Annotated in this window: 49 protein-coding genes (2 of these 49 cut by a window edge); 20 read left to right on the forward strand and 29 right to left on the reverse strand. The window is 57.7% G+C overall.

Annotated features, from left to right (window positions below; translation table 11 throughout):
* From K8I01_11025 to glyQ, 8 genes are all read left to right on the forward strand, one after another.
* A protein-coding gene (locus K8I01_11025) for a cytochrome c1 (GenBank protein ID MBZ0220947.1) crosses the window boundary here: on the forward strand, positions 1-578 show its 3' portion. The gene continues 34 nt to the left of window position 1, outside the view; only the last 578 of its 612 coding nucleotides appear in the window; the start codon falls outside the window, past its left edge; the stop codon is at positions 576-578.
* A gap of 380 nt (positions 579-958) precedes the next feature.
* The gene (gene dnaK, locus K8I01_11030; protein ID MBZ0220948.1) at positions 959-2,845 is read left to right on the forward strand and encodes a molecular chaperone DnaK; all 1,887 of its coding nucleotides are present in this window, start codon (positions 959-961) and stop codon (positions 2,843-2,845) included.
* A gap of 515 nt (positions 2,846-3,360) precedes the next feature.
* A complete protein-coding gene (locus tag K8I01_11035; GenBank protein ID MBZ0220949.1) occupies positions 3,361-4,251 on the forward strand; it encodes a DnaJ domain-containing protein in 891 nt (296 codons plus the stop codon).
* Positions 4,252-4,462: 211 nt separating this feature from the next.
* A complete protein-coding gene (locus tag K8I01_11040; GenBank protein ID MBZ0220950.1) occupies positions 4,463-6,745 on the forward strand; it encodes an ATP-dependent Clp protease ATP-binding subunit in 2,283 nt (760 codons plus the stop codon).
* The gene (locus K8I01_11045) at positions 6,742-7,575 is read left to right on the forward strand and encodes a universal stress protein (GenBank protein ID MBZ0220951.1); all 834 of its coding nucleotides are present in this window, start codon (positions 6,742-6,744) and stop codon (positions 7,573-7,575) included. The genes K8I01_11040 and K8I01_11045 overlap by 4 nt, the downstream gene beginning before the upstream one ends.
* A gap of 185 nt (positions 7,576-7,760) precedes the next feature.
* Positions 7,761-9,119 carry a magnesium transporter gene (gene mgtE, locus K8I01_11050; GenBank protein MBZ0220952.1) on the forward strand — a complete coding sequence of 453 codons (1,359 nt, stop codon included), beginning with the start codon at positions 7,761-7,763 and terminating at the stop codon, positions 9,117-9,119.
* Between the two features lies 1 nt (position 9,120).
* On the forward strand, positions 9,121-9,891 hold the full coding sequence (gene recO, locus K8I01_11055; GenBank protein MBZ0220953.1) for a DNA repair protein RecO: 771 nt from the start codon (positions 9,121-9,123) through the stop codon (positions 9,889-9,891).
* 262 nt (positions 9,892-10,153) lie between these two features.
* Complete coding sequence (gene glyQ, locus K8I01_11060; protein ID MBZ0220954.1) at positions 10,154-11,041, forward strand: glycine--tRNA ligase subunit alpha; 888 nt, start codon at positions 10,154-10,156, stop codon at positions 11,039-11,041.
* Positions 11,042-11,233: 192 nt separating this feature from the next.
* On the opposite strand, the gene phoU (K8I01_11065) is transcribed toward glyQ, so the two are convergent.
* The 6 genes from phoU (K8I01_11065) to K8I01_11090 all read right to left on the reverse strand — a co-directional run bounded on the left by phoU (K8I01_11065) (position 11,234) and on the right by K8I01_11090 (position 17,408).
* Positions 11,234-11,899 (reverse strand): phosphate signaling complex protein PhoU, encoded by a 666-nt coding sequence (gene phoU, locus K8I01_11065; protein ID MBZ0220955.1) that lies wholly within the window; start codon positions 11,897-11,899, stop codon positions 11,234-11,236.
* A gap of 17 nt (positions 11,900-11,916) precedes the next feature.
* Positions 11,917-12,672 (reverse strand): phosphate ABC transporter ATP-binding protein PstB, encoded by a 756-nt coding sequence (gene pstB / locus K8I01_11070; GenBank protein ID MBZ0220956.1) that lies wholly within the window; start codon positions 12,670-12,672, stop codon positions 11,917-11,919.
* Entirely contained in the window at positions 12,672-13,514 is an 843-nt protein-coding gene (pstA, locus tag K8I01_11075) for a phosphate ABC transporter permease PstA (protein ID MBZ0220957.1), read from the reverse strand. The genes pstB (K8I01_11070) and pstA (K8I01_11075) overlap by 1 nt, the downstream gene beginning before the upstream one ends.
* Positions 13,515-14,501, reverse strand: a complete 987-nt coding sequence (gene pstC / locus K8I01_11080; protein ID MBZ0220958.1) for a phosphate ABC transporter permease subunit PstC — start codon at positions 14,499-14,501, stop codon at positions 13,515-13,517. It abuts the gene before it with no gap.
* A 101-nt stretch (positions 14,502-14,602) separates the two neighbouring features.
* Positions 14,603-15,637 carry a phosphate ABC transporter substrate-binding protein PstS gene (gene pstS / locus K8I01_11085; GenBank protein MBZ0220959.1) on the reverse strand — a complete coding sequence of 345 codons (1,035 nt, stop codon included), beginning with the start codon at positions 15,635-15,637 and terminating at the stop codon, positions 14,603-14,605.
* A 601-nt stretch (positions 15,638-16,238) separates the two neighbouring features.
* Entirely contained in the window at positions 16,239-17,408 is a 1,170-nt protein-coding gene (locus K8I01_11090) for an OprO/OprP family phosphate-selective porin (protein MBZ0220960.1), read from the reverse strand.
* A 222-nt stretch (positions 17,409-17,630) separates the two neighbouring features.
* Between K8I01_11090 and hemL the strand changes: the two genes are divergently transcribed.
* Positions 17,631-18,914, forward strand: coding sequence for a glutamate-1-semialdehyde 2,1-aminomutase (gene hemL, locus K8I01_11095; protein MBZ0220961.1), 1,284 nt, complete (start codon positions 17,631-17,633; stop codon positions 18,912-18,914).
* An 86-nt stretch (positions 18,915-19,000) separates the two neighbouring features.
* On the opposite strand, the gene K8I01_11100 is transcribed toward hemL, so the two are convergent.
* Positions 19,001-19,789: a glycosyltransferase family 2 protein gene (locus tag K8I01_11100; GenBank protein ID MBZ0220962.1), complete on the reverse strand. Its 789-nt coding sequence runs from the start codon at positions 19,787-19,789 to the stop codon at positions 19,001-19,003.
* A gap of 197 nt (positions 19,790-19,986) precedes the next feature.
* On the opposite strand from K8I01_11100, the gene K8I01_11105 reads away from it, so the two are divergent.
* Together K8I01_11105 and K8I01_11110 are read left to right on the forward strand one after the other, a co-directional pair.
* The gene (locus tag K8I01_11105; GenBank protein MBZ0220963.1) at positions 19,987-22,089 is read left to right on the forward strand and encodes a tetratricopeptide repeat protein; all 2,103 of its coding nucleotides are present in this window, start codon (positions 19,987-19,989) and stop codon (positions 22,087-22,089) included.
* A 24-nt stretch (positions 22,090-22,113) separates the two neighbouring features.
* Positions 22,114-23,694 (forward strand): tetratricopeptide repeat protein, encoded by a 1,581-nt coding sequence (locus tag K8I01_11110; protein MBZ0220964.1) that lies wholly within the window; start codon positions 22,114-22,116, stop codon positions 23,692-23,694.
* A 1-nt stretch (position 23,695) separates the two neighbouring features.
* Here K8I01_11110 and msrB read toward each other — a convergent pair whose 3' ends face one another.
* Positions 23,696-24,091: a peptide-methionine (R)-S-oxide reductase MsrB gene (gene msrB, locus K8I01_11115; GenBank protein MBZ0220965.1), complete on the reverse strand. Its 396-nt coding sequence runs from the start codon at positions 24,089-24,091 to the stop codon at positions 23,696-23,698.
* Between the two features lie 175 nt (positions 24,092-24,266).
* Here msrB and K8I01_11120 point away from each other — a divergent pair, with 175 nt between their 5' ends.
* The 3 genes from K8I01_11120 to dauA all read left to right on the forward strand — a co-directional run bounded on the left by K8I01_11120 (position 24,267) and on the right by dauA (position 29,446).
* Positions 24,267-25,445, forward strand: coding sequence for a DUF4062 domain-containing protein (locus tag K8I01_11120; protein MBZ0220966.1), 1,179 nt, complete (start codon positions 24,267-24,269; stop codon positions 25,443-25,445).
* A 183-nt stretch (positions 25,446-25,628) separates the two neighbouring features.
* Positions 25,629-27,431: a diguanylate cyclase gene (locus K8I01_11125; GenBank protein ID MBZ0220967.1), complete on the forward strand. Its 1,803-nt coding sequence runs from the start codon at positions 25,629-25,631 to the stop codon at positions 27,429-27,431.
* 272 nt (positions 27,432-27,703) lie between these two features.
* A complete protein-coding gene (gene dauA, locus K8I01_11130; protein ID MBZ0220968.1) occupies positions 27,704-29,446 on the forward strand; it encodes a C4-dicarboxylic acid transporter DauA in 1,743 nt (580 codons plus the stop codon).
* Positions 29,447-29,465: 19 nt separating this feature from the next.
* Here the strand turns inward: dauA and K8I01_11135 are convergent, their stop codons facing one another.
* The 3 genes from K8I01_11135 to K8I01_11145 all read right to left on the reverse strand — a co-directional run bounded on the left by K8I01_11135 (position 29,466) and on the right by K8I01_11145 (position 33,480).
* Positions 29,466-31,631 carry an amylo-alpha-1,6-glucosidase gene (locus tag K8I01_11135; protein MBZ0220969.1) on the reverse strand — a complete coding sequence of 722 codons (2,166 nt, stop codon included), beginning with the start codon at positions 31,629-31,631 and terminating at the stop codon, positions 29,466-29,468.
* Complete coding sequence (locus K8I01_11140) at positions 31,610-32,668, reverse strand: glycosyltransferase family 4 protein (protein ID MBZ0220970.1); 1,059 nt, start codon at positions 32,666-32,668, stop codon at positions 31,610-31,612. The genes K8I01_11135 and K8I01_11140 overlap by 22 nt, the downstream gene beginning before the upstream one ends.
* A 416-nt stretch (positions 32,669-33,084) precedes the next feature.
* Positions 33,085-33,480 (reverse strand): hypothetical protein, encoded by a 396-nt coding sequence (locus tag K8I01_11145; GenBank protein ID MBZ0220971.1) that lies wholly within the window; start codon positions 33,478-33,480, stop codon positions 33,085-33,087.
* 396 nt (positions 33,481-33,876) lie between these two features.
* On the opposite strand from K8I01_11145, the gene K8I01_11150 reads away from it, so the two are divergent.
* Complete coding sequence (locus K8I01_11150; GenBank protein MBZ0220972.1) at positions 33,877-34,857, forward strand: DUF481 domain-containing protein; 981 nt, start codon at positions 33,877-33,879, stop codon at positions 34,855-34,857.
* A gap of 197 nt (positions 34,858-35,054) precedes the next feature.
* On the forward strand, positions 35,055-36,158 hold the full coding sequence (locus K8I01_11155; protein ID MBZ0220973.1) for a calcium/sodium antiporter: 1,104 nt from the start codon (positions 35,055-35,057) through the stop codon (positions 36,156-36,158).
* A gap of 7 nt (positions 36,159-36,165) precedes the next feature.
* Here K8I01_11155 and K8I01_11160 read toward each other — a convergent pair whose 3' ends face one another.
* The 13 genes from K8I01_11160 to ndhC form a co-directional block, all read right to left on the reverse strand.
* Entirely contained in the window at positions 36,166-37,596 is a 1,431-nt protein-coding gene (locus tag K8I01_11160; GenBank protein MBZ0220974.1) for an NADH-quinone oxidoreductase subunit N, read from the reverse strand.
* Positions 37,593-39,173 (reverse strand): NADH-quinone oxidoreductase subunit M, encoded by a 1,581-nt coding sequence (locus K8I01_11165; protein MBZ0220975.1) that lies wholly within the window; start codon positions 39,171-39,173, stop codon positions 37,593-37,595. The genes K8I01_11160 and K8I01_11165 overlap by 4 nt, the downstream gene beginning before the upstream one ends.
* Complete coding sequence (nuoL, locus tag K8I01_11170; GenBank protein ID MBZ0220976.1) at positions 39,170-41,017, reverse strand: NADH-quinone oxidoreductase subunit L; 1,848 nt, start codon at positions 41,015-41,017, stop codon at positions 39,170-39,172. The genes K8I01_11165 and nuoL overlap by 4 nt, the downstream gene beginning before the upstream one ends.
* Before the next feature lie 148 nt (positions 41,018-41,165).
* The gene (nuoK, locus tag K8I01_11175; protein MBZ0220977.1) at positions 41,166-41,474 is read right to left on the reverse strand and encodes an NADH-quinone oxidoreductase subunit NuoK; all 309 of its coding nucleotides are present in this window, start codon (positions 41,472-41,474) and stop codon (positions 41,166-41,168) included.
* Positions 41,475-41,483: 9 nt separating this feature from the next.
* Positions 41,484-41,969 carry an NADH-quinone oxidoreductase subunit J gene (gene nuoJ, locus K8I01_11180; protein MBZ0220978.1) on the reverse strand — a complete coding sequence of 162 codons (486 nt, stop codon included), beginning with the start codon at positions 41,967-41,969 and terminating at the stop codon, positions 41,484-41,486.
* Between the two features lie 12 nt (positions 41,970-41,981).
* Positions 41,982-42,524: an NADH-quinone oxidoreductase subunit NuoI gene (gene nuoI, locus K8I01_11185; GenBank protein ID MBZ0220979.1), complete on the reverse strand. Its 543-nt coding sequence runs from the start codon at positions 42,522-42,524 to the stop codon at positions 41,982-41,984.
* Entirely contained in the window at positions 42,481-43,476 is a 996-nt protein-coding gene (gene nuoH, locus K8I01_11190; GenBank protein ID MBZ0220980.1) for an NADH-quinone oxidoreductase subunit NuoH, read from the reverse strand. The genes nuoI and nuoH overlap by 44 nt, the downstream gene beginning before the upstream one ends.
* Before the next feature lie 10 nt (positions 43,477-43,486).
* Entirely contained in the window at positions 43,487-46,210 is a 2,724-nt protein-coding gene (nuoG, locus tag K8I01_11195; protein ID MBZ0220981.1) for an NADH-quinone oxidoreductase subunit NuoG, read from the reverse strand.
* A complete protein-coding gene (gene nuoF, locus K8I01_11200) occupies positions 46,203-47,510 on the reverse strand; it encodes an NADH-quinone oxidoreductase subunit NuoF (GenBank protein MBZ0220982.1) in 1,308 nt (435 codons plus the stop codon). Before nuoF ends, nuoG begins: the two co-directional genes overlap by 8 nt.
* Positions 47,498-47,971, reverse strand: coding sequence for an NADH-quinone oxidoreductase subunit NuoE (nuoE, locus tag K8I01_11205; GenBank protein ID MBZ0220983.1), 474 nt, complete (start codon positions 47,969-47,971; stop codon positions 47,498-47,500). Before nuoE ends, nuoF begins: the two co-directional genes overlap by 13 nt.
* 10 nt (positions 47,972-47,981) lie before the next feature.
* Positions 47,982-49,739 carry an NADH-quinone oxidoreductase subunit C/D gene (gene nuoC, locus K8I01_11210; GenBank protein ID MBZ0220984.1) on the reverse strand — a complete coding sequence of 586 codons (1,758 nt, stop codon included), beginning with the start codon at positions 49,737-49,739 and terminating at the stop codon, positions 47,982-47,984.
* A 195-nt stretch (positions 49,740-49,934) separates the two neighbouring features.
* Complete coding sequence (locus K8I01_11215) at positions 49,935-50,549, reverse strand: NADH-quinone oxidoreductase subunit B (GenBank protein ID MBZ0220985.1); 615 nt, start codon at positions 50,547-50,549, stop codon at positions 49,935-49,937.
* A gap of 20 nt (positions 50,550-50,569) precedes the next feature.
* Complete coding sequence (ndhC, locus tag K8I01_11220; protein MBZ0220986.1) at positions 50,570-50,899, reverse strand: NADH-quinone oxidoreductase subunit A; 330 nt, start codon at positions 50,897-50,899, stop codon at positions 50,570-50,572.
* A 364-nt stretch (positions 50,900-51,263) separates the two neighbouring features.
* Here ndhC and K8I01_11225 point away from each other — a divergent pair, with 364 nt between their 5' ends.
* The 4 genes from K8I01_11225 (at position 51,264) to arsB (ending at position 53,708) form a co-directional block, all read left to right on the forward strand.
* Positions 51,264-51,662, forward strand: a complete 399-nt coding sequence (locus K8I01_11225; GenBank protein ID MBZ0220987.1) for a rhodanese-like domain-containing protein — start codon at positions 51,264-51,266, stop codon at positions 51,660-51,662.
* 188 nt (positions 51,663-51,850) lie between these two features.
* Positions 51,851-52,216, forward strand: a complete 366-nt coding sequence (locus K8I01_11230; protein MBZ0220988.1) for a metalloregulator ArsR/SmtB family transcription factor — start codon at positions 51,851-51,853, stop codon at positions 52,214-52,216.
* A 41-nt stretch (positions 52,217-52,257) separates the two neighbouring features.
* The gene (locus K8I01_11235) at positions 52,258-52,641 is read left to right on the forward strand and encodes an arsenate reductase ArsC (GenBank protein ID MBZ0220989.1); all 384 of its coding nucleotides are present in this window, start codon (positions 52,258-52,260) and stop codon (positions 52,639-52,641) included.
* Positions 52,641-53,708, forward strand: a complete 1,068-nt coding sequence (arsB, locus tag K8I01_11240) for an ACR3 family arsenite efflux transporter (GenBank protein MBZ0220990.1) — start codon at positions 52,641-52,643, stop codon at positions 53,706-53,708. Before K8I01_11235 ends, arsB begins: the two co-directional genes overlap by 1 nt.
* Positions 53,709-53,746: 38 nt before the next feature.
* Here arsB and K8I01_11245 read toward each other — a convergent pair whose 3' ends face one another.
* The 5 genes from K8I01_11245 to pstC (K8I01_11265) all read right to left on the reverse strand — a co-directional run.
* Complete coding sequence (locus K8I01_11245; GenBank protein MBZ0220991.1) at positions 53,747-54,427, reverse strand: response regulator; 681 nt, start codon at positions 54,425-54,427, stop codon at positions 53,747-53,749.
* Between the two features lie 220 nt (positions 54,428-54,647).
* The gene (gene phoU / locus K8I01_11250) at positions 54,648-55,313 is read right to left on the reverse strand and encodes a phosphate signaling complex protein PhoU (protein ID MBZ0220992.1); all 666 of its coding nucleotides are present in this window, start codon (positions 55,311-55,313) and stop codon (positions 54,648-54,650) included.
* A 31-nt stretch (positions 55,314-55,344) separates the two neighbouring features.
* Positions 55,345-56,103: a phosphate ABC transporter ATP-binding protein PstB gene (gene pstB, locus K8I01_11255; protein MBZ0220993.1), complete on the reverse strand. Its 759-nt coding sequence runs from the start codon at positions 56,101-56,103 to the stop codon at positions 55,345-55,347.
* Positions 56,104-56,107: 4 nt separating this feature from the next.
* Positions 56,108-57,004, reverse strand: a complete 897-nt coding sequence (gene pstA / locus K8I01_11260) for a phosphate ABC transporter permease PstA (GenBank protein ID MBZ0220994.1) — start codon at positions 57,002-57,004, stop codon at positions 56,108-56,110.
* A 16-nt stretch (positions 57,005-57,020) separates the two neighbouring features.
* Positions 57,021-57,436, reverse strand: partial view of a phosphate ABC transporter permease subunit PstC gene (gene pstC / locus K8I01_11265; GenBank protein ID MBZ0220995.1) — the final stretch only. The gene runs 463 nt beyond the window's last position; the window shows 416 of its 879 coding nt (coding positions 464-879); its start codon lies off the right edge, out of view; the stop codon is at positions 57,021-57,023.

The raw sequence follows: 57,436 nt of genomic DNA on the forward strand, positions 1-57,436 counted from the left end.
TCGTAATACTCTACCCCTTTCAGGCCCTTGCGGAGTTCCAAAGGGAGCGGGTGGCATTCGACATGGGCCCGGAGGCCTATTCAAGAGGCATGGGGCTCTACATGCAGCATTGCGCCGCCTGCCACGGGCTTAAGTACTTCCGGGGCCCGGACGCGCAGGAGGGCATACCCCCGGGACTGGACCCCGAATCCGCACAGACTGCCTTTGGCGTGGTGCCGCCTGACCTGACCCTTATGGCCTCGGCCAGGGGAAAGGGGCTTAAGGGCGCGGAGTACATATATGACCTGCTTACAACCTACTACATCGCCGACGGGGAGATAAGGAACCGCGCCTTTGCCGAGGAAACCCAGACCGAGGGCGCCATAGCAATGCCCCCGCCCATCCCAATGGACGACCCCGGGCTTCCGGAAAAGGCGAGGGACATCGCCGCATTCCTCTATCTCGTCTCGGAACCCTCCCTTGAAGACAGGAGTAGCCTGGGCCCCTGGGTGCTCGGGTTCATGGCCCTCATTACGGCGGTCCTCTACGTCCTTAACCGCTATACCTGGAAGGAGCAGAAAAGGAAGCTCCGTGGCTGAGAGGGCCGGTGTAGTCCAGGCTTCTTTATCCGCCCCGTATCCACTTAGCCTCTAAGCATTTTCTCCACCATGGCCTATTTTCGATTTTTTTCCTAATTTCGAGCACTTCCCTTGACAAAAATGCCCCGCGTACCTATATTTACCATAAGCGTGGCCGGGCCCGCGTGCCTGGCCTCTGAACCGCCCATTTTCAAAGAGAATTTATAAAATGTCTGGAGCATTAACGCCATATTTGTATCATAAGGCTCTTTAGGTCCAAGGCGAAAGGAAAATCCAGGCAACCTCTAAGAATCAGAGATTTTTCCCACAGTCAAGGAAAGACGGGGAAAAAACTCCAATTTTTAGAAGTTGCCTTCAAAAAGCCAGGAGGAACGTAAAAGATGGGAAAGATCATCGGCATAGACCTCGGCACCACCAACTCTGTCGTTGCGGTCATGGAGGCCGGGGAGCCGAAAGTCATAGTGAACGAGGAGGGGAGCCGCATAACCCCCTCTGTCGTGGCCTTCACCAAGGACAAGGAGATCCTCGTCGGCCAGGTGGCCAAAAGGCAGGCCGTAACGAACCCGGAGAACACCATCTTCTCCATTAAGAGGTTCATGGGGAGGAAGTTCGAAGAGGTCAACGAAGAGATGAAGATGGTGCCCTACAAGACCGAAAAGGACGACCAGGGCAGGGCCGTGGTCGTCTCGGGGAACATGGGGAAGACCTTCACCCCGCCCGAGATATCGGCCATGATACTCCAGAAGCTCAAGAGGTCGGCCGAGGCCTATCTCGGCGAGCCCGTGACCGAGGCCGTAATAACCGTCCCGGCCTACTTTAACGACGCGCAGAGGCAGGCGACCAAGGATGCGGGCAAGATAGCCGGCCTCGACGTAAAGAGGATAATAAACGAGCCCACGGCTTCGTCCCTGGCCTACGGCCTCGATAAGAAAAAGGAAGAGAAGATAGCGGTCTACGACTTCGGCGGCGGCACCTTCGACATCTCCATACTCGAGGTCGGCGAAGGGGTCTTCGAGGTGAAGTCCACGAACGGCGATACGCACCTCGGCGGAGACAACTTCGACCAGAAGATTATCGACTGGCTCATATCCGAGTTCAAGAAGGACCAGGGCATCGACCTCTCGAAGGACAGGATGGCCCTCCAGAGGCTCAAGGAGGCGGCCGAGAAGGCCAAGATAGAGCTCTCCTCGACCATGGAGACCGAGATAAACCTCCCCTTCATAACCGCTGACGCCACGGGCCCCAAGCACCTCGTAATGAGGCTTTCGAGGGCCAAGCTCGAACAGCTCTGCGACGACCTCGTTCAGAGGAGCAAAAAGCCCTGCGAGCAAGCCTTGAGGGACGCGGGCCTTAACCCCTCTGACATAGACGAGGTGGTCCTTGTCGGCGGCATGACGAGAATGCCCGCGATTACGAAGCTAGTTAAGGAGTTCTTCGGCAAGGAGCCGCATAAGGGCGTTAACCCGGACGAGGTCGTGGCCATAGGCGCGGCCATACAGGGCGCGGTACTCGCTGGAGAGGTGAAGGATGTGGTGCTCCTTGATGTTACGCCCCTTTCGCTCGGCGTAGAGACCCTGGGCGGGGTCATGACCACGCTCATAACCAGGAACACGACCATCCCGGCGAGGAAGAAGGAGACCTTCACGACCGCGACCGACAACCAGACCCAGGTGGAGATCCACGTCCTGCAGGGCGAGAGGCCCATGGCCCGCGACAACAGGACGCTCGGCAGGTTCAACCTCCTGGGCATACCGCCTGCGCCGAGGGGAGTCCCCCAGGTCGAGGTGGCCTTTGACATAGACGCGAACGGAATACTCCACGTCTCGGCAAAGGACATGGCCAGCGGCAAGGAGCAGAAAATAACCATCACGGCTTCGAGCGGCCTTGAAAAGGACGAGGTCGAGAAGATGGTCAAAGAGGCCGAGTCGCATGCCGAAGAGGACAAGAAGCGGAAAGAGGCCATAGAAACTAGAAACCAGCTCGATTCGCTCATCTACTCTACCGGGAAGATAGTGGACGAGAACCGCGCAAAGCTCCCGGAAGAGGACGCGAAGGCCGCGGAAGAGGCACTTGCCGAAGGGAAAAAGGCGCTCGAGTCCAATGAGCTCGAAGTCCTCAAGGAAGCCGTAGGCAAGGTCACGGCAGCCTCGCACAAGATAGCCGAGACCCTCTACAAGACCGCGGCACAGCAGCCCGGCGAAGAAGGCGAGAAGAAGAAAGAGGGCGAGGTGGTCGAGGCTGAGGTGGTTGACGACCAGCAGAAGTAAAACGACCGCCCGACCCCACCGACCTTGTTATGAGCAAACCCGGGGGCCGCAAGCGCCCCCGGGTTTTTTTTCTGGCCGCCTGAACTGCGGATTGCAGGGGTTGAATAAAGATAGCGTCTGGGCAACCTCAAAATAGAATGGATTGAGGAAGCCCGGCAATAAAAAGTGCAGCATATATGGCAATAAGCGAGCATTTCTATCACCATACTGCGCGGAATTCAGGGAAGGCCTTTTTTTAAAAGTTGTCTTAAGGCAAATCTCTAAAAAATAGAGATTTTTCACGCAATCAAGGAAGGGCGGGAATAAAAAGCGGAGCATATATGACAATATGTGAGCATTTTTATTCCCGCCCTGACACAGAGTCCGGGAAAAATATCAATTTAGAGGTTGCATAGAGAGACTTGCCCTAATCCAGACCTGCTTGTAAAATCAAAAAGGGGCGCGGGCCGATCAGGAATATCTGCTCATTGCTGATTTTAAGCGGCTGCTGCTTTTTGCGCGGATTAAGGACCGATATGGCCAAAGACTACTACGCAACCCTCGGTGTTCCGAGGAACGCTTCGGAAGAGGAGATAAAAAAGGCCTATAGGAAGCTCGCGCGTGAATTCCACCCCGACCTCCATCCGGACAAAAGGGCCGAGATGGAGGCGAAGTTCAAGGAAATAAACGAGGCCTATCAGGTACTTAACGACCCAAAGAAGCGGGCCGACTATGACCTTACAGGCCATGTGGGCTTCGAGACTGGCACAGGAGCCCCGGGCTACGCGCCAGGTGGCGTGAATTTCGAGGAATTCGGCTTTGGTTTCGGGGGGTTTGAGGACATATTCAGCGAACTCTTCGGCAGGGGCAGGGCCGGAAGGAGGGTGGCGCAAAGGGGGGAAGACCTGGAATACCGGCTTACCCTGGATTTCATCCAGTCAGTAAAGGGTGCGGAGACCGAAATAACGATACCGCGGCCGTCCGGGGCCGAGTCGCTAAAGGTCAGGATTCCGCCTGGGGTCGTAACCGGCTCGAGGGTAAGGGTTGCGGGAAAGGGCGGCGAAGGCCTGGCAGGAGGGCCACGAGGAGATCTCTATATCCTCATAGCAGTAAGGCCGCATCCTTATTTCAGGAGAGAAAACAGGGATATATACCTGGACGTGCCGATAACCTTAAAGGAGGCCCTCATAGGCGCCGAAATAGAGGTGCCGACCATTGACGGCAATGTGAGGATAAAAGTGCCGGCCGGAACGCAGTCCGGTCAGATGCTCAGGGTCAAGGGCAAGGGAGCGTACGGCCGCGAGCGCGGCGACGAGTACGCGGTCATTAAGATAATGGTCCCCAAAAAGGTCGACGACAGGTCGCGGGAGCTCATAGAGGAATTCGAGAGCCGAAATCCATACGAGCCCCGAAAAGGACTGTGGTAGAATTAAGTATGGCGTTGCCCAATCAGGGCAAAAAAGGCTCTGCCGCTTGAGATGAGAACATAAGCGGGCGTAAGTAACCGCCCCATAAACCCATAAAAGCGGCAGCAGAAAAGGCGATTAGGGAAAGCTTGAAAACCTGAACCTAATGAGCCGAACGGCTTGTCAGGCCCCAACCGTCCGCCGGAACCCCGGCGGGCCTAAAGAGGCTATCATGACCGAACTTGAAGAGATAAAAGAGAAGCTTACGCCGGCTGCTCGACGGGTTCTGGACGCCGCCATAGAGGAGAGCAAGAACCGCCAGCATTATTATCTCGGCGTAGAGCACCTTTTCCTTGCCTTTGCCAAGGTGGAGGAGAACTTCTTCCGCGAGGTGATGGAGGACTTGAACCTCGACATCTTCCATGTAATAAACTTCCTTAACGAGCACCTGAACGTCTCCCGCCAGTACATAGGCCTGGGCCTCAAGATCCCGCCCGCCACAAGGAACGTCTTCAGGCTCGCCCGCGAAGAGGCCCAGAGGTGGGGCCGCGACGAACTCGACTCTACCGACCTCTTCATTGCCATATTCCAGGAGAACCACAGCCTACCGGCGAAGGTCTTCCGTAGCTTCGGCCTGGACCCCGATTACGTCATGCGGAGGATCACCGTAAAGGTCAGGAGCAAGGAGGAGATGGAGGAGGAGCTCAAGAAAAAATACGAGCTGCCGCCGAACCTCAAGCACTTCGCCGTGAACCTCAATAAGCTCGCGAGATTCGACAGGCTCCCGGTCATAATAGGCAGGGACGCCGAGATAGACCAGGTGATGGAGATACTCTGCCACATGGAACGCTCGAACTCCGTGATGATAATCGGCGAGCCGGGCGTGGGGAAGACAGCTGTGGTCGAGGGGCTCGCAAGGAGGATAGAGCTCGAGCCGAAGAGGGTCCCCAAGCGCTTGAGGGACAAGCAGATAGTGAACCTGCAGATGAACTCGGTAGTCGCCGGGACCATCTTCAGGGGCATGTTCGAGGACAGGATAGAGAAGATAATAAAGGAGATAAAGGAGAGAAAGAACATCATCTTCTTTATCGACGAGGCCCATACGCTAATCGGCGCGGGTTCGGCAATGGGCGTGCCGTCCGACGCGGCCAATATCTTCAAATCGACTCTTTCGAGGGGCGAGGTCCAGATAATAGGCGCGACCACCCTTTCCGAGTACAAGGAGTTCATAGCGGAGGACGAGGCGCTCGCACGGAGGTTCAGGCTCGTCCACATACAGGAGCCGTCCGTCGATGAGACGAGGAAGATACTTTACGGCATAAGGCCGCGGCTTGAGAAGAGCTACTCGGTCAAGGTCATGGACGAGGCCATTGAGACCGGGCTCGACATGAGCCAGAGATACATGCGCAGCCTCAAGATGCCGGACAAGGTCATCGGCTGGCTCGATACCTCCTGCGTAAAGGTCGAGATAAACAGGCCGTCCGAGCCCGTGGGCCCGGACGACATAATAGAGGTCATCTCCAAGGAGACGCGCATACCCAGGGACATGATCTTCAGGGACACTGTCGGCAGGTTCAAGGACATGGAGAAGACCCTTGCGAGAAGGGTCGTGGGCCAGAAGGAGGCCATTAACGCCCTCTCGAAGAGGCTCAGGCTCAACAAGGGCCCCTTGAAAGAGAACTTCGCAAGGCCCGACGGCGTGCTCCTTTTCCTCGGCCCCACGGGCGTCGGGAAGACCGAGCTTGCCAAATCTCTCGCGGACTTCCTCTTCGGCGACGAAAAGAAGATGATACGCCTCGACATGAGCGAGTACAAGGACTCGGGCGTGGCGGTAGATAAGCTCATCGGCATGCCGAGGGGCATAGTCGGCTCGGAGCGGGGAGGACTCCTCACCAACCCGGTCCGCGAAAACCCCTACTCGGTAGTGCTCCTTGACGAGGTGGAGAAGGCCCACCCGTTCGTCCTTAACCTCTTCCTCCAGGTCTTTGACGAGGGATGGCTCACGGACGGCAGGGGGAAAAGGGTTTACTTCAGCGACACCGTCATAATAATGACAAGCAACCTCGGCGCGGACGTCTTCAGGAAATACGTGAAACCGCTGGGCTTCATGACCGAGGGCGAGGTTGACGCCCGGTCCTACAAAAAGGACATAATAAAAGAGGTGGAGAACACCCTTAGCCCCGAGTTCCTTAACCGCATCGACGACGTCATAGTCTTCACGCCGCTTACGAGGAATGAAGTCAGGCAGCTTACGCTCATGTACCTCGAAAAGATACGCGAGCACATGGAAGGCTACGGCAAGCACCTCTCGGTCACCGAAAAAGCGGTTGACGTTCTGGTCGATAAGGGTTATAACCAGCGGTACGGTGCAAGGTTCCTGAAGAGGCACGTGGACGAGAAGATTAAGGTCCCCATAACCCTCAAGTGGAAGGAGGGGGACTTCTTCAAGGTGGACGCGGACAGGGGCGAAGTGACTGTGGAAGCATCCAATATGGGCGAGCCGGCGCTGGCATGATAAAGACGATACTCGTCCCGCAGGACGGATCAGTTTACGGCAAGTCGGCGCTGGACTACTCGATGTGGCTTTCGTCGAGGTTCGGCGCCGGACTTGTCGGCATTAACGTGGTGGACGTCGTCTCACTCGAGGGGCCGTTCCTTCACGACATTTCGGGCTCCCTCGGCTTCGAGCCGTTCCTCAATTTTTCGACGAGGATGCGCGAGGCCCTTGAGGCCAGGGGCAAGACCATTCTTTCCGCGTTCGAGGACGCCTGCAAGGAGAACGGGACAGCCTGCGAATCCCAGATAACCTTTGGAGTAGTAGCTAACGAGATAATAGACAAGGCCAAAGTCGCGGACCTGGTCGTCATCGGCAGGCGGGGCGTCAACGCCCGGTTCGAGTACGGGCTCCTCGGCTCGACTACCGAGAGCGTGCTCCGGAGGTCGCCCAAGCCGGTCCTCATAGTGCCCGAGCGCTTCACCGAGCCGAAAAAACCGCTTCTCGCGTACGACGGCAGCCCCAACGCGAGCAGGGCAATGCACTCCGCAGCCGAATGGGCAAAGACCCTGGACCTCTCGCTTACTGTCCTTACGGTTTCCTCCTCTGAGGAGGAAGACCCGATCCTCAATGACGCCCGCACATACCTTAAGCCCTATGGAATCCAGGCGAGCTTCGTCCACAGGAAGGGCGACCCGCCCATTGTCATCGAGAACTACTATAAGGACAACGGGCACGACCTCCTCTTCATGGGCACCTCGCATCATTCGAGGCTCGTGGAGATGGTCCTCGGCTCCACCACCGAGCACGTCATGCGGACCGTCCCGGGGCCGTTCTTCCTCGAAAGATAGCTTCCGCACCCATCAGCAACAATCCAGCCCCAAAATCTCCTTATTCCCTATTGACTTATATCTGCACCGGTGCTAATTTTTCAGGAATATCCTTGATTAGCGACAGCCTGCCGTGGTTATCGGATTTCCGCTTAAAGCGACCCATTTCGGGACCAGAATCCGTTCGTTCCTAAAGAGCCTTGAACATGAGCGTCGAAGCCAAAAACGACCATACTGACGAAATAAGAGGCCACCTCGAGGAGGGCCGCGACTCCGAAATAAGCGGCCTGCTTGAAAAACTCCATTCCTCGGATATAGGGAGGCTTCTGGGCTCGCTCGATGAAGAGGAGGCCATGCGGGTCTTCAGGCTACTTCCTCCTGAGCAGGCCTCGGCTGTCATCCTTGAAGTCGATGAGCGCCTGAGGAAGGTCCTCATCTCCTCCATATCTTCGGAAGAGCTCATCGAGGTCGTCCACGAGATGGAGACCGACGACGCGGCGGACGTCATCTCCGAGCTTCCGGTCGAGGACGCGCGGCAGGTGCTCGAGGGTATCGACCGGCAGGAAGCAATCGCCGTACAGAAGCTCCTCGTCTACCCCGAAGACACCGCGGGCGGCAAGATGCAGGCGGAGCTGGCTTCGGTCCCGGAGACCGCGACCGTCGAGGAGACGATAGAGGAGGTAAGGAGAAAAGCCGCAGTCATAGAGAACATATCGAGCGTCTTCGTGATGGACCACGGCGGCAGGCTCGTGGGCGCGGTCCCTCTCGACAGGCTCATACTGGCCGGGCCTAAGACCCGTATAATCGAGATAACCAACAGGGACGCCATACGCGTCCGGACGGACATGGACCAGGAGGAGGTCGCAAAGCTCTTCCAGAAATACGACCTCATATCGGTCCCGGTCGTGGATAACGACGGCAGGCTCGTCGGCCGTATTACGATAGACGACATAGTGGACGTCCTCGAGGAGGAGATATTCGAGGACTTTTATAAGATGGCGGGCCTCAACATAGGCGCACGGGCGCTCGACCCGCCTTCCAGGGCCATACGGATGAGGGTGCCCTGGCTTTTTCTTAACCTCGTCACGGCCTCGGCAGCCGCCGGGGTCGTGAAGATCTTCGAGGGCACCATCGAGCAGCTCGTCATACTCGCGGTCCTCATGCCCATAGTGGCGGGCATGGGCGGGAACGCGGCCACCCAGACCATAACCGTAATCGTGAGGGCGCTGGCCCTCGGGGAGATAACATACAAGAACGCCAAATGGGTGCTCATGAAGGAGGTCGCCGTCGGCTTCTCGAACGGCTTCCTTACCGGCGCTGTCGCGGGCCTCATAGCCTTTCTCCTCGGCGCGAGCGTCTATGTGGGCCTCCTCCTTTTCCTCGCCATGATAGCTAACATGATGGTTGCCGGGCTCATAGGCTCGATAATGCCGCTGATATTAAAAAGATATAACTTCGACCCGGCCATATCCTCGAGCATATTCGTAACGGCCTCTACCGACGTGGGCGGGTTCTTCACATTCCTCGGCCTCGCGACCATCTTCATGAAAACGGGCCTCCTTTAGCATGAAGCGCGGCGCCTATAAAGACAGGGCCATAGTCCTCAATTCCGTGGACTACGGGGAGTCCGACCGCATACTCACTTTCTACACCCTGGGGCGCGGCAAGATGAGCGGCATTGCCAAGGGCGCCCGGAGGTCGAGAAAGCGCTTCGTCGGGAACCTCGACCCCGCATCCCATATCGATATCCTTTTTTTCCACAACGGGACCAGCGACCTTGCCCGGGTCGAGGACGCTTCCCTTATAGACGCGTTCCCCGGGCTCAGGGGCGACATAGAAAGGTACTCGGAGGCCTGCTACATGCTTGAGCTCGCATCCGAGATGACGCGAGAGGGGCAGGCGCTCCCGGCGGTCTACCGCGAGCTTGCGGCGTTCTTGAAGATGCTCGAGGACAGCCCCGGCCCGGAATGCTTAAGGTTCTTCGAGATACGGCTCCTTTCCCATACGGGGTATCTACCGCACCTCAACGGGTGCGTGGTATGCAGGAAGGCGCATGAAGGCGAGAGGCTCTTTTTCAGCTCCGACAGGGGCGGCACAGTATGCAGGAGCTGCTCAACAGGGATAAGCGGCCTCATACCGCTATCTCCGGGGACAGCCGGCCTCCTCTCGATGGCCGCGCGATTCGAAGAGGGAAAGCTCGGACGCCTGCGGCCGGACAGGGCCTTTCTCGATGAGAGCGAGCGCATTCTCTCCGACTTCATCAAATTCCAGCTCGGAAAAGAGCTCAAGACCCGGCGCTTCATGGCCAAGCTCCGTATGGCCGGGTGTTCGGCATGAATCGCTCCCTTTTCCAGGGGGGACAGTGCTGTCCCGTTACTTCCCCCCCCTTTCCTAAAGGGGGGAGGGGGGATTAAGAACATTTGAAAAATGCCCCTCTCATCGCCCTTTGAAAAAGGGGGATGATCAAGAACTCCCCTCCCCTTATTTAATCAGGCGGGAGGGGATGAGCGGGGAATTCATTTTTGACTTCAAGGCTCTATTTTTTGTAGAATGGCACAGGGCCAGTGCTTTTTCAAAGCCCTGAATTGGAGGATTATTGATGTATTTCCAGGATGTAATACTGACCCTTCAGAGGTTCTGGGCCGAGAGGGGCTGCGTCATAATGCAGCCCTATGATGTTGAAAAGGGCGCGGGCACATTCCACCCGGCCACCTTCCTGAAGGTGCTCGGGCCGGAGCCGTGGAAGGCGGCGTATGTCGAGCCATCGAGGCGCCCCACGGACGGCAGGTACGGCGAGAACCCGAACAGGCTCCAGCACTATTACCAGTTCCAGGTGATACTGAAGCCCTCGCCCGACGAGATACAGGATATCTACCTCGACAGCCTCCGTGCCCTCGGCATAGACCCTCTGGCCCACGACATTCGGTTTGTCGAGGACGACTGGGAGTCCCCTACCCTCGGCGCGTGGGGACTCGGCTGGGAGGTCTGGCTCGACGGCATGGAGATTACGCAGTTCACCTACTTCCAGCAGGCTGGCGGCATTGATCTGAAGCCCGTCTCAGGCGAGATAACCTACGGCCTTGAGAGGATAACCATGTACCTCCAGGGCGTTGACAACGTCTACGACCTTAAATGGACGAAGGACGTCAATTACGGAGACGTCCACAAGCAGACCGAGATAGAGTACTCGAAGCACAACTTCGAGGAGGCCGATACCAAGATGCTCTTTACCCTTTTCGACATGTACGAAAAGGAGTGCGGAAAGCTCATGGAAAAGGGGCTATATCTTCCGGCCTACGACTACTGCCTCAAATGCTCCCACTCCTTCAACCTCCTCGATGCGAGAGGCGCGATAAGCGTTGCCGAAAGGACCCGGTTCATAGGCCGCGTAAGGGCTCTTGCCAGAGGCTGCGCCGAGGGGTATTTGAAAACGAGGGAGGAACTGGGGTTTCCGCTTTTGCGTGAGAGCGTAAAGGCAGGGGCTTAATTAAGAAACAAACAAAATACCGGGATAGATAAAAAGGCGAGGTCTTTTGACCTCGCCTTTTTTGCTTATTTAGTTCAGCTCAAAAATGCCCGGGTGCGAGGCGCCGAGGAGCGAGCAGCGGAGCATACTTTTTCGGTATGTGAGCAGCGGAGCGACGAAGGCAACAAAGCAGACGGGCGTTTTTCAGCTGAACTAATACTTCGAGACGTTCATCTCCTCCATCTTCCCCGTCACCATATAAACAACCCTCTCCGCGATGTTCGTGACCCTATCCGCCATCCTCTCGATATTGTGCGCGGCCCAGATGAGGTAGGTCGCGTCCTTTATGAGCTTCGGGTTATCTATCATGAGAAGCACGAGATCGTTGTATATCTTGTCGTAATAGGCGTCGACCTCGTCGTCCTCGTTGCATATCTCCCTGGCGGTCTTCACGTCCCTTTCGATAAAGGCCTTCATGCACCTCTCGAGCATGGAGACCGCCTTTTCGGACATTAGCGGCATGTCGATCAAGGGCTTAACAAGCGGCTCGTCGCCTATGGATATGCTTATCTTCGCGATGCCCTCGGCGTGGTCGCCGATGCGCTCGAGGTCGGTTATTATGTTTATTATGGCCGCGAGTATCCGGAGGTCCACGGCCATGGGCTGCTGGGTCGCGATGAGGCTAATGCACTTCTCCTCTATCTGGAAACGCTTCCTGTTTATCTCCATGTCGTTACGCACTATGTGGCGGGACTTCTCAAGGTCCCTGGCCTTCAGGGCCTCCATCGAGCCCTTTATGGCGTCAACGACCAGGCCGGCCATCTGCTGAAGGTCGGCTTCGAGGCCCTTTATCGACTTATGATACGCTTCGCGGGTCATCATCCCTCCTTAAAAGCCTAGCCGAAACGTCCGGTTATATAATCCTCGGTGAGCTTGTTTGCCGGGGCCGTGAATATCTTCTCGGTGGTGTCGAACTCCACGACTTCGCCGAGCATGAAAAAACCGGTGTACTCGGAAACCCTCGCGGCCTGCTGCATGTTGTGCGTGACGATCACGACCGTATAGTTCTCCTTTATGCCGGTCATGAGGTCCTCTATCTTGGCTGTGGCGACCGGGTCGAGTGCCGAGCAAGGCTCGTCCATCAATATGACCTCGGGCTCGACCGCGATGGCCCTCGCTATGCAGAGCCTCTGCTGTTGCCCGCCGGAGAGGGATAGGGCCGGGCCGTGGAGCCGCTCGCTTATCTCGTCCCACAGGGCGGAGTCCTTCAAGGCCTTCTCGACCCTCCCGGATATCTCGCCCTTGCTCTTTAAGCCCATGAGCTTAAGCCCGAAGGCGATGTTCTCGTAAATGGACATGGGGAAGGGAGTGGGCTTCTGGAAGACCATGCCTATCTTGCCCCGTAGCTTAATAAGGTCGAGCCCCTTCTCCAGTATGTTCCTTCCCTCAAGGAGTATCTCGCCCTCATATCTGTTCCCGGGATAGAGGTCGTGCATCCTGTTAAGGCACCGGAGGAAGGTCGTCTTCCCGCACCCGGAAGGCCCGATGAGGGCGGTTATCTGCTTTTCCCTGATATGAAGGTTTATATCCTTCAGGGCGTGCTTGTCGCCGTACCAGAAATTAAGGTCCTTTATAGTCAGCTTGTCTTTCATTATCCAGCCTTGCCTCTCACTATTATCCTTGAAATCATGTTCACAAGCAACACAATAGCCGTTATAAGAAGGGCCGCGGCCCACGCCTTCTGGTGCCAGTCCTCGTAGGGGCCCATGGCGTAGTTGAAAATCGTGACCGTGAGCGTGGCCGTGGGCTCCGTGAGGCTGAAGTTCCAGAAGGAGTTATTGAAGGAGGTGAATAGGAGCGGCGCTGTCTCGCCCGAGACCCGGGCGACAGCCAGCATAACGCCAGTCACTATGCCGCGGACGGCCCCCCTGTAGACGACCTGCACAGTGACCTTCCAGTGCGGCGCGCCGAGGGCAAGTGCCGCCTCCCTCGTCGCGTCCGGAACGAGCTTAAGCATCTCCTCGGCGGTCCTTATGACAACCGGGAGCATGATTATGGCGAGGGCCGCCGCACCTGCGATAGCCGAGAAGCCGCCGAAGGGCTTGACTAGCAGGGCGTAGATGAAGACGCCTATGACTATCGACGGCGCGCTTACGAGGATGTCGGATATGAACCGCACGACAGATGCCATCCTGCTCTTACGGCCGTATTCGGAAAGGTACGTGCCTGCCATTATGCCTGCCGGTACGCCGATGATGGTGGCGAGCACGGTTATGAGGAAGGTCCCGGCAATGGCGTTCGCTAGCCCTCCACCTTCCATTCCCGCCGGAGCAGGGAGCTGGGTGAAGAAATCTACATTTATGGCGCTAAAGCCCAGGACGAACACGTCCTTCAATATCCAGAAGAGAAAGAATATTCCGAAGACGGCCGAGAGGGCCGAAAGCGTAAGCGCCCCGTAATTGGCGAGCATCCTTTTTATATAATGCGCGTTCATCTAAAATTTCCCGCCCTGGTACGAGAACCTTGCGATGAGGAGCTTCGCAATTGCGAGCACCACGAACGTTATGAGGAAGAGGATGAGGCCGAGCTCCACGAGGCTCGATAGATAAAGGTCCTCGAAGGCCTCGGTGAACTCGTTCGCGAGCGTTGCCGAAATGGAAGTTGCCGGGTCAAGGAGCGAGAGGCTTATGTTCTGGGCGTTACCGATGAGGAAGGTCACGGCCATCGTCTCCCCGAGCGCCCTGCCGAGACCCAGTATCACGGCCCCTATTATCCCGGACCTTGTGTACGGTATCACTATCTTCCGGATCACCTCCCACTTCGTGGCGCCGACGCCGTAGCCGGATTCCTTCAGCATGGGCGGGACCATGCGGAAGATGTCCCTCGTGACCGAAGATATGAAGGGGATTATCATTATGGCGAGTATGAAGCCCGCAGGAAGCATGCCTATGCCGAGCGGCGCGCCTGAAAATAGCGGGATGAAGCCCAGCCGGTCGATCAGGAACGGCTCGACATGCTCGGAAAGTATGGGGGCGAATACGAAAAGCCCCCACATGCCGTAGATGATGCTCGGTATCGAGGCCAGGAGCTCGATTGCCGACCCAACCGGCCCGCTTACGCGCTTCGGGGCCATCTCCGTGAGGAATATAGCTATTCCGATGCTTATGGGGAGCGCTATTATTATCGCTATCGCGGACGAGACCAGCGTGCCGTAAATGGACGGTAGCGCCCCGAATTGGAGGCTTACCGGGTCCCATGTGGAGCTTGTAAGGAAACCGACGCCGAAGGTCTTTATCGATAGCCAGGACTCTTTAAGTAGGATGACGAATATGAGGATCATCAGGGCGATGACCGAGGCGGCGAAGAACCAGGCCGCGCCCTTGAATACCGCGTCCCCTGCCCTGGCTGCGGCGTACCTGCGGGCTGCGGCTACAGGGCCATTGTCCGAAGCCAGTTTCTCGGGGATATCTCTTAACGGCATCCGTACCTTCTCGTCTGCTTTTTCCGGCATCGCCTTGATATTATTCCAAAAGGTTCGCGGTTTCCACAAAAAAGCCGCCCCTTGCGGGGCGGCTTGAAATCCTATTTACCCCAGACCGGCTGAGAGTTGCATCTTATCTCCCGAGCCCATGCGGCCTCCATGAGGCCGTATACGGCGGGCGGGATGGGCACATAGTCGAGGGACTTCGCCATGTCCGTCCCGTTCCTGTAGGCCCAATCGAAGAACTTCAAGACCTCTTCCGCCTTCTTGCAGTCCGACTGGTTTTTCTTTACGAGTATGAAAGTCGCCCCGGCAATGGGCCACGAGTCTTTTCCGGGCTGGTCCGTAAGGACTACGCCGAAACCAGGCGTGCCCTTCCAGTCGGCGTTGGCCGCGGCTGACTGGAACGTCTCCATCGATGGCTCGGTAAAGCTCCCGGCATTATTCCTGAGCTTCGTATAGGTGAGCTTATTCTGGATGGCGTACGCGTACTCGACGTATCCGATAGAGTTCTTCATCCTCTTTACGTACATGGCGACACCCTCGTTCCCCTTGCCGCCGACGCCAGCGGGCCAGTTGACCGCCGTTCCGAAGCCCACCTTGCTCTTCCATTCGGGGCTTACCTTTGAGAGGTAGTTCGCGAATATCCACGTCGTGCCGCTTCCGTCAGAGCGGTGCACAACGGTTATCTTGGCGTCAGGGAGCTTCACTCCGGGATTGAGCGCGGCTATCCGCTGGTCATTCCATTTGGTTATTTTACCGAGGTAGATATCCGCCAGGACCTCTCCAGTGAGCTGGAGGCTACCGGGCCTCACTCCTTCGAGGTTCACAACCGGCACGACCCCGCCGACCGCCATCGGGAACTGTACGAGGCCCGCGTCCCCGAGCTCCTTGGCGCCAAGGGGCGCATCAGACGCGCCGAAATCCACTGTGCCTGCCGTGACCTGCCTTATTCCGCCTCCGCTACCTATGGACTGGTAGTTGAGCCTCACGCCGCTCGCCCTGTTGTATTCATATGCCCACTTTGAGTAGAGCGGGTAAGGGAAGGTCGCGCCAGCGCCGTTTATGAGCTGGGCCGATGCCGTGCCGACCGTCAATCCCAGGAAGATTATCGCTAAAAGTAGTATCTTTTTCATATCAGGTTTCCTTTTTGTTCCGCTTTTTGACAAGACTGTACAGGAGAAATGTTACAGCCGTGTTACAGGAGGGTTACGCTATGGAAAAAGGGGGTTGATCGTCTCTTTTCTCAAGCCAGGATAAAGCCTTTCCATTCCCAATTTTGAAAAAAGCACACCGTTCCTTTCAGTAATTCTGAGAAATATGGAGACTATGCATTTAGTATCAGTCATTTCAAAAAAACCATTTAACGCGCTGCCGCGCTTTTTTGGCATAAGGCTCCGCTCTCATTCCGCCTCCATCCTCCGGCTCGGCCCTTATGTCGCTCGGCCTTGGGCCTCGCTCCTGCTGCCCCGCCTCGCCCGCCCTTCCCCCATCCCTATGTTCGCTCCACCTTATGCCCGGGTTGTTTCTAAAAAACAATAGGAGGAGTGTTAACGGGTCGGGGCAGCCAAGAGCGAAGCGACTTTGGGGGCCCGTTCACGAGGAAGGGGAGGGGGCTAGCGCGAGCCCCTCGAACCCGCGCGAAAGCGCGGAAAAGGCCTTTTGTTATACTACCGAAAGCGCTGTGGGCGCAAAAGGCATTGGGGGGTGCGCGAAGCGCACCTCCCGCTAATCAAGCTAGAAATATAACTGCCCCTGTATCTGCAGTATGTCCCTTGACTTGTCGTTGGGAAGCGCGCCGCTCGCATTGGACTCGAACCGGGTATGCGCCCAGTTTGCCTGCACCTTCAAGCTGTGCCCCTTGCCGTACCAGTTGGCTCCCAGGGTCAGGGTCCGCTCTTTCATGTCAGCGGCCTTGGCATTTTCGTCAAAGACCTCGTACCTGGCCGCGGGCTCGATATTGAGCCCCTCGATGAAATATCCGCCCTGCAGGAACCAGCCTTCGGGCCTGGTCTCTCCGAAGGCGCTCGAGTCCACTTCCCAGGAAATATATTCGGCGCTCGCGGTAAGGCCCTGGAGGTGCGTCGATACATCTACTCCCCAGAGGGTCCTGTCCTCCCCGCCGCCGGTCGCGTAATCTATGTCGTTCTGCACTGCGAGGCTCACGCCGGCGGTTATGTGCTGCCCCTTGCCAAGATACGAGCCTTGCTTTTTGGTCTCTACCCAGCCGGTGGGCGATATCTCGACCCTGGTTGCAAGAAAGGGCGCGGCCTTGTAGACAGTCGCTCCTGTCCGTATCGTCTCCCCGTTCTGCCACCCGTCTGCCACGGCAACCTCATAGCCGATAGCCCCCTCAAGGAGCTTCCCGTATACGGCGGCCTTGGGCTGGTAATAGGCGTTGCTCGCGCCGAAAACGTCCCTCGACGCATCGACAGAGGCCGGACGCTCGATGAAAAGTAGGGTCGAGCTTGATATAAGCTCTTCCCTCGAGTACGGGAGCTTCTCCTTTCCGAACATGAAGGAATAGGCCTCGTCCGGGGTAAGGGCGACATAGGCGTACTTGAGGGAAACCTTGTTGTTATTCCCGGCCTTGTCCCACTTGTCGGCGTCAAATGTCACGTTGTACTTTATCTTTTTCGATACGAGGTTGCCGCCCATCTCCAGGCGCGCCCTCCTGAAATACATGTCGCTCTCGGTCGCGTATGAGTCATTACCGGTGCTCGTAATTATGTCCCCGAAGTCGAACCTCGGCTGGAGCCTCACCCGTATCGTGAGGTCGCTCTCGCCCTGGGTCAATGTGATCCCTTTAGTCTCCTCGCCGAAGGCGAACTCGGCGGCTCCTGCGGTCGCGGCCCCAGCCACCCCGGCCATTGCGGCAAGGACAATCAACAGAGCTTTTCTCTTCATTCACAAACCTCCTTTTTCCGGATGCTTTTTAAGCCGCATGCTGACCCGCAGCCGTTTACAGCCGTATGCCGGCCGCCAGGTTACGATCAAATGAAACGTTCCGCATTATATTATGCCATTCTACTTTGGAAAAGGACTAAATTGGCGTTGACACGCGTTCAACCCTTCGGGTAGGATATAAGGCCGAAGAACCCTGAAAAATCAGGCTAAAAGGAGAGAGCGATGGGCACGAAAAAGTCCGCTCAGGTCTTAAGGAAAGCAGTGAAGCTCATCCCCGGCGGGGTGAACAGCCCCGTGCGCGCGTTCAAGGCCGTGGGCGGGGGGCCCGTTTTCATCTCCAGGGCAAAAGGCTCGAGAATATACGATATAGACGGGAACGAGTACGTCGACTACATAGGTTCGTGGGGGCCCATGATACTCGGGCACGCCCACCCGAAGGTCTCGCAGGCCATAAAGAAGGCGGTGGACCGGGGCACGAGCTACGGCGCGCCGACCCCGCTTGAGGTCACCTTGGCGGAGATGACGCGGAAGGCTTTCCCCTCCATGGAGATGGTACGGTTCGTAAGCTCCGGGACAGAGGCCACTATGAGCGCCATCCGCCTTGCCAGGGCCCACACGGGACGGGACGGGATCATAAAGTTCGAGGGCTGCTATCACGGCCATGCCGACAGCCTCCTCGTAAAGGCAGGCTCGGGCGCCGCGACCCTGGGCGTGCCGGACAGCCCCGGGGTCGTAGCCGACCTCGCCAAGCACACCTATAACGCCACCTACAACGACCTCGGCTCGGTGAAGGCGGTCTTCGAGAAGGCTCCCAAGGGCATAGCCTGCGTCATTGTCGAGGGCGTTCCCGGCAACATGGGGGTCGTGCTCCCCAAGGAAGGCTTCCTCTCGGGCCTTAAGGCGCTCTGTAAAAAATACGGCGCCCTACTTATAATGGACGAGGTCATGAGCGGCTTCAGGCTCTGCTACGGCGGGGCGCAGAAGGTATACTCTATCGATCCCGACCTTACCTGCCTGGGCAAGGTCATAGGCGGCGGCCTCCCTGTCGGCGCTTTCGGAGGCAAGAGGGCCATAATGGAGAAGCTTTCGCCTTCAGGCCCGGTCTACCAGGCGGGGACCCTCTCGGGTAACCCGCTGGCCATGACCGCCGGGATAGAGACTCTTAAGCTCCTCCAGGGAAGAGGCGTCTACGACAAGCTCTACAAATCCACCAATTATCTCGCCGATGGGCTCGGTGAAATAGCGAAGAGGCGCGGGGTGCCGGTGCATACGGCGGTAGCAGGGTCCATGTTTACGCTCTTTTTCTCGGAAAAGCCCGTCACGAACTGGCTGGACGCCAAAGGCTCGGATACCGCGAGGTTCGGGAAGTACTTCACGCGGATGCTCAAGAGCGGGATATACCTTCCGCCCTCCCAGTTCGAGGCCGTATTCGTCGGCCTCTCCCATACCAGGGCAGACCTTGACAAGACCCTGGAGGCCGCTGAAAGGGCCTTCAAGGGACTGTAATCAACCGTAATCAATAGGGAAAGAGCCCCGCCGGAAACGGCGGGGCTCTTCTGTTTTAGGCCTGGAAAGTATCCACGGGGAAACGACTACCGGAACTGGGGCTGTATCTTTTGCGAGGCGAGCTTTTTACCTTTGTTATCGAAGATCCCGTAGCTTTTAAGCCCGAGCTTCTGGAGCCTGAACTTCAATGCAGTGCCGAGGACGCCGAAGCCGTATATGACGCTCCTCCTGAAATTGATGGATGAGGCCTCCTTGAAATACTTGGTCGGGCAGCTTATCTCGCCTATACGGAAGCCGAACCAGACCGATTGCGCGAGCATCTGGTTGTCGAAGACGAAATCGTCGGAGTTCTCCTCAAGCGGAAGGGTCTCCAGCACCTTCCTTGAGAAGGCCCTGTAGCCCGTGTGGTACTCGGAGAGTTTTTCGCTGAGGAGTATGTTCTCGATAAGGGTTAGGAACCTGTTCGCGATGTATTTGTAGACCGGCATCCCGCCCTTCAAGGCCCCGGTGCCCAGGATGCGCGAAGCGAGCACAAGGTCATACTCGCCCGAGGCTATCATCGAGGCCATCGCGGTTATGAGCTTCGGGGTGTACTGGTAGTCCGGGTGCACCATTACGACTATGTCGGCGTTGAGCGCCATAGCCTGCGCATAGCAGGTCTTCTGGTTTCCGCCGTAGCCCTTGTTCTTGTCGTGCACGAATACATTTCTTATGCCGAGTTTCCGCGCGACCTCGACCGTATTGTCGCCAGAGCAGTCGTCCACCAGCACGACCTCGTCCACGATGTCCAGCGGGATTTCTCTATAGGTCTTTTCGAGGGTCTTTCCTGCGTGGTAGGCCGGAAGGACTACGGCTATTTTTTTTCCAAGCAGCATAGGGAAAGGGTCCGTTAAACGGAATAGGTGCACGGGGATTATCTCAAAAAGGATTGCGGGGTGTCAACCGAAAAGGAGGCGCACGATTCTCAAACGTTTTGACTTTGCTTGTCTTTTCAGGGATAATATCGCGGCGTTCGCTTTTTTGGAAAACCGCTCATCTTCGTGTTTTAATTTAAGCCCGGTCCTGGTCCCTCATGAAAAAAAGCCCTTTCCTTCCAGCAGCCGTTATCGCGGCACTGACCTTCGCCGCGTATGTCCCTTCCCTCTGGAACGGATTCGTCAACTGGGACGACCCTTACTACGTCTTCAAGAACCCTTATATCCTTGCGATTGAGTCCGGCTGGACGGGCGGCATTTCAGCATGGCTCGATCTTCTTACGAGCTCGACTGGCGGCAACTGGCACCCCCTGACCATGTCCTCCCTCGCTATCGATTACCTGGTCTGGGGACGAAACCCCTTCGGCTTCCACCTGACCAACTCGATATTCCATGCCCTGAACACGTTCCTTGCCGGGGCGCTCTCGTTCAGGATCGCAATCGCCGCCCGCAAGGACTTAAGCCAAAGGCCCGTATTTCTCCTCGTGGGCATTCCGGCCCTCCTGTTCGGGCTTCATCCCATGCACGTCGAGTCCGTCGCATGGGTCTCGGAAAGAAAGGACGTCCTCTCGGTCTTTTTCATCCTCCTTACATTTCTTATGTATTTCAGGTACTCGGAAAGGCGTCTTAAGCGCCATTACGCCCTGAGCATTGTGTTTTTCATCCTGGCGCTCCTCAGTAAGCCCATGGCGGTGACAGTGCCTTTAGCGCTCCTTATAATCGACTATTATCCTTTGAGACGCCTTGCAGGCCCGGGGCTAAGGCGGGCCCTTATTGAGAAGGTACCCTTCCTGGTGCTTAGCGCTTTGCTAGGGGTCGTGACCATGCTGACCCAGAAGACCGTAGGCGCGGTAATATCCATGGGCTTTGCCGCGAAGCTCGCCATAGCATCAAGGGCGGTCGTCTTCTATCTTTACAAGCTCATCATCCCCATCGGGCTCGCACCGGTCTACCCCGTGGACTTCAGCGCCGGGCCCCTTACAATCATCGTATATGGCTTAATAGCCGCCTTCATTACGGGCGTCTGCATCTATCTCCTCAGGTTCAGCAGGGCCCCGCTCGCGGCCTGGCTATTCTATCTCGTAACGCTCGCCCCGGTCTCCGGCATCATAAAGGCCGGGGAGCAGGCGGCCGCCGACAGGTACACCTATCTCCCGACCCTGGGGCTATTTTTCCTCCTCGGCGGGGTCTTGTCTCTTTTGGCCGGGAGGGGAAGAAGGCTTGAGGCGCCGTTCACGGCAGGGGCGCTGGCCCTCCTGGCGCTCCTCGGATACGGGACCATCAGCCAGGCGGCGATATGGAAGGACTCTCTCTCCCTCTGGTCCCGCCAGGTAGAGCTCTATCCGGACCACTTTTTCGGTTACAACAAGAGGGGGGTCACATACAAGGACCTCGGCATGAACAAGGAATCGCTTGCAGACCTGGACGAGGCCGTGAGGCTCGCGCCAGGGGTGTCTTTCATCTACAGCCACAGGGCCCACACCAGGATCGCGATGAACGACTACCGGGGCGCTATCGAGGATTTCTCAATTGCAATCGATACAAACCCGAAGTACTCGGAGGCGTATATCGCGAGGGGGACCGCCTACTCGGAAGTCGGGATGGCAGGCCCCGCGCTTTCCGATTTTAGCGAGGCGCTCAGGCTTGACCCGAAGGCCGCGCCGGCCTATTTCGGCAGAGCGCGCGCAAAGACCCATATGGGCGACCTCCGCGGGGCCGTCGAGGACTTTTCAGCCGCGATAAACATTGACAGGCGCTATACGGACGCTTATATCATGCGGGGGATAGCGCACGCGGAGCTCGGCCTTATGGACGCAGCGATTGCCGATTTCAATGCGGCGATAAGGTCCAACCCGAAGGAGCCCAAAGGATATTCAAACAAGGCGCGCGCCCTGGCCCTCATGGGCAGGCACCAGGAGGCCGTAAAGACCCTTACCGCCTTGATAGATCTCGGCCCAGATAACGGAATCGCGTACTCAAGGAGGGGTGAGGCCCACGCAGCGACCGGCGAATACGGCCAAGCCATTGCGGATTTTAAACAGGCGCTTCTGCTCAAGCCGGATGATGCGCGCACGCACCTTAACCTGGGGCTCGCGTACAATAAGGCCGGGGACCCGGCCGAAGCCTCCGTGCATTTCAAGGCCGCCGCGGGGCTCGGCCTTTCCGAAGCGCTTACCCATATCCGTGAAGAGGCGCGTTGAATTTTTTCCACAATCGAATGAGAGATGAACAATAAACGGAACACCCGGGTCCTGGCCGTTGCCGCGTTTTCTGCCCTGGCCGCATTCCTCGTCTATGCCCCGTCGCTCTGGCACGGGTTCGTAAACTGGGATGATCCCGTATACGTCCTTGAGAACCCTTACATACGCTCGCTCGACGGCCCCTCTGTCCGGTTCATGCTCACCTCATTCTATTCGGCGAACTGGCATCCCCTTACCCTCTTTTCATACGCGCTCGACTACGCCATCTGGGGAAAGGACCCCTTCGGATACCATCTTACTAACAACGTCCTCCACGCCCTTAATACGGGCATTGCCGCGCTCCTGGCCTTCCGGGTCGCCTCGCTTGCGGGTATAAAAGCACCGCTGCTGGCGGCGGCCGTTACAGCCGCCCTTTTCGGCCTGCACCCGGTGCACGTCGAATCGGTCGCATGGGTATCCGAAAGGAAGGACCTCCTCTGCGCGTTCTTCTTCCTCCTTGCGGCGCTCTCGTATCTACGCTACGCAACCGCCTCAAGCCGGGGCTGGTACCTGGCCTCGCTCGCGCTTTTTGCGCTTTCGCTTGCGAGCAAGCCCATGGCCGTTACCTTCCCTGTAGTGCTCCTGATACTCGACCTCTTCCCCCTCGGTAGGCTCAAGGACAGGCCGGTCATGGCATTATTGGAAAAGGCCCCTTTCTTCGCCCTGAGCGCCGCATCTTCGGTCCTGACCCTCCTTGCGCAGCGCTCGGGAGGGGCGATTGTGCCTATCGAGATCTACCCGCTTTGGATGAGAATAGCCGGCGCGATACGCGCCCTGGGCTTCTATGTATTCAAGGCCGTATTCCCCTCCGGGCTTGCGCCCTTCTACCCCATGCCCGGAAGGAGCGAGGTCTTTGACGCATACTTCTATGGCGCGGCTGCGCTTATCGCGGCGACAATCCTCATATCCATTATGAGCTTCAGGAGGTTCAGGGGCTTTTCAGCGGCATGGCTCTACTTCCTTGCAATGCTCATCCCTGTAATAGGCCTCGTGCAGGTCGGGAGCCAGGCCGCGGCCGACAGGTACACCTATCTCCCGCTTATCGGCCCGTTCATCCTGTCCGGGGCCGGGCTTTCTTTTCTCCTCGGGATTTTAAAGGCGAGGCGGGCCGCTTACAGCGCGGCATTGGCGGCTTGCGTCTGCGTTGCGATCGCGCTCGCCTCCCTTACCGTCCGGCAGGCGGGCTTCTGGCGCGATTCGCTTACCTTATGGGACAGGCAGCTTGAACTGTATCCGGGGAAGCTCGCGCACATCTATAATTTGAGGGGGCTTGCCTACGACGAGAAAAAGATGTTCAGGGAGGCTATTGCAGACTTCGACTATTCGATTGCCCTGAAACCTTCCTATGCATTTGCCTTCAACAACAGGGGGAACGCCTACAAGTCGCTCGGCGAGTTCGGCAATGCCATAGAAGATTTCAAGGCCGCGGCGCGCCTGGCCCCCGGATTGCCTGAGCCCTATATAAACCTCTCGGCGGCGTATTCGGAGATAGGCGAGATGGAGCTCGCATTCGCGGCCTCGAAAAGGGCGGGGGAGCTCGGCTGGGGAAGGCGCCAGGGGCGCTGAGTCACTTCTTCGGAACGAACTTGAGAGACGCGGAGTTTACGCAGTACCTTTTCCCGGTCGGCTGCGGGCCGTCGTCGAAGACATGGCCCAGATGCGCGCCGCACCTCGGGCAGACCGCCTCGGTCCTCTCCATGAAGAAGCTTTTGTCCTCTTTCGTCTCGACCGCGTCCGGCGCGACCGGCTTTGTGAAGCTAGGCCACCCTGAGCCGGAATCGTACTTTGTATCAGAGCTGAAAAGCTCGAGCCCGCAGCAGACGCAGGTGTAGGTCCCCTTGTCCTTTTTGTTCAGGTACTCCCCTGTAAAGGGCTTCTCAGTGCCCTTTTTGCGGGTAATCCTGTACTCCTCGGGCGTAAGCTCCTCTTTCCACTCCTCGTCGCTCTTCTTTATCTTCTCCATGCTACTATTCTTTTCCTTTTGAGGCCTGGTGTCAAGGGGGGGCAGCCGCGCATTGCAGTGCCTTACAATTTATTGTAAGGGGCCGTGAAAAATAGATTGTTCTTATAACCTCATTTGTAGTTGTGATACATTGATTTGAGACAATTCAGTAATAAACAAAGGAGCGAATCATATCATGCGTTCAGTTCCTGCAATCATGGTAAGTTCTACATTCTATGACTTGCGCCAAATAAGAAGTGCTTTGTCTTCTTTTCTTATGAACGATTTAGGATATATTCCGCTCTTATCTGAACTCCCCTCATTCCCAGTCAATCCGGATTTGGATACAGTTGAAAATTGTCGTTCTAGAGTTGAAAAAGAAGCTGATATTTTGGTGCTAATTATCGGAGGCAGGTATGGCGCAGTTGATACCGGAACGGAAAAATCAATTACAAATCTTGAGTTTATTACTGCAAGACAGAAAGGGATTCCAATTTATGTTTTTGTAGAGAAAGGGATCTTATCCATTTTAGAAGTGTGGAGAAATAATCCAGATGGAAATTTCACTGGTATTGTGGATACTCCAAGGTTATTTGAGTTTGTTGATTATGTAAGAAGTCAAGAACGTGTATGGACATTTTCTTTTGAATCTGCACAGGATATTATTACAGTTTTGCGCATTCAATTAGCTCATTTATTTTATGATTCCTTATCATTAAGATTTAGAATAGGTGGCATTGAGCTTCCACCTTATCTGGAAAAATTAAGAAGAAAAACATTGAAAATTTTTTTTGAAAAAGCCCCTTATTGGGAATATTTTTTATTCTTTCACTGCTGGATAGAAGAGATTGAAAACCGAATAGATAAAATCAGAGAACATGAAGCGCGTTTAAAAACCGAACCTGCGGAATTCGTCTCGTCCATGAATGCACACGATTGGATAACGACACGGCTACATGAATTAACTGGATTTATAGACTCAGCGAACCACTTACTGAATATTTCAACTACAGACGCGATTGGCAAACCTGGAGAACAAGGAAATGCTGAAAAAATTGTCTGGGTCTCTCGAATGCTAGCACTGATATTTGAAAATATTCTAAAATGGGCAAGTCACATCAGATGCGCCAATGTTCAAGAACCATTTACCATCTTAAAAAATGATATGGCGCTCTTTGTAGACGATATAATTCTGCAATTCCAGACTTTCCCTAAAGAAAGTCTAAAGAAAATCGAGGATGCTCTACGTTCAAAATCTGCGGATTCAGTAGTTTTGAATTTAACTATGGCATTCAAATTATCAAATTTAGAAGCATACTTTAAGTCTTTAGAAGACATCAATAGAAAATTTAGTTCTGATTTGCCTTTTGAATGAACTTTTTTAATTCAATACGTCCACGAACAGATCACCTTCAACCTGTATATTTGACAATCTCCCTTCGGGTATGCAAGAATGAATTTACCTGGGCAGGGGCCGGAAGCTGCCGGCCTTGAAGTCATCTCCGAAACTCATCCCCTGAAAAAATCATAATATCGTTCCGATTCCCTCCGGGGCCTTATGGCGGATATCGACATACGGAAGATAATCTCCGCGGACACGGGCCGCGCAATCGAGATAGGCGAGCGCGTCTGGTGGGTCGGGCAATACCTGCCTGACGACATCTTCCAGTGCAACGCCTATCTCATAGAGCGCGGGGACAACTCCGTCCTCATCGACCCCGGCGGCCACCTTACCTTCGAGGGCGTGCGGAAGAAGGTCGAGGAGGTAATCCCCTTCTCGAATATCCGCTATTTCATTTGCCACCACCAGGACCCGGACATTACCGCTTCGCTTAAGCTGATAGAGGACATTCCGGGCCTCCACCCGGAGGCCGCTGTCGTTACGCACTGGCGGGCGCGGGCGCTACTTAAGCACTACGCGCTCAGGCTACCCGTTATCGATATCGAGGAGAGCGGCTGGCAGCTCGACCTCGGCGGACGGCTACTCCTCTTCGTCTTCACCCCCTACCTCCATTTTCCGGGGGCTTTCTGCACCTTCGACGTGGAGAGCGGTATACTCTTCTCAAGCGACATCTTCGGCGGCATGACGCGGGAGTGGAGCCTCGTTGCCCGGGACGAATCCTATTTCGAGGACATTCGGCCCTTCCACGAGCATTACATGCCGAGCCGGGAAATACTGCTTCACGGCCTGTCGAAGCTCGAAGAGCTTCCGGTCAGGATGATAGCGCCCCAGCACGGCTCGCTCATATACGGAGGGCTCATAAGCTTCGTCATCGGGAGGCTCAAGCAGCTCGAATGCGGCATCTTCGCCCTTGCGGGCGATTCTACGGACATACGCCGCCTCTCGTTCCTCAATAAAACCCTCAAGGACATAACAAATACCGTCATCGTCTACCGCGATTTCCGCGACATCGCAAACGCCCTCCTTGACATACTCAAGAGGACTCTCCCGGCGGTCTCGATAGAGTTCTATGCGAAGACAGGCAACGGCGAGCCCCTTTGCCTCTCGCCCGGGACGCGCTACAGGGGTGCCATCGAGCACCCCACGGCTGTGCTTAAGGGCGTCCTCGGCGTTGAAAGGAGCGCGTGGGCCGGAGAAAACGGCGGCAGTTTCAAAAAGATGCTCATTCCGGCGGCGCTCCACGAGCTCAAGGCAGGGGTCAGGGAATGGGCCCTCGTCATACCTCTTTTCCCTCGCGAGGGCGGCAGGGCCGAGGCAATGGCGGTCATACGCCTTGCACACGACGTGAGGGAGGACCGGGACCTGGACCGGATGCTCGGGGAGATGAGCGGCTCCTTCGCTATCGCGGTCGAGCGGGAGGCCTTCTACCGCATGATCGAGACCGAAAGGTGCAAATTTTACGAGCAGTCGATAAAAGACCCGCTTACCGGGCTCTACACGCGCTTCTACATGGATGAGACCCTTAAAAGGCTCGCGCACGCCCAAGACCGGAACGGTCAATACGCCATATCGGTCGTCCTATTCGACCTCGACCATTTCAAGGACATTAATGAAGGGCACGGCCATGCAGCCGGAGACGAGGCCATAAGGCAGGCGGCCTCGGCCATGCTCGGCTCCATAAGGGCAAGCGACATAGCCGTCCGCTACGGCGGCGAGGAGTTTGCCGTCTTCCTCATGGGCAACACGCCTGCCGAGTGCGTCATCGTGGCCGAGAAGATACGGAGGAAGCTCGCGGGGCTCGCCTTTAACGGGCCGTTGGAGCGCTTGAAGATAACGGCGAGCGCCGGGGTGGCCGTGCGAAGGCAGAAAGAGCCGGTTGCGGATTTTCTGGGCAGGGCAGACAGGGCGCTTTACCAGGCAAAGTCTTCGGGCCGGAACAGGGTCGTCTACCTGGAATGACAGCCAAATTCGCCTTCTTTTCCTGGCAGGCTTGCGGCCTTTAACCGCCCAACTGCAGGTTTTGTGAAAAAAAATCTTTTAAGCCCCATATAGGGTCTTGACTGGGGAATGAACCGGGGAGTATAATTGCAATCAGCTCTCTTTTTTTAAATACGGTATTCTACGAAGGGTAAAATATTCCGAACAATTAAACCGGACGCGTTCCTTTCCCGAGCGCGTCTCCCTTTGCAGCTCCCCTTGGAAAAGGGGAGCTATTTTATTAGAAAGAACATATGTTCTCAGCTTTAAGGAGGTCCATCGCATCCAGGCCCTCCCTGCCTGAACTGCAGTCGAACGTCCTTGCCGGGCTCACGGTCGGCGTCATAGCGCTCCCCCTCTCGATGGCGCTGGCCATCGCGGTCGGCGCACCCCCGCAAACCGGCCTGTATACCGCCATAATAGCCGGGATAGTCATCGCCCTTACGGGCGGCTCCAAGGTAAACATATCCGGGCCGACTGCCGCGTTTGTAGTCATACTACTCCCCATCGTCCAGAAATACGGCATCGGCGGCCTCCTCATAAGCGGCCTCATGGCCGGCATCATACTGGTGCTCATGGGCCTGGCCAGGCTCGGGAACTTCATACAGATAGTGCCCTATCCGGTAACCGTCGGTTTTACGGCAGGCATAGCCGTAGTCATAGCCGTACTCCAGATAAAGGACCTTTTCGGGCTCAGCATAACCGAGCTGGACGGGCATTTCACAGACAAGGTCGCGACCATCGCCCTCTCGCTCCCCACCATCTCGTGGGCCGAGGCGGCGATAGGCATCCTGACCTTCGCTGTCCTGGTACTCTGGAAGAAGACTAGATCGCGGATCCCTTCGCACCTGGCAGCCCTCCTTGCGGGCTCTGTCCTGGCCTTTGCAGCCGGCGCGCTCATGCCCGAATTCCAGGTCGCAACCGTCGGTTCGCGCTTCCAGTACGAGATTAACGGGCTGACCGGAAGCGGGATACCTCCTTTCCTTCCGAGCTTTGCCTGGCCCTGGGAGCTTCCCGGCAGGGACGGGAACCCTATCGGCATCTCCTTTGAGCTTATACGCCATCTCCTGCCCCCCGCCTTCGCCATAGCCATGCTCGGCGCGCTCGAATCGCTCCTATGCGCGGTCGTAGCAGACGGCGTAACGGGCAAGAAGCACAATCCCAACGACGAGCTTATCGGCCAGGGCATCGGCAATATCGTGGCCCCGCTCTTCGGCGGCATCCCGGCGACGGCGGCCCTCGCGAGGACGGCCGCTAACGTCCGCGCCGGAGGCACCATGCCCCTCGCCTCGGTCGTGCACGCGCTGTTCATACTGGCGTCGATACTCGTCCTTGCGCCGCTACTCGCTTACATACCGATGGCCTCGATGGCCGCCCTGCTCCTAATGGTCGCCTGGAACATGAGCGAGACGAAGCACTTCGCCCGCATCGTCCGGTACGCCCCCAGGGACGACATAATGGTGCTCCTCACGTGCTTTATCCTGACCGTCCTCTTCGACATGGAGATCGCCATCGCGGTCGGCATGCTTCTGGCTGCCATGCTCTTCATACACAGGAGCATCGAGCAGAGCGGCGCGAAGCTCCTCAGCAAGGGCAACGGGCAGCACGAGCACAGGGCCCTGCCCGAGAGCATCCTTATATACGACGTAAACGGCGCGCTCTTCTTCGGCTCCGCCCAGAAGGCCCTGAGCGTCCTCATGAACATCAGAAAAGAGATCGAGATAGTCATCCTGGACATGTCGGACGTCACCATGCTCGACATGAGCGCGATGATAGCGATGGAGTCCATAGTAGAAAGCTGCAAGAAGCGGGGCCTCAAGCTCGTCATTAACAAGCTCGACCCGAGGCTCATACTGAGGCTGAGGAGAATAGGGCTCAGGGCGAAAAAAGGCTTCTTCGAACATTCGAGGAACATGGACGCGGCCATCGACATCGCCCTCAGGATGAGGGAAGAGGACGGTGCGCCCAGAGAGGCCGCCCGCCCGCTTCCCTCTTGAGCCCCCACCTGCCCAGCCCTTATTTAATGATCAATATGTGAACGTCTTCCGGCTTCTTCAGGGCCTCTATGGTCACGTCCTCTCCGTACCTCGATATCAGTATGTCGACCGTCTTCCGGGGGGCTACGGGCAGGTTCTTGAGATAGACCGAGGTGAGAAAGCTCGGAAGCTCAGGCTCCTTGAAGATTATCATGCTCTTGTCGGCCTCGAAGTAGATACCGAGCGAAGCGTGGAGCATGAGAAGGAGCGCGCCCGAGGCCCAGGTCTGGGGGGCGCAGGCGACCGGGTACTGCGTGGGCGCCATGCCGTTACGGCGCTGGAACCCGCAGAAGAGCTCCGGGAGCCTCTGCAGGTCGGACATGAGCGCCGCGTCGAATATGCCCATGAAGACTTTATTGAAGTGCTCGGTAAAGCCATAGGCGGCGAGTCCGAAGGCCGTAAGCGCGTTATCGTGCGGCCAGACAGAGCCGTTATGGTAGGACATGGGGTTATAGCGCTTCTCCCCGTCGCCTATCGTCCTTATGCCCCAGCCCGAGAAAACGCTCTCGGAAAGGAGCAGGTCCGCCACGCTCCTTGCCTTCTGGGGGTCGGCTATCCCTGCGAAGAGCGCGTGCCCCGCATTGGACGAGACCACCCTGCAGGGCTTTTTCTTCCCGTCGAGCGCAAGCACATAGGTGCCCATCTCTTCGTCCCAGAAGGCCTCGTTGAAGCTCTTCTTAAGATCCTCTGCCTCCTTGCGTAGCCTGTCGGCCTGGGCGTCGTCGCCCATGAGCCTTGAGAGCGCCGCAGCCTCCTTTTTTGCCGCGTAGAAATAGGCCTGCACCTCGCAGAGTGCGATGGGCCCCTCCGCGAGCCTTCCGTCCCTGTGGAAGACCGAGTCCTGGGAATCCTTCCAGCCCTGGTTCCTGAGGCCCCCCGCGTGCGGCGAGTATTCGAGGAACCCGTCCCCGTCCGCGTCGCCGTACTCGTCAAGCCAGGAAAGGGCCGCGGCTATGCTCTTCCAGAGCTTCCTTATGAGGGCGGTATCGCCGGTCCTCCTCCAGTACACCCCGGCGAGTATGATATAGAGCGGGGTCGCGTCAACGCTCCCATAGTAGAGGCCGAAGGGTATTTCGCCGAGCGCCGCCATTTCGCCGTGCCTCGTCTCGTGCATTATCTTCCCCGGCTCCGCGGCCTTTTTCTCGTCGACCTCTGAAGCCTGCATATGGGAGAGATACTTAAGCGCCCCGGCCGCTATGTCCGGCTTTATCCACGCGCACTCCAGGGCCGTTATGATGCCGTCCCTGCCGAACGGGGTGCAGTACCAGGGGATACCTCCGTACGGGAAAAGCCCCTTCGGAGTCTCTGTAAGCATCATCTCTATGTCCGCGAGCGAGCGCCTTATGGAAATATTGAAGTGCTCGTTCGAGGTGAATATCTCCACACCCGACTTCCTTCGGGACCGTAGGCGCTTTCTCGAGTCCCTCAAGACCTCGACATAACCCCTGCCATCCTTTCCGGAGTACCCCTCTACGCACTCGGCGGTGACGTATATCTCCTCAATCTGGTTGGGCTTAAGCGTGAGCGAGAATACAAAGGTATTCCCGCTCATCCTGTCCGGGCCCCTGCTGAAGGTAAAGGCCGTGGTCCTCCTTACGCTGTCAAGGCCGTCATAGGACAGCCTGAACTCCTTTTTCCCGTACTCGGGCTCGTGGAGGGCGCCCCTCCCGGCCCTTTTAAGCCCCCTCACCTCGAAGATGTCCTCGAAATCCGAATCGGCCCCGAGCTCCAGGACAAAGGCCGCGTCCTCCTCGGCGAAATTCCTGACCCTTATGTGCTCGAGCACCCTGGTCCCGGAGAGGAGCCTTGCGCGGAGTAGATGGACCGAATCCCTTCTTAAAAGCAGCTCCCCGCCGGAGTATATGTCGGGGTTCGTGAGGTCGACGGTCATGAGGAAATTGTCCTCGTCCATGTTGGAGCTCAGGAAGAGCGGCCTCATGCCGTTTATCCGGAGCTCGTAATGCGAAAGGTACCTCGTCCCCTTGTAATAGACGCCCTGCTCCCTCTTCCCGAGCGGCAGTATGTCCCCGAACCTGTCATAGATGCCGAAGATCTCACCGTCCTTCTGGATGAGCCGGAAGGGGTCTATTATCGTCGAGGTGGCGACTATGAAGAACGAGTCCTTTATTCTGCTGACTTGAGCCATTCGCTCCCGTACCTCCCCATCACGAGCTCGTATGCCATGAGATAGTCCGCGGCCATCCGGCCCTGGAGGAACCTTTCCTCGAACCTCCTCCTGCAGCCCTCCCTTGAAAAGCCGTCCCTGATGCCCTTCACTATCCTCACGGCCTCTTCGTCCCTCTCGAAGATGAAACCCGTCACGCCGTGGTCCACCACTTCCGGTATGGAGCCCCTTCTCCGGGCGACAACCGGGGTGCCGCAGGCCATGGCCTCGAGCATGGAAAGGCCGAAAGGCTCGGGCCAGTCCACCGGGTGGAGAAAGGCGAGCGCCCCGCCCAGAAGCTCGTTCTTCTCCCTGTCGTTCACCTCGCCCAGGAACTCCACGTACCGGCTTTTAAGATGCGGCTTCAAGCATGCTTCGAAATAATCCGTATCCACCCTGTCCACCTTCGCCGCGATCTTGAGGCGTATGCCCGCCTTCATGGCGATATTTATCGAAGACTCTACCTTCTTCTCCGGCGATACCCTGCCTATGTAGAGGAGGTAGTCGCCCGCCCTGGGGCTTAAGTCATACAGGTCCGCCGGGATGCCGTGATGGACGGTTGCGACCCAGTTCGCAAACGGCTTCGGGGCCCTCTGAGCGTCGGATATCGAAACGAGGGGGCTTCCGCCGTATTCCCTGAATATGAACTCGTGCTCGGGGTTGTCGAGCCTCCCGTGGAGGGTATTTATGACAGGCACGTCCGTTCTCCTGCCCAGTACAAACCCTATGCAGTCCACGTGCGAATGGATGATATCGAACTCCCCGGCCCTCCGGAGCGCCTTCTCCATCATTATGAGGTGGAGTGAGACCGGGTCGATATTATTCTCGTCCAGCCTCAGTGCGCGCTCGGAGCATGGAACGAGCTCCGCCCCGGTCTTTGAATCAGCGGAGGCGAAGAGCGTGACCTCGTGCCCGAGCCTTACGAGCTCCTCGGTCAGGTACGAAACCACCCTTTCCGTGCCGCCGTACATGGCGGGCGGGACGCTCTCGAAAAGCGGCGATATCTGCGCTATTCTCATATGGAAAATTCTCCTCTCTTCCGCCCTGAAGGGATTTCCCTGGACGATGTGGCGCGCCAGGCTTTCCGGCGAGAGCGTCACTAACCAGCATGGGAAAATTCGAGGACGAGGCGCGGCCTATTTGCGCCGAGACGAGTTTGGGGAGCCGGAGCGCATTTTCGCATTTTGACGCTCTTTTTAAATTCTGTCCGAAAAGAGCGGATTGTCAATCAGGACGCGGGAATACGAAGGGTTTTCAGGGGAAAGAGGCGGCGGATGCCCCTTCCGGGCATCCGCCGAGGCGGGGCCGTCTCTCCTCTTCCTTGATACTGCAACCGAGACCGCGGCCGAGGGCGCGGGGGGGGGCCGGGCGGCCGGGCTCGGGTACTGAAGGCTGCTGTTGTCTCATTATAGAGTTTCACATGAGATCGGCGGAGCTATATCCCTTCGCATGCTGAGGCGATGGATTTCCCCTTCGCAGGCGACCAGGGGCAGTCGGCCCGCGTGCCGGTCCCCCTCAAAAGCGCACCCTCCCTTATGCCCGGCGTCTCGACATCTATTACAAAGCCGGACAGGTCCTGCCCGGCCAAGCTTGAATTTGCGGGCGCCTTGGTCCGGTCCCGGCCCTTGTTTTGAAAAACGTCGGCAAAGGTCCATGAGCCGTGCTCCTCTCCGAACCAGAACTGCTTCGGGGCGGTAGTGATGGCCTCCGATGAAGCGGCAAAAAGGAATAAGGCAAAAAGCCCAAGACAAAATGGGGTCAATTTTTTAGCGATGGGCCTGCCTGCTACAGAGGCAACCTGCTCGGGTATTCCGGAAAGGACCCTTCCCATGCGCTTCTCCTTTTCGGTGGAATGTACGGATAGATTGCAAGCGGCGGGCCAAGGGATTTCCCCTGTATTTCTTTAGGGGCCCGTCATCCGGGTGTAAAAGTATTTTACGGAACCGGGCCGGGCAGAAAAAAATTTAAATACATTTTTAATAGCTTACGGAACGAGACGTAGATCCCCGGCTGGAGTAAAATCGGTTTACACCTGAAAAAGCATTTTTACAGTCCCGTTTACAGGCGCCTGCAAAGAGCTTTGCCGTTCCTGGGCTCGCGCCTTCCATTCCCTTTGACAGCGCCCGCCGTCTTCGGGTAATTTGTTTTCCTGGCAGGACAGGGTGCTTTTCAACACCCTGCTAATCGAAAGAAGGTCAGCGCCGTGCCTGATGTGAAAAAGGTTTTTATGATAGCCTCAGCCCTGATTGCCGGCATGGCGGCCGTCTCCTCTGCGGACGAACTGGTCCTTTCGAACGGGGACACCATAACCGGCAAGGTGCAGGGCATGGAAAAGAGTGTGGTCACCGTGGCCACCCCGTATTCGGAGCCCGTGAGGATAAGGAAGTCGTCTGTGGCCGCCTTGAGGACCGACGGGCCGGTCACGGTGCGGACAGCTTCGGGGGAGATATGGAGCGGAAGCTTCCTCGTTAACGAATCAGGACAGATCGTCTTTAAGCCCGTGGAAAGGCCCTGGGACGAATTGGCATGGGCCGAGATCGACGCGATAGACCCCGCCCCGCCCAGGCTCGGCGGAAAGATAAGCGCCGGCGCGAGCATGCGCTCCGGGAATACGAGGAGGGCCAGCGTCAACATAGGCTTCGATGCGGATAAGAGGACCTTGCAGGACCGCTCAAGCGCAAGCATCCGCTTTAATTACGCCGAGGAGAACGGGAGGACGACCGCCAGAAACTCCTATGCCGCCCTTAAATACGACTACTTCTTCACCAGCCCCTATTACGCGTATTTGAGCGCCGAGCTTCTTAACGACAAGTTCAGGGACATTGACCTCCGGGCCGTGGTGGGCCCCGGCGCGGGCTACCAGGTCTGGGACGGCCCTTCGAAGTCGCTTCTCCTTGAGCTCGGCTTTTCGCTCGTAAGGGAGGATCTCCGGTCCGGAGGCGACGAGTCCTGGGTAACGGCCAGGGTGGGCAGCAATTTAACCGTCAGGCTTACGAAAGACACTTCCTTTGCCGACAGCCTCAAGGCCTACAGCCGGGTGGACGAGCCAGAGAACTTCCAGGTGAGGAACGAGGCTTCTCTGAACTCAAAGCTTAACAGCTACTGGGGCTTGAAGCTCACGAACATAATCGAGTACGACAGCAAGCCGCCGGCACTCATAAAAAAGACCGATATCTACTGGATACTGAGCCTCCAGTACGCTTTTTAGCCAAGCGAGAGTGTCCCGCAAGCGAGTTTCGCCTCTGCAACGGCCGTCTTTTTTTGCCTCTGGATATGGTATCCGGAATTTAGTATCCTTGTATTTTAGGCAACCTCTAAAAATCAGAGATTTTTCCGCAATCATGATAGGCCGGGAAAAGATCGATTTTTTAGAGATTGCCTTTAATGATTTCGGAGGTTTTCTGGATGAGTCTTTCGGTATTGTTATTCTTCGTGGCAGGGCTCCTTCTTCTCATACTGGGGGCCGAGATGCTGGTCAGGGGCTCTTCCAGGATCGCGTCCTTTCTCGGCATATCCCCGCTCATAATCGGCCTGACGGTCGTCGCCTTCGGCACAAGCTCGCCCGAGCTCGCAGTAAGCGTCAAATCGTCTCTTGCAGGACAGGGCGATATCGCGGTCGGGAACGTGGTGGGAAGCAACATCTTCAACGTCCTCTTCATACTCGGTCTTTCAGCCGCGATAACGCCCCTTGCCGCATCGCGCCAGCTCATACGGCTCGACGTACCTGTAATGATAGGAGTCTCTGTACTTTTTTTCATCTTCGGGCTGAACGGTCTCGTAAGCAGGGTCGAGGGGGCTGTACTCACAGCCGGGTTCGTCCTGTACACGGGATTTCTCGTCTATCTTGGCCGGAAGGAAAACGGGACGACCGACGAATTCAAGGAGGAGTTCTCCTATAAGAGGGGCCGGTCAGCGGCAAGGGACTGGGCCGTAAACCTTTTCATTTCGATTGCCGGGCTCGCGCTCCTGGTCCTGGGGTCCAGGTGGCTGGTGGACGGCGCAATCCAGATGGCGAGAGGGCTGGGAATAAGCGAGCTCATAATCGGACTCACCATAATAGCCGCCGGGACCTCGCTCCCGGAGGTCGCGACATCCGTGATGGCGAGCATCAAAGGCGAGCGGGACATAGCGGTCGGCAACATCATCGGGAGCAACATCTTCAACATACTCTCTGTCATGGGGATAACGAGCCTCGTATCTGCAGACGGGGTCGGCGTGGCCGAGAGCGCCATTTTCTTCGACATCCCGGTGATGCTTGCGGTCTCTGCCGCCTGCCTGCCCATACTCTTTACCGGCTATATGATAGCACGTTGGGAAGGCGCGCTTTTTTTGGCGTATTACATTCTCTATACAGTATTCATATTCCTCAACTCCACCGGGCACGCCTCGCTTTACGCGTTCAAGTTCGCGATGGGAGCGTTCGTAATACCGCTTACGGCCGTAACGCTCGCGGTCCTCACGGCAAGGGCGCTCATTGTGCGGGGCAAGGCGGCGCGGCAGGAGAAATAGGAGCTCTTCATAAGAATGCCGCTGCCGCCTTCTCAAGGAGCGCCAATAACGGAGCGGGATAGACGCCCAGGAAAACCAGAAGGAGCGTAAGGGCCCCGAGCGCGATAGTCCCGGCAAGCGGCAGGCCCGGAAGAGGTCCTGGGGCTTCCCCGTAAGCTGGCGAGAAGAGCGCGATTATTATCCTCAGGTAATAATAGATTGCTATGGCGCTGTTGACCGCGAGCGCGATTACGAGAAGCCACAAAGCCTCTCTCACCCCCGCGGCAGCCACGAAGAACTTCCCCAGAAAGCCCGCCGTAAGCGGCATGCCCGCGAGCGAAAGGAGCATGGCCGTAAAGGCACCCGCAAGCCAGGGTCGCCGCCAGGCAAGCCCCCTGTAGTCGTCCAATAAGTCAAGCTCCCTGTCCTTTCCCGAAAGAAGGGTTACGGCCCCGAACGCCCCTATGATGGAAACGAAATACGCGGCAAGGTAATAGCCTGCCGCAACCATGCCGTAGCGTCCGCCCGCAAGGAACGCGATAAATAGATAGCCGACGTGGGCTATCGACGAATACGCTAGGGTCCGCTTTACGCTCCTCTGGAAGAGGGCGAGGATGTTCCCCGCGAACATCGATGCCACGGCTATGGCCGCAAAGACCGTGAAGAAAGGACCGAAGGCGAAGGCGCCGGTCTGGAGGAAGTAGCGGAGAAGGAGCGCCGCCACCGCGCCTTTCGAGACTGCCGCAAGGAAGGCCCCGACGGGCGCGGGCGCGCCCTCGTAGACGTCCGGGGCCCACATGTGAAAGGGCGCAGCCGCGAGCTTAAAACACGCCGCAACGGTTATCATTGCCAGCCCGGCGAAAAGGAGCGGCCCCCCACCCGTTTCGCGGGTACGCATTGCCATCTCCGAAAACTCCATGGTGCCGAGCTCGGTATAGACTAGCGCCATGCCGAAAACCAGGAAAGAGGAGGCAATACCGGCCAGGATGAGATACTTAATGCTCGCCTCGTTCGCGCGGTCGCCGAGAAAATAGGCGATGAGCACGTAAAGGGAGACGCCGAGTATCTCAAGGCCGAGGAAAAAAGTAGCGAAGTGGGCGGAGGCGGCGAGCACGATCGCGCCGAGGGTCGCGATAACAAGGACGATGTAGAACTCCGCGAGCCCGCCCTCGCGCCCCTCGTTGTACCCGTATGAGAGTAACGTTACGGCGATTGCCGCGCCTAGAATGAGGCCTGTAAATAGTAGCGAATAGGCATCGATTGAAATGAGCGCAGTAACGGCCCTCGGGGCCGCCTTCGAGGCGGGCGCTAGGGAGGCGAGCGCGAGCACGAAGCCGGAGACCGCCAGGGCCGCATTGAAGGCGTGGCTTGTGCGGAAGGCCGCCAGCACCGTTGCCGTGACCGCGGCTATGGTCAATATCAGCATCGGAAGTATTGTAATGAAATCGGGCGCGCTCATCTCGTATGCTCTGTTGTCTTATCCGGGGCATCTTCCGGGACCTTTTCCAATGAAAGCTCCGAAAGGCGCCCCGCTTCAGGGCCATTTGCATTGCTTCCACTAACGGCCCCACTCTCAATTCCGCTCACCATTCCCCCGGTCTGGCCCTTTATACCCATCCTGTCAAAGAAAGGGGCCGGGTAGAGGCCAAGCCAAAGAACGACCGCTGCCATGGCGGCGAGCGTTGCCGCCTCCCTCCCTCCTATGTCGGGTATGCCCGCCTCTGGCGGGGCCGGGCCGTGGAAGACCTTCTGTATTATCCAAAGCGAATATACGACGGACGCTATGAGGCCGAGCGCCGCAAAAAAGACGGAGAGCGCGCTTACCCTGAATGCGCCGAGGAGCACCAGGAACTCGCCGAGAAAATTCCCGAGGCCGGGGAGCCCCAGGGACGCGAGGGCGAAAAAGAGGGCAGCCCCGCCCATCTTCGGGGCGGACGACCAGAACCCGCCCATCCTCCCCATCTCGCGCGTATGCGCCCTCTCCTCTATGGCCCCGGCTATGATGAAGAGCGCGCCCGTGGACGCGCCGTGGCAGACCATGAGGACGAGCGCGCCATTAAGGGCAACTCCCTCCCTTGCGAAAATACCGAGGAGCACAAAACCCATGTGGCTTACGCTCGTGTATGCTATGAGCCTCTTTAAATCGGTCTGCCCGATCGCCAGGACCGCCCCGTAGATTATCCCGATAACCGCCAGGAAATAGACGACCGGCGCGACCGTTGCCGCCGCGTTCGGGAATAACGGAAAAAGGAAGCGTATAATGCCGTAGGCGCCGGTCTTAAGGAGAAGGCCCGCAAGTATCACGCTTCCGCCGGTCGGCGCCTCGGCATGGGCCTCGGGAAGCCACGTATGGAAGGGTACGGCAGGCAGCTTGACCGCGAAGGCGGCCAAAAAGCCGAGCATCAGCCAGAACTCGGTTTCGCGGCCCATCGTGGTCCCGAGTACCTCGTTGTAATTGAATGAGTAGCTGCCGGTCTCCATCCCGTGGACGAAATAGAGCCCGAGGATAGAGACGAGCATCAGGAGGCTTCCGGCCTGCGTAAATATGAAGAACTTGAGCGCCGCCCTCTGCCGTCCGCCGTGCCCCCATACGGCTATCATAAAGAACATGGGGACGAGCATGAGCTCCCAGAAGATGTAGAAGAGGAGGAGGTCGAGGGCAAGGAATGCCCCCATGACCCCGGCGATGACGGACATGAGGCAGAGGTGGAAAAAACCGGTCCTTTCCCTTATGCCTGTCCATGAGGCCGCGACAGCTGCCATGCCCAGGAAGGCCGTAAGGAGGGCGAGAGCGAGGCTCAGGCCGTCGGCCGCAAGGTGGATGCCCGCTCCTATGCCGGGTATCCATTCTAAATGGATTTCAGCGAGCCATCGGCCGCCGCTATCTCCTCCGCCCGACACGAAAAGGAGCAGCACAAAATCGAGCGCGAGCGCAAAAAGGGATATCCAGCGCGGAAAGGCCTCTCCCAGCCGGCTCGAAATCCAGGCAGCCGCCCCGCCCAGCAGGGGTATGAGGACCGCCCATGCGAGTATCATGTGAAGACCAGGACCCCGAGCGCAAGCAGTGCCCCAAGCGCCATCCCGGCAGCATAACGCCTCACCTGCCCGGACTGGGTCTTTACGAGGAGCTTGTTTAAAATCTCGGTCCCGCGCGCGGCCCCGGCATAGGGCGCGTCCATGAAATCCGTTCTTCCCGCCCGGGCGGCCAGGAGATACGGGCGCACAAATAGCCTTTCATAGAGCCAGTCAAAACCCCAGCCTGAGCGGAAAAAACCATGCAGGCCGGGGACAGTGCCTTTTTCCGGAAGCCCTTCCAAGAGGCCGCGCCTTTTTAAAAAAAGGAAATAGGCCGCGGCTGCTCCGAGCACGGGAACCAAAGCTGAGAGCATCCCGGCCGGAAGAGTCTTTACCGGCGCTCCTGGGCGGGGAGCAGGCAGCACAGGCTCCAGGAAGGACGGCACGCCTATGAACCCGGCAAGGAGCGACAGGGCCGAAAGGACGATGAGAGGGACCGCCATCCTTATGCCGGGACGCCTTGCAACATCAGCCCCGGCCTTTCCGTAAAAGACGAGGAAGACCATGCGGAAGGCATAGAGCGCGGTGAAGAATGCACCTATTAGACCAGCGCCCCAGAGGAATGCCCCGCTTCCGGCCAGCGCCCCTATGAGTATGAGGTCCTTGCTGTAGTATCCGGCGGTGACAAGGGGCAGGGCCGAAAGGGAAGCGGCCCCGATCAGAAAGCTCCAGAACGCAATAGGGAGCCTTTTCCTCAACCCGCCCATCCTGAACATGTCGTGCTCGCCTCCGAGCGCGGTTATGACCGCGCCTGCGGAAAGGAAGAGGAGGGCCTTGAAGAACGCGTGTGTCATGAAATGGAATACGGCGGCCTGCCAGGAGCCAGCCCCGAGCGCGAGGAACATGAACCCCACCTGGCCCATGGTCGAATAGGCAAGGGCCCTTTTTATGTCCGGCTGGACGAGGGCGCTTAGCGCGGATATGAGGAGCGTTGCCGCGCCCAGGGCGGCAATCAAGGCCATGACCGCAGGCGCAAGCTCGAAGAGGGCGTGGGTCCGGGCTATTAGGTACACCCCGGCCGTGACCATCGTAGCGGCGTGGATGAGGGCGCTTACCGGGGTCGGGCCTGCCATGGCGTCGGGAAGCCATGCCTGAAGCGGCACCTGCGCTGATTTGCCGAGCGCGCCCGCGAGTATCAGGAGCGCCGCGAGCGCGGCTAGGTAGCTCCCCTGCCACTCGGAGGCGGCACCCTCCATGACTGCCGTGATATCGAGCGTCCCGAAGCTTACAGCAAGGAGTATGATTCCTATTACGAATGCCGTGTCTCCGGCCCTCGTCATGATGAAGGCCTTCCTCGCCGCGTACCCGGTGTAGCTCTCCTTGTACCAGAACCCGATGAGGAGGAAGCTGCAGAGCCCCACCCCCTCCCAGCCGAGATAGAGAAAAAGGAAATTATCGGCAAGGACGAGGACGAGCATGAAGGCGACAAATAGGTCCATGTACGCGAAAAAGCGCGTGTAGCCCTCCTCCCCTGCCATGAACTCGGCGGAATAGAAAAGGATGAGGAAGGCAGTAAAGGTGACTACCGCGGCCATTGTAAGGGAGAGCGCATCGAGCCTGAGGGCTGCTTCGGCCCTGAACCAGCCGATCTCGACCCAGGTCCAGAGGCTTTGGGTCCGGAAGCCTTCCGGGGGAGGCGAGCCGATGAAATCGATTCCGGCTGCAAGGACGGCGACGGCGGAGAGGCCGACACTCCCTGCCCCGATGAGGGCGGAAAGCCTCGCCGGCATCGAGCGGCCTGCCAGTATGAGCGCCAGGAACCCTGCAAATGGCAGGGCGGGTATGAGCCACAGGAATTCCTTCATGGCAACCTCTAAAAATTAGAGATTTTTCCCTCTTTTCCCGGAAGGCCGGAATAAAAAACGGAGCATATATGTAAATATATGAGCATTTTTATTCCCGTAACTACCCAGGGTCCGGGGAAAAGATCAATTTTTAGAGGTTGCCTCATCTCTATCCTTTCAGGCTGCCGGCCTTGTCCATGTCAAGGGTGCCTGTCCGGTGAAAAAACCTGAAGATGACCGCCAGGGCCACGGAGACCTCTGCAGCGGCGAGCGTGAGTATGAAGACGAACATCACCTGGCCGTCGGGCTCCGCCCACCTGTACCCGGCGGAGATGAAGGCAAGTCCCGAGGCGTTCAGCATAATCTCGATGGACATGAGTATATAGATCATGTTCCGCCTCACTAGCACCCCTGTAAGGCCCAGTGCAAAGAGCACTGCCGCGAGCGCCAGGGCGTATTCAGCCGGGACAGTCGCCATCCTTCCTCCCTATTTGCGCCCGATGTGATATGCCCCGAGAAGGCCCACAAGGAGGAGCACCGAGGCAAGCTCCACTCCTATGAGATACGGGCCGAATAGGGCTATTCCGACGGCTTTTGGCCCGTGGGCTATCCCGTTCTCCGGGGCAAGGTCCTTGTCTGTAAGGACATAGACGAGCAGAACGAGCAGTATGGTCGTCAGCACGGCTGGCCCGGCCCATGTCCCCGGCCTCGTTATCCTTTTTTCCTCCATCTCCTGGCCCGGCCCGTAGCTAAGCATCATGACGACGAAAAGGAAGAGGACCATTATCGCGCCCGCGTATATTATGGCCTCGAGCGCCGCGATGTAATGCGCCCCGAGCGAATAGAAGATGGCTGCGCTCGCAAGGAAAGATACCGTGAGATAGAGGAGCGAATGCACCGCGTTCGCGCCGGTTATGGCCCTGAAGGTAGCGACCATCGCGATTGCCGATGCTATGTAGAATAATCCGTTCACCGCACCTCCGGGTCAGGGCATAAGGCCCCTTACGTCCACAGGAGGCGCTTCATTCTCGGCTTCCCCCTTGTCCTTCCCCTTTATCGCGAGCCCCGCGACCCTGTAGAAATTATAGCCGGGGTATTTGCCGGTCCCCTTTATGAGGAGGTCCTCCTTTTCGTACACTAACGACTGCCTCGCGTATTCGCTCATCTCGAAATCAGGCGTAAGCTGTATGGCGTACGTCGGGCACGCCTCCTCGCAGTACCCGCAGAAGATGCAACGCGAAAAATTTATGCGGAAAAAGGAAGGATAACGCCTGCCGTCCTCCGTTTCCGCCGCGTCGAGGGCTATGCAATCCACCGGGCATGCGGCCGCGCAGAGGTAGCAGGCAACACACCTCTCCTCGCCGTCCGGGTCGCGCGAGAGTATTATGCGTCCCCGGAACCTCGGCGCGAGATAGGGCTTCTCCTCGGGATAGCTGACCGTCACCCTTTTTCTAAAAGCGTGAAGGAATACCACCCACGCCGTCCTAACGAGGCTCAGCATCGTGGATACCCGGGAATAGCGGCGCATCCGAAAATGCCAGGATGATGCCGCCGGTTGCCAGAAGGTTTATGAGCGCTAGGGGGAGCATCACCTTCCAGCCGAAGCCCATGAGCTGGTCGAACCTGGGCCTCGGGAGCGAGGCCCGAAGCAGTATGAATACCGCAATAACGAACCCGGTCTTGAGCATAAACCATATTACTGGCGGGAGCACCGGGCCCAGCCAGCCCCCGAGGAAGAGCGTCGTTATCATTGCCGCGATGAGCGTAACGCCCAGGTATTCGCCAACGTAGAACATCCCGAACTTTATCCCGGAATACTCGGTGTGATAGCCGGCCACCAGCTCGTTTTCGGCCTCGGGCAGGTCGAAAGGCAGCCTGTGCGTTTCCGCGAGCCCCGCGACAAAGAAAATGAAAAGGCCCGGGAGCTGGGGGATGAAGAACCATATGTCCCTCTGCGCCTCGACTATGTCCTTGAGGTTAAAGGACCCGGCGAGCAGAACCACACCCATTATCGAGAGTCCCATGAATATCTCGTAGCTCAGCATCTGGGCAGCGCCGCGCAAGCCGCCCAGGAGGGCGTACTTGCTGTTCGAGGACCAGCCGGCAAGGACCACGCTATAGATGCTCAGAGACGACATGGCCAGAAAAAATATTACACCGATATCCAGGTCGACTACCTTGATGCCCGGCGCAAAAGGTATGACCGCGAAGGCAGTAAGGACCGTTATGACGATTATGGCCGGGGCCAGCACGAAGACCGCCCTGTCCGCAAAGGGCGGGACCCAGTCGTCCTTCGTGAATATCTTTATGAGGTCCGCGACCGGCTGAAATAGCCCCAGCGGGCCGACCCGGTTCGGCCCATACCTGTCCTGCCAGAGCGCAAGAAGCCTCCGCTCCGCCCAGATGAGCGCTGCGCTCGATGTAAGGAGCGCAATGAGGACGAAGGCTATTGTCAATAAGGACGCTGCGATCCCCTGCATATGAGCCCTCTCAGGCGGCGCTATTCGAGCTCGAGATAACACCCCATTGCGGTAGCCTCAATCCCTCAATCCCCGGCAGGACCGGGAGCGCCGCCATGCCCTGCACAAGGCCGGGTATGTGCTTGATTTGAAGCCTTAAAAGAAGCCCCCCTGCCCTCAACGAGACCTCTTCGCCGGGTCCGGCCTTGAGGGCCGCTGCGTCTTCCGGGTTAAGACCAAGGTAAGGACGCGGTATGAGTCCGGCAACGGGCGAAGAAAGCGAGCTCATCTCCTCGGACCCGAATATGTGGTAGACGGGTATGATGAGCCATTCGCCTTTGCGATGCCTGAACGCCCCGGGTATTTCACCGAAATACCCGGGCCCTGGTTCGCCCGGCATTATGAGCCTTGCACCCGGGTCGCCGCCACGCAGCACCCCGCCCGTCCCATCCTGAAATCTTACGACCGCCTGCGGGGAGTTCCACCCCGGCGACCAGAAATGGGGTATAAGCGGCGAAGGCGGTTCCTTATCAAGTCCCTTCGGCTGGTAGCCTTCCATTGAGAAAGAGAGTGGAGAGTCCGGGTCTTCGGGCGGCTTGGGCTCTATAACGCTCCTGTCCGCGTAAATGGCAGTTCGGCCGCTAAACCGGTGCGGCGCTCTCGCGATCTTCTGCCCCGCCATGCGGAACCCGGCGGACGGCGCGGCATCGATTGCCTCCTGCAGCGACGGCATCTCGGACGCCATGGATTCGAGGACCTCGTCTATATTGCTCCAGGCCGTGCCCGCGCCTGATTCCTCCATGATCCTCCCGAGCCAGCGCCAGCCCTCGGTGATATCGCCCTCGGGGTTGAAGACCTTGAAAGACCTCTGCGCCCTGCCCTCTGAATTCACGAGGGTCCCCGTGCCTTCGGCGAAGGCCGCGGCAGGAAGAACAAGCCCGGCAGCCGACGAGGTACGGGTCGCGGTATGGTCGATAGCGATTATGTTCTCAAAGCACTCGAAAAAGACCTCGGCCTCCTCCCTGCCAGCGCGCGTGAAGATATCGTTTTCCAGTATCACGAGGGTCTCGAAGCCCCCTCCGGCTGCGGCATTAAGGGCGCCGTCGAGGCTTCCGCCGCCCATAAGCGCCAGGCCCATGCTGTTGCACTCGGGTACTATGTACGACAGCGCAGCCTTCCGACCTGCCGCCTCAAGGGCCCAGGCGATGTTTGCGGCGGCCTTTATGACCGCTTCCGAGCCAAAACTGACGCCCGAAACGATAAGAGGCCTTTTTGCATCCTTGAGGTCTTCGGCTATGGTCTTTGCGAGTTGAGCGATTCCCTCTTCGAGCCCCTCGGGCACCGGGGCATCCCTATCGATCTCATGTGCGATAGCGTTCCCGAGCCGGGCGATATCTTCGGGCGGCGCATGGTAGAGAGCTTTCGCTACTTCATCGAGCTTTGTGGCAAAAGGGGCCGCAATGTAGAGCGGACCTTTTTCGTTCTGGACCGCGTTCCTTATGGCGGCATCGTCCCATTCGGGTATTTTCCGGGCAACCGCTCTCTCGACCGGCCCCCTCCGGGCGGCCTGCCTGAGCATCAGCGCCTCGACCGGCGCGGTATTCGTGACGTCCTCGCCCAGGACCAGTACCGCGTCCGCGCTTCCGACCTCCGAGAGGGATGGGGACCTGGCAGGCCCGCCCCTCAGGTTATCCAGCGCGAGCCTTAAATGCTTGTGTTCGTTATCCGGGAGCCCTGAAAAAAAGTTTTCCGGCCCCGCGAGCTCCCTAAGCGCGAAGTTCGATTCGAGCGAGGCCCTGGGCGAGCCTATGCCCATAACCTTTTTACCGTTCCCGAGCATGAGGGATGCGCGCCTTATGGCCTCCCCGGCCTCGATATGCTCCTCTCCTCCGGGCCTTTCCCTTAAAACAGGCCGCCGTATTCTTTTATCTCCGTTTACGAACTCGTAGCCGAATCGGCCCCGGTCGCAGAGGAAGTACCCGTTCACCGAGCCGTTATACCTGTTCCTTATGCGGCGCAGCACGCCGTATCTCTCGCCCGGGATGGTATTGCACCCGAGGCCGCAATGGACGCAGACCGAAGGCGCGGTCTGGAGGTCCCATTTCCGAGTATAATGCTTTTTAAAGGTCTTGTCCGTGAAGACCCCGGTTGGGCAGACCTCGACGAGGTTGCCGCTGAATTCGCTTTCGAGAATCCCGTTATCACTACGCCCGAAATAGACCCTGTCGCGAGAAGCAAAGGCTGAAAGGTCGCGCCCGCCCGCGTAATCGCGGTAGAAGCGCACGCACCTGTAGCACTGTATGCAGCGGTTCATCTCGTGGTTCACGAACGGGCCCAGGTCCTGGTTCCTGTAGGTCCTCTTCCTGAACCTGTGTCTTCTATATACGTGCCCTGTCATGACGGTCATGTCCTGGAGGTGGCACTCGCTCCCCTCGTCGCAGACAGGGCAATCGTGCGGGTGGTTGGACATGAGCCATTCTATGACGCCTGCCCTGAAGGCTTTGGCCTCGGGGTCGTCTATGGATATGCGCGCGCCCTCAGTTACAGGGGTCATGCAGGCCATGACTATCCTGCCCTTGGTATCGTTCTCGTCCTTAAACTCCTTTACCGCGCATTGCCTGCACGCGCCGACCGAGCGCATTGCCGGGTGCCAGCAGAAGTACGGGAGGTCGAACCCGAGCCCGAGACAGGCCTCAAGGAGGTTCTGCCCCCCGTTTACCTCGAACTCCCTGCCGTCTATGGATACCTTAGGCATATTTGCGGCTCCGGTCCTTTTTCCACGGGCAGCCTTTTTCCCTAAGGTGCCTTTCGAAATCCTCCCTGAAGATGCTAAGCCCGCTCTTCAGGGGTTCCATGGCCCCGGGCGCAAGCGCGCAGTAAGTCCTTCCCATCCAGAGCGAGCCCGTATGCTCTCGTAGCGTCTCGATATCGCCGGGCTCACCTTTTCCGTCCTCAATCGACCCGAGGAGCCTCACGACCCACGGAAGCCCTTCCCGGCAAGGCGTGCACCAGCCGCATGATTCCTGCGCAAAAAAACTTTGGAGGTTATGGAGCGCGGCAACCGGGCAGACGCTATGGTCGAGGACTATCATGGTCCCTGTGCCGAGCCTGCTACCTGCCTTCTGGACCGAATCGAAATCCATCTTTACATCCAGGCTCTCTTCACAGATGAACTCAGTCGAGGCCCCGCCGGGTATGAGGCAACGAAATCTGAACCCGTCCGCCATGCCGCCCGCGTGCTCTTCCAGTATCTCGCGCGCTGTCGTGCCCATGGGGAGTTCCCAAAGCCCCGGCCTATTTACTCTTCCGCTTACGCCATAGAGCTTGGTGCCGCCGTCCTCTGAGCGGCTTAAATTCTTGTACCATGCGGCCCCTCTCAGGATTATGTGCGGCACGTTCGAGAGCGTCTCTACGTTATTGACGACCGTGGGCCTCCCCCATAGTCCGCTCGTCTGCGGGAAGGGCGGCTTTGACCGGGGAATGGCGCGCCTCCCCTCGAGCGCGTTCAAAAGGGCCGTCTCCTCGCCGCATATGTATCGCCCGGCGCTCACGTGTACCCGCATATCGAGATTGAAGCCCGAGCCGAGTATGTTTCTTCCCAGATATCCCCTTTCGTACGCCTCGGCTATGGCCTTTCTCACGCGCTTCGCGGCAAGGGTGTATTCCCAGCGGAGAAATACGAAGGCCGTTTCCGCCTCGATGGCAAAGGAGGCTATTGTCATGCCCTCTATGATGAGGTGCGGGTTCCGCTCAAGGAGGAGCCTGTCTTTAAATGTGCCGGGCTCCATCTCGTCGGCATTGGCTATGAGGTACTTTGGCCTCGGGGCTTCCTTGCCCATCGGCACGAAACTCCACTTGAGGCCCGTATTGAAACCAGCGCCGCCCCTGCCCCGTAGGTTCGCCTCTTTTACCTCTTTCTGCATTTCCGTTGGCGCCATCCTGAGGGCCTTACGGAGCCCTTCATAGCCGCCGTGCCCCTCGTACTCGCTTATATCCAGGGCCTCGCAATCCGGCTTCAGGTTCCAGGTGAGCGGCTTTTCGGCTATCCCCGCCATCCGTGCTCTCTCAGTATCTCATCGACACTCTCCGGCGTAAGTCCCGGAAAGAGCCTTTCCCCCACCATCATGACCGGCGAGCGGTCGCACGCGCCAAGGCACGGCACAGGGAGGAGCGTAAAAAGCCCGTCCGCAGTCGTATGGCCGAGCCTTATGCCAAGCCTTTTTTCCAGATGGGCGAGTATCCTTTCATAGCCCATGACCATGCAGCTAATGGTGTTGCATATGAGTATGACGTTCTTTCCCACGGGCCTCCTGAATATCAGGTTATAAAAGGTCGCGATCCCGTCGAGCTCATCAACTCTCATGCCGAGAATATTCGCGACCTCGCCAAGCGTTTCGTCGTCCACCCAGCCCCTCCGGCGCTGTACGCACATGAGCGCCTCTACGCATGCCGCCCGCTTCTGCCCGTAGTGCCTTATTTCCTCCTCTATCTCGCGCCTCTCCTCGTCGGAAAGCACTCGCGCCTCCTTAGCGGTCCACGTCGCCCATCACGAAATCGATGCTCCCCAGTATGGCGATAAGGTCGGCTATCTCGAAGCCCTTGCACATGAGCGGGAGCGCCTGAATGTGCGGGAATGAAGGGGTGCGTATGCGGGTCCTGTAGGAAGAGGTGTCCCCGTCGCTTACGAGGTAATAGGTGTTGTTCCCCTTCGCGGCTTCGGTGCCGACCGCGGCCTCTCCTGCCGGGACGACCGGGCCCCAGCTTACGGAGAGGAAATGGCCTATGAGTGTTTCGATGTCCCGCATGGTCTGTTCTTTCCTGGGCGGGGTCGCGAGCGGGTGGTCGCTCTTAATGGCCCCCGCGGGCATGTTCTCGAGGCACTGCTTCAGTATCCTGAGGCTCTGGCGCATCTCCTCGACCCTTACCAAAGCCCTTGCGTAGCTGTCGCCCTCCTCGGCGGTAGGGATGTCGAACTCGAACTGGTCATAGCCTGAATAGGGGCGCTTCTTACGGAAGTCCCACTCGATGCCGCAGGCACGGAGGTTCGGGCCCGTCACGCCCCAGTCAATGGCCTGGTCGAGGGTGAGCATGCCTATGCCCCTTGTGCGCGCCCTCACTATCGCGTTTTTCATTACGAGCTTTTCGTATTCCATGAGTCTCGGCGGCAGGTATTCTATGAAATCCCTCACGAGCCTCTCCCATCCCTTGGGCAGGTCGGATTGTACGCCGCCTATCCTGAACCAGGCCGGATGCATGCGGAAGCCGGAGACCGCCTCTATTATGGAGTAGGCTCGCTCCCTGTCATTGAAGGTCAAAAAAACCGGGGCGAGCTGCCCGAGGTCCTGCGCGAATGTCCCGTACCAGACAAGATGGCTCGCTATGCGGAAGAGCTCCGCGAACATCACGCGGGCGACCTTCGCCCTCTCCGGCACCTCTATGCCCGCGAGCCGCTCGACGGCGAGCACGTACGGGAAGTTATTAAGCGGCCCGGCCAGGTAGTCTATCCTGTCGGTATACGGTATGTAGGTATGCCAGGTCTGCCTCTCCCCCATCTTCTCGGCCCCGCGGTGGTGGTAGCCGATATCCGGGAAGGCGTTCACAATCTCCTCGCCGTCGAGCTCGAGTATGATGCGGAATATTCCGTGGGTGCCCGGGTGGTGCGGGCCCATGTTGAGGAACATGAACTCGCTCCCGTTCTCCTCCGTCCTGTATATCCCCCATTCCTTGGGGACGAACCTGAGCGCCGCCTCCTCCTTGACCTCCTTTTCAAGCGGGAGGGTGTACCTCTCCATGTCGGTCCTCCGCGCCGGGTGGTCTTTGCGGAGCGGATGCCCTTCCCAGGACGGCGGCATGAGTATGCGCCTAAGGTTCGGGTGCCCCTCTGCCCGGACCCCGAACATGTCCCATAGCTCCCTTTCGTACCAGTTGGCCGAGCTCCACACCCCGGTCGCCGACGGTATTGATGGGCTCTCCCCTTTGAGAGCGACCTTTATCCTCAGGTCCTCGTTACGGTCGAAAGAGAGGAGGTGATAGACGATTGTAAAGTCGCTCTCGGGCTGCCCCTGGCGCTTCCGGCGAGTGCGCTCATCAATGGCCGTGAGGTCGTAAAGCATCCTGTACGGGCCCTCGATGCCGGTCTTTAGATACTTGAGAACCTCCAGCACCTTCTCCTTCGGGGTCCAGAAGGTCGGCACGCTGTCGGCGGTGGGCTGCGGTCTTACCGAGCCCCCGCCGAACTTGGATGCCAAGTCCTCCAATATGTTCGATGTCGCTGCAATGGACATAGCGCCCCATCTCAAGTATCAGGGATACGACAGATTAACAGCTTGCTGGAAATAAAAAACACGCTCAGGCTGCTCAAAAGCTCAAGACACAAGGAGTCGAAAAATGAGGAATGAGGCGTACTTTCTTTGTACGCGGAGTGTCAATTTTTGAAGACGACGCCTTCAGGCGGGCTTTTTCGGCAGCCCATGACGGCATCAGGCCTCGTCAGGCTCCCTTAGCGTAGTAGCCTCTTTTCTCCAGCCTTTTTGCTCCCGCATGACTGGAAGCTCCTTTTTTTCCCTCGCCTCGCCCGCGCCCGTTATCCAGGTAGCAGGTCTCCTCTCCGCGGCTATTCTCTTCTGAAGGAGGATGAGCCCCTCCGTGAGCGCCTCGGGCCTCGGCGGGCATCCCGGCACATAGACGTCGACCGGCAATATCGAATCAACGCCCTGGACAACGCTATAGATATCGTACATGCCGCCGGAGTTTGCGCACGAGCCCATTGAGATTACCCATTTGGGGGCCATCATCTGCTCGTAGACCCTCTTTACCATGGGCGCTACCTTCACAAATACGGTGCCGGCCACTATCATAAGGTCCGCCTCCCTGGGGCTCGACCGGAGGACCTCGGAACCGAAGCGCGCTAAATCGTGCCTGCTCGTAATGCTTGCGGCCATCTCGATATAGCAGCACGAAAGCCCGAAGTTAAGCGGCCAGAGGGAGTTCTTTCTCCCCCATGCCACCATGTCCTCGAGCTTCGTAAGCAAAAAGTTCCGGCGCGGCGCTTCCCCGTCCGCCGGCCTGCCCGCCTCACCGATATTCAGTCGCATAATCCGCCCCCGCTTGATATTCAGAGAGGCTCTGTTTTTCTCCTTATCTTCATGGAGGTGCCCCATTCGAGGGCTCCAAGCTTCCATAAATAAAAGAGCGCGGCAAGAAGTATTGATATGAAGATGAGCATCTCGATATATCCGGCCCAGCCTGCTTCTCGGGCGGAAACGGCCCAGGCGAATACGAAGACGGCCTCCATGTCGAAAATGACGAAGAACATGGCGACCATGTAGAATTTCACGTCGAAATGGAGGCGGGCTGAGCCGGTGGCTATCACGCCGGACTCATAGGGGACGGAGGTGAGCCTTTCTCTCCTCCGCTCGCCCAGCACATGGGAGAGGGCGAGCATGGCCCCGACAAGGAGGACTACCGCGATAAAATAAACGGCAAGCGGCCAAAGCGGAGCGTATTGGGCAGCAGCGCTCAAGCAAATACCCCCGGGCTGTATTTCTCCAGGAAAACGCCGGGTTGGCGGAATGTGGCGCGCTTCCGGCAGGGCGCGATACGCTTGTATACGCGCTCTCAATAAAACCTAACACACAAGGCCTGATTGTCAAGGAAGGCGGGCAAGACGGAAAATGGAATTTCATTAGATAAATGGCGCAGGCCCCGCTTGTCTGGATGGATGCTGATTTCGAGGATCGTCATGCTACAGGCAACGCCTTTCCAAAAAATATTTTGCCCCAGGGCCTGAACTGATATATAATGCGGCCATGCGTAACCTGCTTTTCACGGCCATCCCACTCGCGTTCATTATCGCCTGCTTCGCATCGGTATCCATTGCGGCTGACCCGGCCAGGGTGACCGCCGAGGAATTGAATGCCATGATGGAGCGAGGCGAGCGCGTGATCCTCATAGACGTCCGCACCCCCAAGGAGCACGAAGAGGCCCATATCCCGGGTAGCGTCCTCATGCCGCTTGATACCCTCGATAACGTAGAAAGCCTCCCGGAAGACGGCCATATAATCCTCTATTGCCGCTCCGGCAAGAGGAGCCAGACGGCCCGCGGCGTTTTAGGCTGGAAGGGCTTCAAAGGAGTCCGCGACCTCGAGGGCGGCATAAACGCCTGGATAAAATCCGGGAGAGAGACCATCTCCGGCTCGGGGAAATAATCACTGCCCTTTCCAGGAAGCATCCGCCTGCCTCAGCCCCGCATATTTCTTTCGTATCCAGTTTTCTTCAGGGACTTATTGCAAGAGGCCTTTAGCGCGGCTCCGCGCTTTTGAGCGTAAGACCCTCAAACATGCTTATGCATTAGCCCTTGACAATTCGTCATTTGGCGAATTATAGTATTATAAGGATGAACGAAACGCTCCATATAGCAAAGGCCCTCTCCGACAGGGCGCGGCTCCGGGCCGTTATGGCCCTTTGCGGGGGTGAGCTCTGCGTATGCCAGATAGTCGGCCTCCTCGGGCTTGCTCCGTCCACGGTTTCCAAGCATCTTAGCCTGCTTCAGCAGGCCGGACTCATAAGCTCCCGGAAAGACGGCAGGTGGGTATATTTCAGGCTCGCGGGCCGGGACGCCTCTCCTTCAGTACGGAAGGCCCTCAGATGGGTCAGGGAATCGCTCGCCGGGAACAGCTCCGTCACGAGGGACTTGAAGAGCCTTGAAAAGATTACAGGGGTCTCTAGGGAGGAGCTTTGCAGGACTCAGGCGAAAAAATAAAGATCCTATTCCTATGCACGGGGAACTCGTGCAGGAGCCAGATGGCCGAGGGATGGGCGCGCCACTTCTGGGCCGAGAGGGTCGAGGCCGAATCCGCTGGCACGAAGCCCAAGGGGCTTGACCCGCTCGCAATCGAGGCCATGCTGGAGGCCGGCGTGGACATAAGCGGCCAGGCCTCGAAGGGTATTGATTCCTTGAAGTCCAGGCGTTTCGACCTCGTGATAACTGTTTGCTCGGATGCTGACGAGAACTGCCCCCTTTTCCCCGGAGCCCCGCGTGTGATCCATGCAGGGTTCGACGACCCGCCAAGGCTCGCCAGGAGCGCACGGAGCCGCGAGGAGGCCCTTTCGCATTACCGGAGGGTCAGGGACGAGATACGAGACTTCGTAAAGAAACTTCCGGACATACTGCAAAAGGATTCGTAATGACAGCAAGGCTTTCTTTCATAGACAGGTTCCTTACCCTCTGGGTGTTTCTGGCCATGGCCGGGGGCGTCCTCGCGGGCTGGGCTTTTCCTCCGCTTTCAGCGGCAATAGATTCGCTCGGTAGCGGCACGACCAATATACCAATAGCTGTAGGACTCATACTCATGATGTACCCGCCGCTTGCGAAGGTCCGCTACGAGGAGCTCGGAAAAGTCTTCAGGGACGGGAAAATCCTCGCCGTATCGCTTATACAGAACTGGCTTATCGGCCCGGCGCTCATGTTCGGCCTGGCGATATTCTTCCTCGGAAACCACCCGGGCTACATGGCTGGCCTCATACTCGTGGGGCTTGCGCGCTGCATCGCAATGGTCATAGTCTGGAACAACCTCGCCGGAGGGGATTCGGAATACGCGGCGGGCATAGTGGCCGTGAACAGCCTATTCCAGATATTCTTCTACAGCATCTACGCCTGGTTCTTCATAACGCTCCTTCCTCCGCTTTTGGGCGCGGAAGGCGCGGTCGTCAGCATAGGCATACCGGAGATAGCGAAGAGCGTCCTTATATACCTAGGCATACCGTTCTTCTCGGGGATGGCTACCAGGCTCGTCCTCGTACGGCTCAAAGGGAGGGACTGGTACGAGGGCTCGTTCATCCCTAAGATAAGCCCCATTACCCTTGCGGCCCTCCTCCTTACCATTGTCGTCATGTTCAGCCTGAAGGGCGGGGAGGTGATGAGGATCCCGCTAGACGCCGCGCTCATAGCCCTGCCGCTCCTCGTCTATTTCCTGGTCATGTTCCTCGTAAGCTTCTGGATGGGAAGGCTGGTCAAAGCGGATTACGCCAAGACCGCAACAGTCGCGTTTACCGCCGCCTCGAATAATTTCGAGCTGGCCATAGCCGTTGCGATCGCCACCTTCGGCATACATTCGCAGGCGGCGTTCGCAGCTGTAATCGGCCCGCTCGTGGAAGTGCCGGTAATGATGGCCCTTGTGAATGTGTCAGTGTATTTCAGAAAACGGGTCTTCGGGACGGAAGCTTCAGAGCTTCGGCTAAGGAGCAACTCCTGACATGCACGGCATTCATACCAAGCCGACTTTTTAATGACCTACTCGCCTCCGATGAACCTGTAACCAGATCCTCTTACGGTCTCGATAAGCCCGGCATACGCCCCGAGCTTAATCCTGAGCTTCCTTATGTGCGTGTCTATGGTCCGTGAGCCGGCGGTCATATCATCTCCTCCCATGCGCCTGAGGAGCGTTTCCCTGCCTAGCACCCTGCCCCTGGAATCAACGAGGGCCAGCAGGAGCCTGAACTCGGCTGTGGTCAGGTCGAGTCTTCTTCCGTCCGCGAACGCGGCGAACCTTTCGGTGTCTATTGAGAGCGGCCCGGCGCCCAGCACCTTCGGCGCGCCGCCCCGCCCCTTTCCCATCACCGCCTTTATTCTCAGGAGAAGCTCCCTCGGGCTAAAAGGCTTAACGATGTAATCGTCCGCGCCCAGCTCAAGACCCAGCACCCTGTCTATCTCCTCTCCCTTTGCCGTGAGCATGATGACCGGAATGCCTTTTGTGTCCTGGTCGGCCTTCAGCCGCTTAAGGACCTCGTTCCCGTCCATGTTCGGTAGCATCACATCAAGCAGTATCAGGTCAGGCAGGGATTTTTTCGCAAGCTCCAGGGCTTCGGGCCCGTCCTCCGCCTCCAGGAAGCCGTATCCCGAGTTGGAAAGGTTATACCTCAGGAGCTTCAGGATATCGGTTTCGTCGTCTATCGCAAGCACGGTCTGTCTCATGTGTAGAATTCTATTCTGTCATTGTTAAGGCAATGTTACGGGGACGTTGAGATCTCATAAAAAAGCCGTCCCGTCATGAGGCGGCATTTTTTCGTGCGGCTATTTTTCGGGGTTTTACCACTTCCATACGGCTCTCTCTTCGCAGGCTGTCCGGTTCACCCAGCGACCATATACAGACAGGTGGCACACCCACATCGGCAAGCAAATACGCCGGACCAACTCAATACTTAGACGTGTTCATCTCTTCCATCCTGCCGGTCGCAATGTAGACCACCCTTTCGGCGATGTTCGTCACTCTATCTGCTATCCTTTCGATGTTGTGAGAGGCCCATATGAGGAAGGTAGCGTCCTTTATGAGAGCCGGGTTCTGGACCATGAGTAGTATAAGCTCGTTGTATATGTCGTCATAAAGCGCGTCCACTTCGTCGTCCTCGCCGCAGATGTCTCTCGCGGCTTCTATGTCCCTATCCCTGAACGCTTCCATGCACCTACATAGCATGGTCCGCGCCTTTTCGGCCATTCTGGGCATGTCCGTCAGGGGCTTCGCAAGGGGGGACTCCCCGATGGAGACGCTTATCTTGGCTATGCCTTCGGCGTGGTCTCCTATCCTCTCGAGATCGGTTATGATGTTCAGCATGGAAAAGAGCAGGCGCAGGTCTATTGCAGTCGGCTGCTGCGTGGCAATGAGCCTGACACACTTCTCCTCTATGTCGAAACGCTTCCTGTTAACCAGGACGTCATCCCTGATCACTTGTCTGGACTTTTCCAGGTCCCTGTCCTTCAGGCCCTCCATCGCCGCCTTTAATGCGGCGCCGGCCATCTCCGACATCTCTTGGAGCTCCCTCTGCACCTCGTTCAGCGCCCTGTGAAAGGCTTCCCGCGTCATACGCAACCCCTTCTCCGAAATTTAATTTTTATCAACCGAACCTTCCGGTTATGTAGTCCTCTGTAACCTTGTTCGCCGGGTTTGTGAATATCTTCTGGGTAAGGTCGAACTCGACTAGCTCACCAAGCATGAAAAAACCCGTGTAGTCGGATATCCTCGCGGCCTGCTGCATGTTGTGCGTGACTATGATGACGGTATAGTCCTTCTTAAGCTCGGCTATGAGGTCCTCGACCTTCGCCGTGGCGATTGGGTCGAGGGCGGAGCACGGCTCGTCGAAGAGGATCACGCGCGGCTCCGTGGCGATGGCTCTCGCGATGCAGAGCCGCTGCTGTTGGCCTCCGGAAAGAGCCAGGGCGTTGGAGCCCAGCCGGTCCTTGACCTCGCCCCAGAGCGCGGCCTTCGTAAGGCTTGACTCCACGACGCGGTCCAGCTCGCTCTTTTTGTTTACGCCTTGGATCCTCAGGCCGTAGGCGACATTTTCATAAACCGACTTGGGGAACGGGTTCGGCTTCTGGAAGACCATCCCTATCTGCCTCCTTATCCCGGTTACGTCCACCGACCTGTCGTATACGTTAGTGCCCCCGTACATTATCTCGCCCCTGACGGAGAACTTGGGCACAAGGTCGTTCATCCTGTTGAAACACCTTATGAAAGTTGACTTGCCGCAACCTGAAGGGCCTATGATGGCGGTCACGGCCTTTCCGGGTATGTCGAGGTTTATGTCCTTGAGCGCCTCTTTCCCGTCGTAATACGCCCACAGCCCGCGGACTTTGAAAACTGGCTCTGTCATGGTCTCACCATCTAATTTTTTTCTGATACCTGTGCCTGAGCCAGACGGCTATCCCGTTCATCACGAATGTCAGCACGAGGAGTATGATTATGCCGGCGGAGGCGTTCTCGAAGAACCCCTTCTGTGGCCTGGAGACCCAGTTGAATATCTGTATGGGCAGCACCGTGAACGGGTCGAAAAGCCCCCTGGCGCTCAAGAACGGGAACTCCGTCGATACCGGGCTTGATGGCAGAAAGGCCACATAGGTCAGGGCCCCTATGGTTATGAGCGGCGCTGTCTCGCCCACCGCCCTCGAAAGCGCGAGTATGGTCCCGGTGAGTATGCCGGGCATGGCCGCCGGCAGAACCTGCAAGCGCACCGTCTGCCAGCGGGTCGCCCCGAGGGCGTAAGCGGCCTCCCTTATCGAAAACGGTATCGCCTTCAGGGCCTCCCTAGTGGCGATTATGATTATCGGCAGGACGAGGGCCGCGAGGGTGAGCGCGCCTGAAAGGACGCTCCTGTCCAGCGCGAGTGCCCTGACAAAAAGGCCGAGGCCGAGGAGACCATAGATTATCGAAGGGACCCCCGCGAGATTGGCTATGTTTATTTCGATAAAATCCGAGAGCCTGCTCTTTCCCGCGTATTCCTCGAGATAGATGCCGGCCATGACCCCGAGGGGGAAAGCGATGACGAGCGTGGTCGCGAGTATCCAGACCGAGCCCACCCATGCCGAGAGAATCCCGGCCTCGGCCGGCCTCCTCGACGGGTATGAGGTCAAGAATTGCCAGGAGAGCCTCCCGAACCCGTCGATGACCACATCCGCGATGAGTATCGCCAGCACAAGCAGCCCGAACAGGGTGGCGGCGAGACCGAGCACGCCGTAGGCCCTGTCGATGAATTTATTAGCGGCGGAGCTTTTCATTGCCTGTCGGTCCCTTCTATTCGTATTTCTCCCTGAATTTGTTCTTCAGCCAGTTGCTTGCGACGTTCAGGATGAACGTGGCCACGAAGAGGGTCATGCCAGCGGCGAAAATGGTGCTGTACTCTATAGTGCCGGTAGGCGTATCCCCGAGACTGACCTGGACGATATACGCCGTCACGGTCTCCATCGGCACCAGCGGATTGAGCGTGAGCCTCGGCTGCTGGCCAGCGGCTATGGCCACGATCATGGTCTCTCCGACGGCCCTCGAGATGCCGAGTATGAATGACGCGGCGATGCCGGAAAAAGCGCCCGGCACCACGACCCTGTAGGCCACCTGGAACCTGGTCGAACCCATGGCAAACGCGCCTTCGCGGAGCCCCATAGGCACGGCGCGCAGGGCATCCTCGCTCAGGGACGATATGATCGGTATGA

Source organism: Deltaproteobacteria bacterium, from assembly GCA_019912665.1.
Classification (GTDB): domain Bacteria; phylum Desulfobacterota; class GWC2-55-46; order GWC2-55-46; family GWC2-55-46; genus UBA5799.

What these genes read in the sequence shown, in the direction of transcription:
- dnaK (MBZ0220948.1), top strand. Translation starts at nt 959, where the DNA reads ATGGGAAAGATCATCGGCATAGACCTCGGCACCACCAACTCTGTCGTT.
- K8I01_11035 (MBZ0220949.1), top strand. Translation starts at nt 3,361, where the DNA reads ATGGCCAAAGACTACTACGCAACCCTCGGTGTTCCGAGGAACGCTTCG.
- K8I01_11040 (MBZ0220950.1), top strand. Translation starts at nt 4,463, where the DNA reads ATGACCGAACTTGAAGAGATAAAAGAGAAGCTTACGCCGGCTGCTCGA.
- K8I01_11045 (MBZ0220951.1), top strand. Translation starts at nt 6,742, where the DNA reads ATGATAAAGACGATACTCGTCCCGCAGGACGGATCAGTTTACGGCAAG.
- mgtE (MBZ0220952.1), top strand. Translation starts at nt 7,761, where the DNA reads ATGAGCGTCGAAGCCAAAAACGACCATACTGACGAAATAAGAGGCCAC.
- recO (MBZ0220953.1), top strand. Translation starts at nt 9,121, where the DNA reads ATGAAGCGCGGCGCCTATAAAGACAGGGCCATAGTCCTCAATTCCGTG.
- glyQ (MBZ0220954.1), top strand. Translation starts at nt 10,154, where the DNA reads ATGTATTTCCAGGATGTAATACTGACCCTTCAGAGGTTCTGGGCCGAG.
- phoU (MBZ0220955.1), bottom strand. Translation starts at nt 11,899, where the DNA reads ATGACCCGCGAAGCGTATCATAAGTCGATAAAGGGCCTCGAAGCCGAC.
- pstB (MBZ0220956.1), bottom strand. Translation starts at nt 12,672, where the DNA reads ATGAAAGACAAGCTGACTATAAAGGACCTTAATTTCTGGTACGGCGAC.
- pstA (MBZ0220957.1), bottom strand. Translation starts at nt 13,514, where the DNA reads ATGAACGCGCATTATATAAAAAGGATGCTCGCCAATTACGGGGCGCTT.
- pstC (MBZ0220958.1), bottom strand. Translation starts at nt 14,501, where the DNA reads ATGCCGTTAAGAGATATCCCCGAGAAACTGGCTTCGGACAATGGCCCT.
- pstS (MBZ0220959.1), bottom strand. Translation starts at nt 15,637, where the DNA reads ATGAAAAAGATACTACTTTTAGCGATAATCTTCCTGGGATTGACGGTC.
- K8I01_11090 (MBZ0220960.1), bottom strand. Translation starts at nt 17,408, where the DNA reads ATGAAGAGAAAAGCTCTGTTGATTGTCCTTGCCGCAATGGCCGGGGTG.
- hemL (MBZ0220961.1), top strand. Translation starts at nt 17,631, where the DNA reads ATGGGCACGAAAAAGTCCGCTCAGGTCTTAAGGAAAGCAGTGAAGCTC.
- K8I01_11100 (MBZ0220962.1), bottom strand. Translation starts at nt 19,789, where the DNA reads ATGCTGCTTGGAAAAAAAATAGCCGTAGTCCTTCCGGCCTACCACGCA.
- K8I01_11105 (MBZ0220963.1), top strand. Translation starts at nt 19,987, where the DNA reads ATGAAAAAAAGCCCTTTCCTTCCAGCAGCCGTTATCGCGGCACTGACC.
- K8I01_11110 (MBZ0220964.1), top strand. Translation starts at nt 22,114, where the DNA reads ATGAACAATAAACGGAACACCCGGGTCCTGGCCGTTGCCGCGTTTTCT.
- msrB (MBZ0220965.1), bottom strand. Translation starts at nt 24,091, where the DNA reads ATGGAGAAGATAAAGAAGAGCGACGAGGAGTGGAAAGAGGAGCTTACG.
- K8I01_11120 (MBZ0220966.1), top strand. Translation starts at nt 24,267, where the DNA reads ATGCGTTCAGTTCCTGCAATCATGGTAAGTTCTACATTCTATGACTTG.
- K8I01_11125 (MBZ0220967.1), top strand. Translation starts at nt 25,629, where the DNA reads ATGGCGGATATCGACATACGGAAGATAATCTCCGCGGACACGGGCCGC.
- dauA (MBZ0220968.1), top strand. Translation starts at nt 27,704, where the DNA reads ATGTTCTCAGCTTTAAGGAGGTCCATCGCATCCAGGCCCTCCCTGCCT.
- K8I01_11135 (MBZ0220969.1), bottom strand. Translation starts at nt 31,631, where the DNA reads ATGGCTCAAGTCAGCAGAATAAAGGACTCGTTCTTCATAGTCGCCACC.
- K8I01_11140 (MBZ0220970.1), bottom strand. Translation starts at nt 32,668, where the DNA reads ATGAGAATAGCGCAGATATCGCCGCTTTTCGAGAGCGTCCCGCCCGCC.
- K8I01_11145 (MBZ0220971.1), bottom strand. Translation starts at nt 33,480, where the DNA reads ATGGGAAGGGTCCTTTCCGGAATACCCGAGCAGGTTGCCTCTGTAGCA.
- K8I01_11150 (MBZ0220972.1), top strand. Translation starts at nt 33,877, where the DNA reads ATGATAGCCTCAGCCCTGATTGCCGGCATGGCGGCCGTCTCCTCTGCG.
- K8I01_11155 (MBZ0220973.1), top strand. Translation starts at nt 35,055, where the DNA reads ATGAGTCTTTCGGTATTGTTATTCTTCGTGGCAGGGCTCCTTCTTCTC.
- K8I01_11160 (MBZ0220974.1), bottom strand. Translation starts at nt 37,596, where the DNA reads ATGAGCGCGCCCGATTTCATTACAATACTTCCGATGCTGATATTGACC.
- K8I01_11165 (MBZ0220975.1), bottom strand. Translation starts at nt 39,173, where the DNA reads ATGATACTCGCATGGGCGGTCCTCATACCCCTGCTGGGCGGGGCGGCT.
- nuoL (MBZ0220976.1), bottom strand. Translation starts at nt 41,017, where the DNA reads ATGAAGGAATTCCTGTGGCTCATACCCGCCCTGCCATTTGCAGGGTTC.
- nuoK (MBZ0220977.1), bottom strand. Translation starts at nt 41,474, where the DNA reads ATGGCGACTGTCCCGGCTGAATACGCCCTGGCGCTCGCGGCAGTGCTC.
- nuoI (MBZ0220979.1), bottom strand. Translation starts at nt 42,524, where the DNA reads ATGCGCCGCTATTCCCGGGTATCCACGATGCTGAGCCTCGTTAGGACG.
- nuoH (MBZ0220980.1), bottom strand. Translation starts at nt 43,476, where the DNA reads ATGCAGGGGATCGCAGCGTCCTTATTGACAATAGCCTTCGTCCTCATT.
- nuoG (MBZ0220981.1), bottom strand. Translation starts at nt 46,210, where the DNA reads ATGCCTAAGGTATCCATAGACGGCAGGGAGTTCGAGGTAAACGGGGGG.
- nuoF (MBZ0220982.1), bottom strand. Translation starts at nt 47,510, where the DNA reads ATGGCGGGGATAGCCGAAAAGCCGCTCACCTGGAACCTGAAGCCGGAT.
- nuoC (MBZ0220984.1), bottom strand. Translation starts at nt 49,739, where the DNA reads ATGTCCATTGCAGCGACATCGAACATATTGGAGGACTTGGCATCCAAG.
- K8I01_11215 (MBZ0220985.1), bottom strand. Translation starts at nt 50,549, where the DNA reads ATGCGACTGAATATCGGTGAGGCGGGCAGGCCGGCGGACGGGGAAGCG.
- ndhC (MBZ0220986.1), bottom strand. Translation starts at nt 50,899, where the DNA reads ATGCTCGCCCTCTCCCATGTGCTGGGCGAGCGGAGGAGAGAAAGGCTC.
- K8I01_11225 (MBZ0220987.1), top strand. Translation starts at nt 51,264, where the DNA reads ATGCGTAACCTGCTTTTCACGGCCATCCCACTCGCGTTCATTATCGCC.
- K8I01_11230 (MBZ0220988.1), top strand. Translation starts at nt 51,851, where the DNA reads ATGAACGAAACGCTCCATATAGCAAAGGCCCTCTCCGACAGGGCGCGG.
- K8I01_11235 (MBZ0220989.1), top strand. Translation starts at nt 52,258, where the DNA reads ATGGCCGAGGGATGGGCGCGCCACTTCTGGGCCGAGAGGGTCGAGGCC.
- arsB (MBZ0220990.1), top strand. Translation starts at nt 52,641, where the DNA reads ATGACAGCAAGGCTTTCTTTCATAGACAGGTTCCTTACCCTCTGGGTG.
- K8I01_11245 (MBZ0220991.1), bottom strand. Translation starts at nt 54,427, where the DNA reads ATGAGACAGACCGTGCTTGCGATAGACGACGAAACCGATATCCTGAAG.
- phoU (MBZ0220992.1), bottom strand. Translation starts at nt 55,313, where the DNA reads ATGACGCGGGAAGCCTTTCACAGGGCGCTGAACGAGGTGCAGAGGGAG.
- pstB (MBZ0220993.1), bottom strand. Translation starts at nt 56,103, where the DNA reads ATGACAGAGCCAGTTTTCAAAGTCCGCGGGCTGTGGGCGTATTACGAC.
- pstA (MBZ0220994.1), bottom strand. Translation starts at nt 57,004, where the DNA reads ATGAAAAGCTCCGCCGCTAATAAATTCATCGACAGGGCCTACGGCGTG.